Consider the following 56,380-nt stretch of genomic DNA (forward strand, 5'->3'; position numbering starts at 1 on the left):
GACAACGCGAAATCACCAACCCCCAGCCACGACCGGCCGGCAACACCCCAACTCCAGTCGCCACTCTCCGGATCACGGCCGATCAAGGACGCCGCGCCGGTCCAGGTCCCCTCCCAGAAGTTCCCGAGCCCGTGCCCGACAGACTCCGTGCAATTCCGGCTCTCCTCCACCGGCCGCCCCCACGACGACACATCCGGATTCGCATCCAACGCCGCAGCCGTGATCGCCTGCGCAGGGACAGCACACACCGTGGTCAACTCGGCCTGGATCGTGTTCGCACACGTCGCCGCCGCCGTCGACACCGACTCGATGATCCGGTTCAACTCGCCCAGCAACGACGCGTTCTTCTCCACCGCCGGTCCATGCTCGTTCCACGGGATCGTGGTGTACGCGTGCGGATCCATACTCGTCCCCGCCAACTGCTCCTGCCCATGGGCACCCGACTCCCAGTAGCTCGTGAACGTGAAGCTCCCGTACGCCTCAAGATTCGTCACCTGATACCCGGCGAGCGCCTCGGTCCGGAACGCGACCGCACGCTCCTCGAACTCGGCAAGAGTCGGCTTGATCCCATCCAACGCGGCCGCATACGTCTCAAGCGCAGCACCCACACGCGTCGTCACCCCGCTCATCACCGCCGCACCAGACACCGCCGGACCCATCAACCCATACACAGCCTCCCCATCCGGAGACTCGAACACCCCCGGAGCCTGCAAACCCCTCCACGCCGACTGCGCATCCCCCGCCGCACCAGCCACACCCTCACCGAGCCCCACCACATCGCCCGCACTACCCGTGATCAAAGACGTATCAAGATCAGCAGACCTGAAAGGAAACGCAGCCGGATTGATCAACCCACCATCCGCAACACACACACCCTCATCGACCGGACTCGACATACCCGCTACCCCGCCCGATACCCGTGCTCATCGAAATAGCTGAAGTCACCGCTCGTGGCGGCGGTGAACATCTCGGTCTGGAACGTCGTCGCCATCTCCTCGTTCCCGGCCTGGAGCTGCCGAGCGGAGTTCCCGACCCCGGCGATACCCGCCGCGATATGGTTCGCAATGTTTCGGAGGTTCACGTTCTGCTGCTCGGCGAGAACCTCGTTCACCGCGACGGACACGCACTGGGTGACGCCACCACCCCAGGTGAGCCCGTCGAAGATGTCCGTGACGGTCTGCTCGGTCACCACCCCCAGCAACGCCTCGTAGGCGGTTCCGGTCTTCGTCAGTGTGGCCGACACGGACGCCGCCTCCATCCGCCATTCAGACATCGCCGTCGTCCTTCCGTGTGACCGTCATCGTTTCTCCTTCACGACACCGCCCACCGCGTCGGCGAACGCCTCTGCGAGCTCTCGCCCCGTGACACCCGACCCGAACGGGAGGGTGATCTCCGTCCACAGGCCGAAGGATGCGGGCGGGTCCTGCAACAGGGCCGCCGCGTCGTCCGGGGCATGCACCGGGACCGGATCGAACACGGTCAGCACCGGCCTCCCGCCGGTGCCGACGAACTGAGTGATCTCCCCACCCCGATACGACACGCCCGTCCCGTCGGGGATGACCCTGCGGGCGACCTGCGCCATGAGGTCCAAGGTGAGCGGGATGTCACTGAGCAGTACAAGCTCCTGGGCCATGTCAGGACCACCCCTGAAGCTCGGTGGCCAGCAGCGCACCGAGGCGTTCCTGGTCGAGGTCGAACGCGAACGCCCGCAGTTGCGCCCACAAGGGGTCGCTCCCGCTCATGCGCACGAGGACGCTGGGCACCCGGCCGGGGCCCAGCACCGTCACGTCGTGTCGCTGGGACAGTCCGGCGGCGTCCAGGCGGAGGGTTCGCACCGCGCGCGGTCCGATCAGCACCGCGACCGGCGCGTCCACCGGCCACGCCCCTGCCCGGTACCCGTACCGGCCGTCGACCTGGTGCAGCATCCCGGTCGTGACCAGCGCGACCCGCGGCCGGAACCCGCTCACGAGACCGGCGAGCATGTGGGTCACCTGGGGCATCACACGCTCCCGCAACTGCGCGCGGGGCAGCCGCGCCAGGTGGGGCAGCGGGACACCGCCGTGGACGCGCTCGATCAGGCCGTCACGGGTGCGCGCCACCGTCAGCGACGCCCACGCGCCGGCATCTGTCGCAGCGAGAATCGGGTCGGCGGCCGGCATCTGCTGCTGCGCCAGCACGGTCAGGGCACGGTGACCCCACCCGGAAGTGAGAGGTTCGTCCCGTCCGAACCGCACCAGCCGGCTCCCGCCGAGCAACGAGACCGCATGGTCGGCGAGAGGCCCGACGACGGTGTCGTCGGTGGCGCGGTCACCGGCGTAGATGTCGAAGAACACCGCAGGCACCACAGGCGAGTCGGTGTTGACCGGCGCGTGGCCCGGCCCGCCGACCCTTCTGGCCCAAAGCTCCGGTATCGCACGGACAGCCTGACCGGACCGGGCGTCGAAGACGCCCTGTTCGTCGCGGAACGCCCACATCGCGCCGCTTTCGGCCATCGCCGCATACAGATGCGGGCTGATCGTCGCGCCCGGGCCGGTGAGCAGCACGGGACGTGTCCTGGAGGCTCGGCAGTCGCCCAGGAAATGCCACAACGGACGGGAGTACACCACCCGGTCGTGATCGACCACGCGGAGGGCGTACTCATCCGTCCACTCATCCGCGAGTGGATGGACGGCGGCGACCATCAGAGAGGAAGCGCCGCCCGCGCCTTCTGCAGGGCGCTGAGAGCGATGTCGTCGTTCTGTTCCAGCGCGCCGCGGATCGTGGTGATGACCTGCCGCACCTGGGTGCCGGCATCGGTCCACTGCTGCTCGAGGCCCGCATACTCCTCGGAAACCCCGTCGGCCTGGTAGTCCGCGAGGGCGGCCTTCACGTCCTGGTCTCGGCGCTGCAACGCCGCCTCCAGACGGGCGGCTGCCTGTTCGAAGTTGGCCTGCGCGGCCTGCGACGCGCCGACGCTGTAGTCGTTGCGATCCTGCTGGTTCGAGTACCCGCTCATCGTCAAGTCCTTCTGTGGTCGGTGTTCAGGCGGTGGCTTGGCCGGAGATGCGGGCCAGGACGGTCTCGCTGCTGAAATCGGACGAGCCCTGCGCGGTGTTGTGCGCGGCCGCGCCGTCCTCCGCCGCGGTGACGAACGCGAGGTTCTGCCCCTGGATCGACCCGACGATCCCGGAGAGCGCGTTGTTCAACTGGGTAGCGATCTGATCGGTCTTCGCCTTGAACTCGTTGAACTTCGCACGCGCGGGCCCGTTGAACACCCCTTCCAGAGGTTCGGCCGCCTCGACGAGCTGACGCACCAGGGTGCCCAGGTCCTCCGACTCCGTCTGCGTGCGCTGGCCCAGCCGAACCAGGGTCTGCTCCTCCATCGAGAACTTCATGATTCACGCGCCCCTTCCGAAACCGACCGACGTCATCCCGAATAGTACGGGCGGGCAGTGTCATCGGATCCGAGCGCCATCGACCACCGTGGCCATCTCGGGCACATCGGCCGGTGTTTTCCCCGCTGACCGGGTGGATAGCTACGCTGCACGGCATGGCAGAGGTGTCTTCCGCATCCGCCGCACCCCATCGCTGGACGAGGTTCGCCTCGCCCGCGGTCGACGTGCTCACAGCGACCCTGGCCGCGCTCACGACGCTGCTTCTCGCCCCGTCGCCGGCCTGGCCGTGGGCGGTGTCGGTGCTGCTCACAGCCGGAACGGCGCTTGCCGGATGGCGTGGAATCCACGGCGGCAGCCTCGGCCACACGATGCTGCGAGTACGGACGGTCGACGCGGTCACCGGGCTTCCCTCGTTCCGGTTCCATGCCCGCCGTGCCACCGTGGTCCGCGGCGGCACGATGGATCCGTTCGCGCTGCGCCCCCGCCCGGTCGCCACCGCCCAGGCCGCGCCCACGGCTTCGCGGGTGGCGATGGCGGGGTCTCACCTGCGGCTCGTCGTCGATGACGGCACCTCGCACATCATCACGTACGCGGCCGTGATCGGCCGAGACCCGACCGTGCCGCCGGACTCCCGGCACGTGCTGGTCGCGATCCCCGACCTGACCCGCACGATCTCCAAAGCCCACTTTCTCGCCCAGGTCACCGAGCAGGGAGTGGTGGTCACCGATCTGCGCTCCGCGAACGGCACGTGGGTGCTGGGCCACACCGCGCCGCTTCCGCCGCGGCAGCCGACGCTGGTGGCGTGGGAATCGACGCTGCTGCTCGGTGATCGCCAGGTGCTGCTGCAACGACGCGTGCGGGAGTCTTCGGAAGGGAAGGCGTCGTGATCGACTACGACCAGACCCTCATCGAGTCCACCCGCACACACCGGGACCGCCTCAACGCGGCCTTCGTCCACGGGGCCCAGACCGACCGCCGCCCGGTGAACACCAACCTCAAACGGCTCACAGGGTCGGTGATCCTGGGTGCGGTGGCCTGCGCGGTGTGCCTGGGGACCGGGTTCGTGCTGAACACCATCCAGACGCAGAAGGAGACCGCGGCGATCACCGCGTTCCGCCAGGTGATCGCGGCGAACCCCATCCGCCCGGGCGACGGCCTCGTCGAGGACGAGGCCACCGGCTACCTGCGGGAGACCCGCACCGGGCGGTTGATCGACCCCCGCACCGGGTTCGTCGTCGACCCCGCCACCGGACTGGCCACGGACCCGGAAGGACGCACCGTCGACCCGCGCACGAGTTGGTATGTCGATCCCGCGACGGGCTACTACACCGACCCCGCGACCGGCATCACGATCGACCCGGACACCCTGGACGTCGTCGATGCCGCCGAGAAGGAAGGGGGCCGTTGATGCCGTACCTGAGGGTCACCGTGATCGGCACCCGCCGCAAGGCCGACCTCGCCCTCCCCGCCGACCACCCGGTCGAGGAGTTGTTGCCCGAGATCGTGGCGCTCCTGGACGAACCGGCCGCGGCAGGCTCCGTGCTGGAGCTCACCAGCCTCCTCGGTGTCCCGGTGGACCCGCGTGCGAGCTTTGCCGACCAGGAACTCGACAGCGGCGTGGTCCTCCGGCTCGGGCGGGCGGACGAGATGCCGCAGCCCCCCGACGTGGCCGAGGTCACCGAAGCCGTCGCCTCCGCCGCTGTCACCCGCACCGATCGGTGGACGCCCCTCCTGACCACGATCGCGTTGGCGACCGCCATCGGGCTCACCGCCGCCACCGCGGGAACCTTGCTTCCGCTCACGCCCGCCTCGTCCATCACGCCGCTGGCCGTGGTGCTCGTCGCGGCCGCGGTCGGGGGCGCGGTGGAGGCGCGGCGCGGGAGCACCACCGCGGCCGCCGGTCTGTTCGCTCTCAGCGCCGGAGCCGCCCTGCCGCTCGCGCACCGTGCCGCCGAGACCTGGGAGCCGAGCTCCGCCCTGCCGGTGACTGTCGCGGCGGCGTGGGGCCTGGCATGGGCGTGCTGTGGGCTCGTCTTCGGCGTCGGCCGGCGGCGGCGCGGCATCCTCCCGGGCGCGGCCGTCGCGGTCGCCACCGGTGCGGTGGGGGCGCTCGCGGCCGCGTTCGACCTGCCGGTGCCCGTGGTCGCCGGCGGCGCCGGGATCATCGCCGCCGCGCTGCTGGGGCTTGCCCCGTCGTTCGCGCTCGCTGCGGCAGGTGTGGCGCGTCTGGACGACACCGTGACCGGCGGCGACGCCATCAACCGCCGTGACGTGACCGACGCGATCACGGAGGCGTTCACCGCTCAGACCGCCCTCGTGCTCGCCCTCACGGCTCCGCTGGCCGTCTCCACTGTGCTGCTCTCCTCCGGAGCCGGGGACGACACGCACGGGTGGGGCCCGGGCCTCGCCGCGGCGCTCGTCGTGTTCGTCCTCGCCCGCGCTCGCCTGTTCCCGCTCGCCCTCGCCCGCATCGCGCTCCTGTCGGCAGGGGCGCTTCCCGCACTGTGGTGGCTGTGGAGCACAGACACCGTCCCGGCCGGATGGCGTGCCGGCATCGCGGCCCTCCTCTGCGCGGTGCTCGTGGTGGCGGTGCTGCTGCGCTCCTCCGCCGCCGCGCAGGCCCGGATCCGCCGGGGGCTCGGGGTGGCGGAGGCGCTGTCGGTGATCGCCATGGTGCCGGCGCTGCTCGGGGTGCTCGGCATCTTCGGTGACCTGCTCGGGGCGTTCGCGTGATCCGGCCCGCGCACGCGCTGCGTCTGTTCGGACAGGGTTGCCAGGACGCCGCGATAGCCGCCGAGCGTGCCCTGCGGGCACCGCTGCCGGTGATCCGCCGCATCGCCTTCGTCTCCCTGGCCGGCGGCACCGGGTGCACGACCGCCTCCACCCGCACCGCCATGCTCCTGGCCGCGCGCCGCGCCGGCGGGGTGCTCCACGTCGACGCCACCGCGGCTGAGCGTCGGGGCGAACGAGCCCAGGACCCGCGCGTGGAGACCTGCGTGGTACCAGCGCCGGTGTGGCCCGCCGGGGTCGATGCGTGGCGTGGGCACTGCGACACCCTGCACCGTGCCCACGAGCTGACGATCACCGACTGGGGCGCGCTCCACCTGACACAGATGTCCCAGGTGGCGGCGTACGCACACGTGGTGTGCCTGGCCACGACGACCGAACGGGCCGCGGTACAGCGGACGCTCGACGCCGCAGCGGTCCTCCAGCACGCAGGAACCCCGACCCTCCTGGTCGCCTCCGCTGTGCGGGGCCGCCCCACCATCGCCACGCGCCGGATGCTCGCATCCATACCGATCCCGGCGCTTCTGCTGCCCTTCGACCTCACCGCGAGGCGGATCGACCAGGCGATCGTCGGCGATGCGTCGGCGCTCGCGCTCGCGCAGCTCGGCGCCGCGGTCGTTCGCGCCGCCACCCAGGCCCGAGCGGCTGCGGGTGCGGCATGAGCCGAGTCCTGTTTCGCAGGCCCACCCGCGTCACCGCGCCGCCGGTCCGCCCCGAGCCGGAGCTGATCCCGGCACCGCCCGCGCTGGAGCCCCAGGCCGGGGGCATGCCGTTGCAGTCCCTGCTGCCGCTGATCGGGGCGCTCTCCTCGGTGGTGATGATGGTCGTGCTCCGCAACGGGCAGCCGCTGTTCCTCGTGCTCGCCGCCGTTGTGTTCGTCGTGGCGGTGGTCGGCGGGATCGGTTTCGCGCTCTCCTCCCGTGGACGCGCCGTACGGCAGGCCCGCGACCGACGTGAGGCCTACCTGGACTACCTCGAACGGTTCCGGGGAGAACTGCGCGAACGCGGCGAACAGGATCGGGTGCAGGCCGTGACCGTCCACCCCGCCCCCCAGGGTCTGCTCGGGGTGCTGCGGGATCCCGCGCGGCGCTGGGAGCGCCGCCGTACCGACGACGACTACCTCACCGCTCGCATCGGACTGACCGCCCTGCCCTGGTTCCCGCTCACGGTCGCGGCCGGCGAGTCGCCGCTGGATCCGGCGGACCCCTTCCTCCAGCGCGAGGCCGAACTCGTCGCCCGCACCTTCAGCACCGTGCCGCAGATGCCGGTCGCCGCAGGTGTGCGGGACGCTGCGGTCGTCTCGGTCATCGGCGACCGAGACCGGGGCATGGAGGTGGCCCGCTCACTGATCGCGCAACTCGCCTGTGCGCACACTCCGGACGACCTCACCCTCGCCGCCGCCTACGACAGGGACCTGGCCGATGAGTGGGCCGGGTTCGACCTGCTCCCACACGTGCAGGATCCGGGTCTGTTCGACGGCCCCGTCCCGGCCCGCCGCGTCGCCGGCTCCCTCGCCGAGCTCGCGGACGTCCTCGCGCTCGACCTGGCCGCGCGTGCCGCGACGGCCACGAGCATGCTGCGGCACAGCCGGGCCCTGAACCCGCACGGCCGGCTGGTGGTGTTCGCCGACGATCACGGGCGCGCTGCGAGCGTGTTGCGGAGCCCCGATCCGCACCTGCCTGTGCGAGATCTCGGCGTCACGGTCGTGCACCTCCTCGCCGACCGGCTCCACGAACCGGACGACGTCGACCTCCGGATCACCCTCGGCGAGGGCACCGCGACGCTGACCTCGCACGCGTCCGGCCCGGCCCCGGAGCACATCGAGTTCGCACCGGACGCGATGTCGGCGGGTGCGCTCGAGGCGCTCGCGCGGACGATGGCCGCCTACCGCACGGTCGAGGCGGTGCGTCCGGAGGACGGGGTGACCGAGACCTTCGATGTCACGAGCCTGCTCGGCATCGAGGACGTCACCGGGATAGACCCGGACCGGTTGTGGGTGCCGCGACCGGCGAGCGCGTTCCTGCGGGTCCCGTTCGCGGTCGACGACCACGGCCGGCCCGTGTTCCTCGACCTGAAGGAGGCGGCGCAGGAGGGCATGGGACCGCACGGGATCTGCATCGGGGCGACCGGATCGGGAAAGTCCGAGATGCTGCGCACCCTGCTGCTCGCCCTCGCCCTCTCCCACCCGCCCGAGGACCTCAGCCTCATCCTGGTGGACTACAAGGGCGGGGCCGCGTTCGCCCCGTTCCAGGGGCTGCCGCATGTGGCGGGACTGATCGACAACCTGGCCGATGACCCGCAGCTCACCGTCCGCGCCCGCGCGTCCCTGCAGGGTGAGGTCGTGCGCCGCCAGCAGATGCTCAAGGATGCGGACTCGTCGCCGTCGATCACGCACTACCGGGAACTGCGCACGACACGGCCGGAGCTGCCGCCGCTGCCGCACCTGTTCCTGGTGATCGACGAGTTCGGAGAACTGCTGACGGCGGAGCCGGAGTTCATCGACCTGTTCCTGCAGATCGGCCGTATCGGACGGTCCATCGGCATTCACCTGTTGCTGTCCAGCCAGCGCATCGAGGCCGGGAAGCTCCGCGGACTGGACACCTACCTCTCTTACCGCCTGGGGCTACGGACGTTCAGCGAGAGCGAGTCGCACGTCGTGCTCGGCACGACCGACGCGTACCACCTGCCGGCGCAGCCCGGGTACGGATACCTGAAGGTCGACACCTCCGTCTACCAGCGGTTCCGCGCCGGCTACGTCTCCGGTCCCATCCCTGTCCGCGGCGAGATCATCGCCGAGGAGCAGCCACGACGGGTGTTCCGCATCCCTGTACACAACGGCATCGCCACCGGCGACGACACCGGAACCCCCCGCGCGATGACTCCACTGCTGACCGCGCCACAGGCCGACGGCGTGCTCGTCGACGAAGCCGTCACCCGGCTGCGTGCCGACGACCGCACCGTCTCCTCGGTGTGGCTGCCGCCGCTGCCGGAGAGGCTCTCCCTCGGACAGGTGCTCAGCGACCATCCGGCCGGCGACGAGAACACCGCGGCGCTGACGGTGCCGGTCGGGCTGATCGACGACCCCGCCCACCAGACGCAGTCGCCCTGGCTGTTGGACCTCACGCGCGGAGGCGGGCACCTCGCGATCATCGGCAGCCCGCAGTCCGGGCGCACCACCTTGCTGCGCACCATCGCCGTCTCCGTCGCCCTCACCAAGACGCCCGCCCAGATCGCCCTGTACGGGATGGACCTCGCCGGCGGGGGGTTGCGGCGACTGGAGCCGTTCCCGCATGTCGGCGGGGTCGCCGCCCGCTCCGACCCGGCGCGGGTACGGCGCCTCGTCGAAGAGCTCACCGCCATGGTCGCGACCCGCGAGCGCGTCATCAAGGACGCCGGCATCGACTCCATGACCCACTTGCGTGCCCGTCATGCGAACGGTGAGCTCCCGGGGCTGGACGCGGCAGATGTCATCGTGCTCGTCAACGGGTACGGCACTCTGAGGCAGGAGTTCGACGACCTCGATGCCGCGTTCACCCAGATCATGATGCGCGCCGCGAACGTCGGCGTGCACGTGGTGCTCGCCCTGTCGCGGTTCAGCGACCTGCGCATCGCCCACCAATCCCTGTTCGGAACCAGGATCGAACTCCGCCTCAACGACCCCACCGAATCCCAGATCGACCGTGGCCTGGCGCGAACCATCAGGCCCGGGACCCCCGGACGGGCACTCGCCGACAACGGGCTCCTCGGTCAGGTCGCGCTTCCCGTGCTGGAGACGGTCGACGATGACATGCTCGGCGAGGAGATCGAGCAGCTCGGCCGCCGGGTCGCGTCCTCCTGGTCCGGGCCCGCGGCCGCCCCCATCCGACTGCTCCCGCTGGACCTGGCCCCGGAGTCGCTGCCCGACGCGGCGGACGAGCCGGACGCGGTCCCGTTCGGGCTCCGGCAGGACACCATGGGCCCGGCGTTCTGGGAGTTCCAGCACTCCGACCAGCACCTGATCGTGCTCGGCGACGCCCGGGCGGGGAAGACGACCGCGCTGCGGATGATCGCCGCCGGGCTGATGCAACGCTTCACCCCGAAAGAGCTCGCGATCGCGGTCGTCGACTCCCGCGGGCACCTCGCCGGAATCGTCCCCGACGAGTACCTCGCCGCGCACGCCCGGACCGCAGCCCAGGCAGCCGGGCTCGCGTCCTCCATCGCGACCGAACTCGCCAGGCGCCCGGAGCTGGACGCGACGGGGCTTGCCGACGTGCCGCGAGTGGTGCTGCTCGTCGACGACCACGACATCATCAGCGCCGGCGGGACCGAACACCTCGCCCCGCTCGCTCCCCATCTGCCCACAGCGAGGGACAGCCGCTTCCACATGGTCGTGACCCGTCCGGTCGCGGGGTCCGTACGCGCCATGTACTCCCCGTTCCTGCAGGGCATCCGCGACACCGGCGGCGCGCTCCTCGTGCTTTCCGGCGACCGCGCCGAGGGGCAGATCCTGCCTCGCCTCTACCCCGAACGCTTCCCACCCGGCCGTGGTCGCTACGCGCGACGCGGCGATGCCCCGTTCGTCGTCCAGGTCGCGAACCTGCCCGGCAGGACGGAGAAGACGCGGTGACCACACTGACGTTTCTCGGCACGTGCGGCGGAGCGGGGGCGACCACGCTCGCCGCCCTGAGCGTGCATCTCCTGGCCGAACACGGCATCCGGATACCTGTCCTGATCGCCCACGACCCGGCCGCGTTCAACGAGCGCCTCGGCGAGCCGCCGCAGACGACGCAGGCATCCGCAGATGAGCTCGTCGACGGCGGGCGGTACACGGCAGCGAAAGCCACGGCGGCGCTCGGCCAGGGCACACTCGCCCTCGTCGGCGCGCACACCCCGCACGGAACAGCGACTCTGGACGACGCCCTCGCCGACATCACGGCACGGTTCGGGCAGACCGGCTTCGGCCGCACCATCCCCGTGCTCTGTGCAACCTACGGACGCCCGTCGCCGCTCGCGGCTCCGGAAGCGGTCCGGATCCCGTTCGATCCCAGCCTCGGCCCGGGTGGCCCGGCCGCCGACGTCACACCGGTCCTCCGGGCGCGCACCCGGACCGTGCTGCACCAGCGCTGGGTTCCGATCCTGCGCGCCGTCTACGCCAACCGGTGAGCGGCCCGCGGGTCGTGTGCGCGGCATGCGCCGCGATGATCAGGTCGTGAACGCCGCGGGGCCCGCCTGATCGTCGGGGGATGGGCGGTCAGATCAAGACGTTCGTGTCGAGGATCACGCTGAGCGACGAAAACAGCAACAGTGTCGAGGCGACGCTCAGCAGACGATGGGGTGGCACTGCCCGCCTCCAAGGCGTAGAAGTCATTTTCACTTGGTGGGGATATTGGATTTCCTGGGTGACGCTTACCTGGGCATCCCTTGCGCCAGAGAGAGTGACAAGAATCTGGAACCAAAACGGCGCTCCCTACTGACGGAAGGCAAATCTATTGGTCGGCGACCGTAGCTGGCCAGTCGTGCTCTTGCAGTACTTTTTCGTAGTGATCGAGCACTGGTGTAATGAGCTGGTGGCTGCGGGCGCTGGCAAGGATTTCACGGAAGCCCGCGATCCATTCGCCTAGTCCATGCTTCATGTGCTCGGTTACCATCATCTTCGTGTTATCGTCGAGAAACATCGACTGCATAACACGAGTAAGGATAGAGGTCGGGAGCGCGAACAGCGGCGCAGGCCACAACCCTGCCGTGCTTGTCCCTGTGGCGCGGCAAACAGCAAGCCCCTCCCGAAACCCACACACAAGTCGCTCGACGGCATGCCGGTCTCCTGTGAAGGCTTCGTAGCTTCCTGCCTCGATCACTGGTGCCGCAGTTAGCGACTGCTGCAAGTTGTGGACCTTGAGCCAGTCAAGCATCCGTCGTTGTCGCTTCACAGTGAGTCCGGCCTCTTCGAATGCGCGACATATGCGAGTGGCCTGGAGTTCCTGTCCGCGAGAACCGGCTTCTAGGATCGTTCCGGTTCCAAATACGATGACGTTAAGTTCGTGGCCGCTACGGCCACCGCCAACCTGGGACGGGAAACCGACCAAATACGTCCCCCGCGACAGGTATTGTTCAACTTGGCGCCGAAGATCCCAATCGTTCAACATGAACACGATCTGACATTTACCTTCTGCCGGTTTAAGCACTGGCAGCACCTCGCGCAAATGAAGTTGGTCAATCATCACGAGAATCACGTCGTAGTGTTCAGGCTCCACTGAAGTGACGGTAACCGGGGTGTGGCTGTAGTGACCACTGCCATGCCCTTTGCGAAGGTCTCGTACCTGCAAGTCAAATGCCTGGGAGTAGAAGCTCTCACGGCCGCTGCGAACAAGGTACTGTACTTCGTGACAAGCTGAGAGCATCCACCCGTAAGCCAGTCCGATTGTCCCGGCTCCCACGATCAACACTCGCATGATCCCATTCTTCCATGCGGCCGTTGAGGGCACCCACAGATCGGGACGGCTCACCGCCCTATGCTCGGCCCGCTCTGGCCGGGAGTGCCGTCGAGCGATCGGGAGACGCGGAGTTGGCGTTCGCGCTCGGCGAGCATACGGGCGGCCTCGCGGCGGGCTTCCCCGGCCGCACGGGTCTGCGCGATCCGTTCGACCGCCTCGACCGGGGTGAGCGCCCGCAGCGTCTCGGGTGCACCTCGCTCATATCGACGGTACGGCCCCGCAAGGTTGCAGCCATGTCGAGCACTCCATCTCTGCCCACTGCGGGCAGTTGCGCACGGTCGCCGATCAAGGCGAGGGTTGCGCCGTTCTCGGCGGCGACGGTGAACAGAGCGAGGGCGCTGTCTTGGTCGAGCATCCCGGCCTCGTCCGCCACGACTCGCTCACCCGCCGCAGCCGCGCGGCGTCGGGTGGGCCGGTGTAGACGCGGCCCGTCTCCGGGTCGACGTCGCCGGGTGTGAGGCGTGTCCATACGCCGTCACGGTTCCACTGGTACCCGTGAGCGTGCACGAGCGCGGCAACCGAATCAGCGGGAACGTCGAGAGCCTGGTGTGCGACGTCGGCGGCTTTCTTCGTCGGTGCAACCACCCGCACCGCCCCGCTCATTCACTGAGGCGATGGCGGTGGCAAGCATGGTCGGCTTCCCGCTGCCCGCAGCACCTTCCACGATGACCAACGGATCGGTCGATGCGACCGCTGCGGCAGCCTCCGCCTGACCCGCGTCGAGACCAGCGGCCTGCGCTCGGCGTTGCGCGTTGGGGTGCGCCGGTTCCACAAGCCACGCCATTTCCCCGCCGCGAAGACGGCATCAAGACCGCATCCGTGCGGGCCTGGCCGACGTGAACCGCCGCCTTGCCGAACACAGTGAGCACCACACGGGCGGGCGCGCGTTCCTGCACGACTCGCTGCGGCTGCTCGCCGACGCGCACCGCGCCTACCAGCACTCAGGCGACGCCGACAGGCGGATCGCGAACCAAGCCTTCCACACGCGCTTGGACATCACCGACGACGAACAACTCCGCCCGCACCTGGTCGAACCCTTCGCCACGATCTTCCGTCAAGCACACGACAGCGGCGACGAGGCAAGGAAGCGAAACGGGACGCTTCGACAGGCTCAGCGACCGGGAACAGCGATGTCGCGTGTTCCCGTAAGGCACTTTGGGTGGGCCTTCCCGGACGATTCTCAAACTCGCGCCCGGCGCTGAGAACCCTGATTTCCCGTGTTCTCAAGGGCTCCGAGGGCCGCGGCTCGCGGTCGAGGACGCCCGATAGGCACGATACACGCGGTCCTGTCGCAAGAAATCCTGCGAAGTCTCAAACTCGACTCAGCCCCAAGAAGCGCGCCGAGCTGGTCGCCGCCTACCAGGCAGGTGAGCCCGTGCGAACCATCGCCGCGAGGTTCGGAGTGCATCGCGGCACGGTGTCGGAGTTCGTCAGGCAGGCGGGCGTTCCCGCTCGGGAGCCTGGCCTGGATGCTGGCGGTCGTACGCGGGCTGCGGCACTGTACGAGTCCGGTATGACGCTCACGCAGGTCGCCGATCAGGTGGCGGTGGGCGTGGAGACCGTGCGCGCCGCGGTACTCGCGGAGGGCGGCACGATTCGTCCGAGGGTCGGGTGCCGCGTGCGGCGCGCTGAGGTCACTCGGCCGCGGTAGCGTCCGTGGGGGTCACGATGAGGGCGGGCACGGGGCAGGCCCCGAGGACGGCATCGAGGTCGGAGTCCGCGACGATGAACGGAGCCGCCTCGGGCACGATGAGGCGCAGCAGGTCGCGCACGTCGCCGATGCGGTCGGTCAGGCCGGTGCGGGTGGAGAACACCGGTTCGTTGTGAGCCAGCCTGTTGCGGAACTTCACGACCCGCGCCACGAGGTCATGAACTCCGGCGCGGCGGGTGCCACGCGGGAATGCGCGATGCAGGAGCGGGTTCCAGATCAGCGGCGCTCGCTCCGGCAGAGTCAGGTTCGCCCAGAACCCGAAGGCGAGGGCTGCGACGACCTCACCGTGGGTGGGGTTCGCGCCGAGGCCGCGGCGGGCGTCGGCGATGCGGTCCAAGCTGGTGCGGTTGCGGGCACGCTGTCGGGCGCGGGCCTTCGCGATGCCCTGCTCCTGTCGGAACAGCGGCGAGGTCGGGTCGATCGTCCAGTCCGGGAACGTGACGGTGAGTTCGCGGTCGTAGGCGTTGCGGAGGGCGACTTCGAGGTGTCCGACGCATACCAGGCCGGCGGCGGCAACGCGCGAGTTCCAGCGGTATAGGTTCAGCGCGAGGTCGTGGTCGCCGCCGGCGGTCGTGAGGTAGCGTTCGTAGCGGGGATCGCTGAGCCAGCGGCGCGCGGCGGCTTCATCGAGTCGCTGTTGTCCGGCGCTGGTCATGTGGCGTATCCTAGTTTCATCGCCCCGCGGACTAACCGTCCTCTGTCGGCTCTTTGGAGCTGGTCAGGCACCGCGGGGCTTAGTCTTGCCCGCACCTGGATCGCGGTGCCTCTGGTGTTCAGAAGCCCCGGTGGACCTCTGACCTTGGTCACGTCGCCGGGCCCAGTCTTTCCCTCGGACGAGGCCCGCGTCGCTGCGGTACGTCTCGGGTGGCTCGTCCCGGCGTCGCTCCATGCGGCTGCCGCCTGTCTCTTGGAGGGTCAGGCAGATCAGAACTTCGCAGAGCTCGTGCAGGTCGGACGGGACACGATGCACCGCTCCACCGCTCGTCGGTGCGCGCGCCTCTCAGCCTGGCCCACCCAGATGAACTCGATTGTCGCTGCACCCCCGCTCACGCGGGGTTCGGCGCGCGTGCGGGAAGGGCCTGCCCGCTGGTGTCGTTGACGACGCGGTCTGCGCGCTGACGACCGCGTCGGCGGGGTTTTCGCACGACAAGTGCGACGGCGGCATGGATCGAAACCTGGGGAATGCGCCGGGCGCGAACGGTCTAGGAGATCCCGTGACCCGTCTGAGCCGGTCCGCCCTGGCGCCTCTGGCTCTCTACGGGATAGCGAGCCTCGGAGTGGGACCGCTGAGAGGCATGGGCGTGGTGAGCACGGACGAGGTCGTGCTGCCTCTACCGACGGCCGGGCAAACGTTCACCCAGCTTCGAGCGCTGACCTATCTGGGTCATGGTCGTTCCCGATGGGATTGGATGTCCGCGGGCACTGACCACCCCGAGCCGCCACGAGAGGCCCACCTACCTCCTACGTCGAGGGTTTGAACCACGACTTTGGGTGGGGCGTGCGGGGCTCGAACCCGCGACCCAAGGATTATGAGTCCTCTGCTCTGACCTGCTGAGCTAACGCCCCCGGTGCGTCACAGGGTACCGGGGGTGGCACGGTCGCCGCAGGCCCGAGCGGCGTGGGGTCGCCCGGTCGGTCTCTCCCAGCGACCCGGCGAACCGGCATGCTTGGGCGCATGGATGCACAGACTCAGTCCTTCCTCACACAGGCGGCCACGTTCACGGCCCTGCTGACCGACCCGGGCGACTGGGAGGCGGCCAGTCCGTGCGAGCAGTGGACGGCCGCCGACGTCGTCGCCCACCTCGTCGAGACCGAGCGCGGGACCCTGGAGTCCCGCGGGGTGCTGTTGCCGGAGCCGGAGCTGACCTCCGATCCGGGCCAAGCGTGGAGCGCGCACCTGGACGTGCTCCGCGACGTCCTCGCCGACGAGACACTCACGACGGCGTCCTACGAGGGCATGTTCGGTGCGACGACGCTCGCTGACACGCTCGCCGAGTTCTATCGGTTCGATCTCATCGTCCACGGCTGGGATATCGGTCGTGCGTGGGGACGCCCGCCCCGGCTGACCGATGCCGAGCTCGACACGGTGGAGGCGCTCATCGACAAGACCGGGCCGATGCTCTACTCGGAGGGTGTCTGTGCGTCACCGATCCTCACCCCCGACGGAGCGGACCGGCAGACCCGCGTCCTGGGACGGCTCGGCCGGGAATCCTGACGAATATCCGCCGATCGCTCCTGTGGACGCGCGCCGCCGGGCATGATGAACGGCATGGCCACCTTCGCAGTGATCTACACGTACTCCGACGACACCGAGTTGCGCGCCGCCGTGCGGCCGCGGCACCGGGCGTACCTCGGTGGGCTGGGCGAGCAGAGCATCTGCCTCGTGGCGGGTGCATGGACGCCCACGGAGCCGCCGGGCGCGTTGCTCGTCTTCCGCGCCGACTCCAAGGAGGAGGTCGAGGATCTGCTCGCGAACGACCCGTTCGTCACCGAGGGGTACGTCGTCGACAAGCAGATCTTCGAATGGGGAGCCGGGATCGGTCCGCTCGCCAAGCAGTTCCAGTGAGCTGAGTCGCCCGGAACGGTACCGCGGGGGCAACGACGCGCCGCGGACCGCACCTGGCACGCGTCGGGGTCTCATTCTCCGGCTGTGACGAGGACCTTCCCGACGACGCCACCGGCATCCAGGTAGGCGAACGCCTCTGACGCCCGGTCGAACGGGAAGACCCGGTCAACGACACCGGCAAGGTCGCCGGCGTCCGCGAGCGCGAGCAGCCGTGTCGTGATGGATGGCGTCGCGACGGCAGCGAGCGAGCGCAACTGGCGCGACGACCCGAGGGGCAGGATCGAGGCGCGGGCCATCCGCCCGAGCGGGCCCAGGACGCGGTTCGTCCCGCCCGACACCCCGACGACCACGCCGTCGTCGCGCACCAGGCGCTGCAGAGCCCTCAGCGATGCCCTGCCTCCCAGATCGATGGCGGCGTCGTAAACGCCGGCCGGGAGTGTGCCGAGATCCGGGTCACGATCGCCGACCCGCGCCGCGCCCTGCCACGGCCGTCCTCGCGCGAGCGCTGCACAGGGCGTGGACGTAGGTATCGCGACGCGAAGCCGATGTAACGAACTACTCGCATGGCCGATGTTGTGGCTCAGACAAGCTCGATGAACGCGAGCGGCATGAGTTCAACACCATCCGGCCCGGTCTCGGATTCCACCAGCACCGACCTGACCTTCACATCGCGCGTCGCAACCCCGTCTGCGCCGTGCAGGCCCGGGATGTTCCCGACGCTGACCCGGCCGTCAGCACAATTCCATGCAGGGTGGATGCTCACCGTGATCTCGAGGTCTTCGCCGGGCATCATCATCGCCCCGATAACGCCTGCCCCGCCATCGCCAAGGGACGGATCCACTCTTGCGCGCACCCATCGGTCAGGCCCCCAGCCCCAGACGTGCGTCGCCTGTGTCGGCTCCGCAGGCAGCATCCGGGCGACATGGATGCCAGGTTCGACGGTATCGATCCAAAGCCACTCGTCTATGTCAAGCCGGGCCAGGTCGGCCCACGCACCATGCACGGGCGACAACGTGCCCGATTCCCGGGTCCCGGTGCCGCTCATGAGTCCTCCTCCTCGTGCGCGTCCGCAAGCGCTCTGAGCCCCTCCACGTCCACAGCGGCTCGGGCCAGTTCGTCAGCAGCCACCTCCAGCGACCCGTATCCTCTGCCAGCATGGCCACCGACGCCGATGAGACCGTCGTTCATGTCTTTCAGTACCACCCGCAACAGTCCTTGCACAGACGCAGGCATCTGGCCACCCGCATATCCGATGGCAAGCGTCAACGTCGCGCCTTCCGGAATCGCCTCGACTGTGTACAGTGCAGAATCCCGAGCCCCGCCGGTGAATCGGTCAATAGCCACGTGGGTTCGTGTCAGCATCTGCGACACCTCCAGGAGCGAATCCTCGAACCAAAGCAGGCCGCGCCCGCGATCGGGGGCGCCGTAGAGAAGGTCGACCACTCGGAGGCCAAGCGCCTCGTCCATGCAGACCGACAGGATCAACGCGGTTCGATGCCGGAAGACCCCCTTCCACGAAGACCCCGGGATGAGCGGCTTCCCATCGGAGCGCAACTGAGCCAACATGCGTCCACGTGGGCTGTCACTTCCCACTGTGTCGCCGCCGCCGACGTGAATCGGATCCCGTGCTGTGAGGACCGTTCGCCACGCAGGGGGCGCGGTGCCGACGCCCTCCTCGTCGTAGGTCTCCACGCTCTCCGGCGGGGCACCGTCCGCCAGCGTCCACTCGTCCCGCATTGTCAGCCACCACGTGAGCTGAGCGGCGTGGTCGAGTCGAACGGCAAGCGCTCGTACTCGTGTCACGCGTGACCGCCCAAGCCCCTGCCCTCGTCCTCTGCCCAAGGACGGCGCCCATGTCCGCAGCGACTCGAGAAGACCGCGATCGAAGGAGCCGTCGTGAAACAGAACAAGCCTCCCACGGCAGGGCTCGGCCCATTGCTCGCGCCGTAGGGACGTCCCGAGAGCAGCAGACCGTCCCGCATCGACGGATGTCGCTCCACGGCCAGCCACACGAGCGTCGTCGAGGCGCGTTCCCAGGAGCCACAACCGACCAGGCCTGTGAGTGGTCTCACGGTCGTGAGCGCCCGTCGTGTGTTCCCACTCGCCCGGCCCCTTTCCGAGCCACGACTCCGCGCGTTCCGGGCCAAGATGACGGCGCAGAGCCCCAGCAAGACCAGTGGCAGGCAGATACGGACGGCACTCGACGCCCGGCCAGTGAGCGACGAGGACGGGCAGATCGCTCCCGGTCGATGCGTCGTCGACACCCCCCACGGCCCACCGCCCCGGGAGATCGAGATCGACGGTGATGAGCGTCACGACGTTCATCCGGGTTCTCCGATCAAAGTGTCCAATCGGGCGACGTGATCGCCGATATCGGGGTCCTTCAGAGTCCTCGCCACAAGATTGCGACTGTCGGGGCCAAGGTCTCTCGCCCAGGGCTGATTCAGAGCGTCGGCGATGCAGGTGGCCGCTGGGAGCCCGTTGTCGACCGTCAGCATCAACTGTCTACACGCGCCGCGGAGAGCCTTCAGCGTCTTGACCCGAAGCTCAGCCGGAAGCAGACCGGACAGCTCCTCGACAGGGTCCGCGTGCGCCTCGGAACTGACCCGCGCGGGTGCGACGCTCGCGATGGATCGATCTTGCGACCGATGCTTCTGCCCGCCTGGCTTCTCTCCCGACTCGCTGGCGAGATCCCACGTGCGCAGATCACCCACTGCGAACAGTTCGACCTCTCCGAATCCTTCACGCTGCCGCAAGCCGACCCCCTGGCGAACCTCTTGGAGCGACGACCGCGCCCATCCCGACAGCAGAGCTGTCGATCCCGTGGCCAGTGCCCATTCGAGGGGTTTCGGCACCCCTGCTACGCCGTGCCATCCCGAGACCTGCTCAGGGCGCGTCCAGGTGGCTCCCACATCGCCCGCGCCCGCGCGGGCACCGAGGTATCCCTTCAGATCGAAGGTCGGCTGTCCGAAGGCGCCGATGAGAATAGCAGGCGAGCGCAGCCGGAAAACAATCGTGTTCCCCTCGGGCAGTGGCGGGGCAACGGCGGGTTCCAGTGACCAGCCGCAACGACCGAGTGTGGACCGCTGCCCACCGATCGATATGTCGAACCTCTGCTGCAACCATGCCAGCTCCGCCGCCAGTTCGTCCTCGTCGGCACCGCGCACGGTCAGCCGCCCCCGGTAGCAGACCTGTCTTCCCATCGCCTTGCGGGTGAACAACTGCTCGTCCACCGCAGCGCCGTTCTTCAGTGCAGTCCGCGTCGTGTCGACCAGCCACGACCCGTCCACATCCCAGCCGCCGCGGCTCCGTTCGATCGCGCCTCCGCACATCGGGCAGACATCGAGACGCCGGGCAACGAGGTCATGGCGTCCGGGCGGGCACTCTGACCCGGGGTATTTGCAGCTCACCTCGGAGAGACCGCACAACTCCGCGTGTCGATCGCCGACGAACGGCACGGCGGGACCGACCACAAGCTGGCGCCCGAACAGACGATCGAATATTCGTTCCGCATCATGCCCGTCGAACGCTGCGGTCGGGTGTGACCACCACGCCGTTCCCAGTGCACCTCTCACAGCCGTTCCGGGGATCACGGTGTGGATCTCGCGCGTGTTCAGTACCGATCCGGCCCGGCCAGCCGAGACCCGGGTACGAGGCGTCAGCGTGTAAGTGAAGCGGAGACTCATGGAACCCTCACCCTCGCCGCAATCAGTCGCTCCGAATCGGCGTCTGTCCATGGTTCGCCATCGTCCTCGATGGAGACCCATCCTTCCCCGCGTCGCCGTCCGCCACCGAGCCCGAGGACGGCGAGCGCGGCGGCACGCAGGACAAGGCTGTGGACGCTGTACTGCTCGTCGGACAGCCTGACACGGGGTTCCACGCAGAAAGTGGCGGGCTCTGCCCATGCGTGCTCGCCGAACATGAGGAACCCTCTCTTCGCAAGACCCGTCGCGTCGTCCACCGAGATCCGGGTCGTGCTCGTTACGGCGATCGGCACGGCGAACTGCGCGTCCGACCACCACCAGGGTGCCGGCTGACGCGGCTTGCCGAAGACGTCGTCGACAAGGGTCTCGCGCACGCCCAAGGACTCCCGCGCGGCAGCCCGCATGAGACCTTTCAGGCTGCTGGCCGGAAGAGGGGTGTCCCGGTCGACCGCGTTGTCGAGCCCCGGTTCGGGTCGCCCTGTGCCGACGTGGAATGGGCCGTGAAACCGGATGGTGAAGGCCAACGAGACCTGATCGAGCCTGGCTGTCATGGCTGATCCTCCCGGTTCGCACGTGGCCACCATCGGGCACGTGACAACAGCGCCCGAAGCCGGTCCGTGTCGTCCTGTGCCAGTTGACTGATCGCCTTGGGCACTGCAGCCCCGTCGTGAGCCCGCCTTCCCGCCCAAGTCGACACTCTGCCGGCCGCCGCGCCCAGGGACGAGTCGCGAAGTATCTGTCCAAGTCTGTGCCGCGCGGCCGGTGGAAGCGCAAAGACCTCCAGCGCGGCTTGCTCCGCGATCGACGCGCCGACCGGCGTCGGGAGAAGCTGCCGAAATGCCTCATCCGCAGACACGACCTGGATCCACCGCCGACCGGCTCTGGCTCCCGTCAACCCGTCGGCGGTGAGATCGACCCACGCGATCCCGGCGGCCTGCCCGCGGAACTCTCGCTTGGCCGCCTTGAGCGCGAGTTCCGCGTGCACGGTTGCGTCCGACACTGGATGCGTGGCGTGCGTGAACGCGACGCCTACTCCGAGCGACAGCTCCGCGATCCGGTCGAGCAGTTCTCTGGCGGCGCCCTCTTCGGGGATGTCGCAGGCCAGGCACGCGCGCAGAGTGTCCTGGAGCGTGCTGAATCCGCGGATCAGTTCGGTGACGAACGTCCAGGCGCGCGCCGCCGGGACGCTCACCAGAACGTCGTCTCCACCGACGTAGTGAGGGATTGCGCTCTTGTGCCGGTCTGTCGGTTCATGGATCGACGACGCGGCGATCTCGACGGCCGTGCGGGTCGCGAAGTCCACATCTCCGGGAGCCCGGTTGCGCAGGTTCGGCACATCCAGGTCGAATGTGTTCAGCGCCTCGAAAAACGAGCCGAGCTTGTTGCCGTCGGCGTTCACAAGAGCGAGCTGGCTGGAGGATTCCTTGCGGCCGACCGCGCGGACGCGTCGCTGTTGCGGGTCGCCTCCACGCCCGGCCAGATCGTCGAAGGTGTCCGGCCAGTCGCCCTTCAGATCATCCAGCAGCGCGCGGGGGGCGCGGGTCGCGCCCTGCCGTGCGGCACAGTCGGGGCCAAGGTCGTTCGACAGCCCTCGCATCTCGGCTCCACAACCGCGGCAGGCGTCCGCGACGGGCTGGTCGTAGCGGTGCGGTGCAGCAACCAGGCGGGCGACAGAACCTTGAAGAGCCGCCGCGACTGCAGATGCGTACGTGGATGCGCTCACCCGCCACGCGCTCCACTCGACGCCCGGAAGAGCGCCCGCTAGGTGCCGCACGAGTCGCGGAGCCGCACTCCGCGCAGTGTCCAGCGAATCGGCTTCGGCGACGACGACGCCGTCGACGTTCCCGGCCTCGGAACACGCCCGAAGTCGGAGGTCCGCCAGGACCTTCTTCATCGCAGGGGCGTTGATGTCTGTCTGCGCACTAAGCGCAGCGGATGCCCCGCGCAGGAGGCGCAGTTCTGGGGTCCGCACGAGCCAGGTATGTACACGCTGCGCCCCAACGGCGAGGTACACGGTCATGGTTTGTCCTTGGTCGTGATCGGCAGCGAACGGTCGCCGTCGGTCGGCCCGGGGAGACGATGCCACGGTTTGGTCGAGCGCGTCTCGCGAGCGCCGTTGCATTCCTGGAAGAACTCGAAACTGCGCCGGAATCGGTCCTGGTCCTTCGGATCATCGCTGACAGCGAACGCCCACGGCGCCCCGGGCGGGTAGGTCACCAGATGCACCTGGTCGCCAAGACCGTCGAGGTCGAGAATCGGCAACAGTTGTTCAAGGTTCGGACCGAACCGTCCGACACGCTCGTTCACGTCGGCCCCCGGGAACCTCGCATTCGTCCAGTCGATGCGCTCTCCGCTCCCGCCGAGATACCGCTCGTGGAGCGTCCCGACGTCCACACGGGTCACCCGCGGGGTCGCGCTCCCGAGGCCCAGGGGCTTCGCCCCTCCGAGCCGGACGGCAACTCTTCTGCCCTCACCGCCAGGGATCAGCCTCATCACCCGCGTGGGGTCGAGCGCGGCAAGAAGCGTGTGCAACGACATCGGGTCCAGTTGGTCAACGGACACACGTGCGGTCAACACCGTGCCCTTCGGGACGAGAATGGCAGGCCTGACCATGCCACCCTTGTCGTCGCTCAGTGACCCTGTCGCCGTATATCTCGGTGTCATGGACCCGCCGAGTTGGGCGCTCTGCCAATCGGCCTGTGCGTCGGGATCGGAATGCCAGTAGTACTTGCGGCCGGCCAATCGCTTGTAGATGGGTCCGACGTGATCCGCCTTGCTGCCCCAGTGACTCGCGACGTCACCCACGGGGCGGCCCTCCTGGGGGGAATCCTTGCGCCACTGCAGATAGAACATGCCCATGCCCGGACGGGGTTGTCCCAACGGCGCAAGCCTCACCGACGTTGTGGTCACGGGCCCGCTGCGTGCCGCCCCAAACCGCACGTGCCCCGCGTAGGAGTCTTGTCGGCCCTTCCCTGCGTCGCCAGCGGATGTGTCGGCGGCACCGAAGACGGCGCAGGAGTGGCACAGCGTCAGGTCCTCTCCCGGAATGCACGGAAGCGGGGAGGTCGGCCCTGATCCGAGCCTCTCGCGGACACTCCCGTCCCCGGCACGCCGCCAGATTCGTGCGAGCTTCAACTCGCGGACGCGGTCGCGCTCCATTCGCACCCACACGACATCGCCAGGAAACAACAGGCCGCTCGCTCGCGCGCGTTGCGCGATTACTCCGAAGCCGCCACCAGGGGTCCACCACTCGACATCGGCGTAGTCCCGTTCCCTTTCCCACGCTCGCGCGTCGCTCTTTCCCGAGCGTTTCCCCTGCTGCTCGAGCCGCCGCCTGTCGTCGGTGCCACGGCACGCCGCGCGATACGCCTGGATCGCATCCTGATCCGCTACGGGGTCGAGATCGACGACGCGCTCGGTCGCGGTGGCCGTCGCCCAGAAGCAGCGTCCTTTGGCCCCGTTCTTGCGCTTCCTCCGTCGTGCTGTCGTGTCGGTCACGAGCACGACTCGGGCACCTTCCGAAACAGCCGCCGAGCCCGGCGTTGCGACTCTTCGCGCCGCCGACACGGTGCACATCTCACGCCGGTCGAGTGTCGATGTTGTGATCGCGCCTTCGAGTTCCAGCCAATCTCCGGATCTCACGGCCCTGTCCCTGCGAAGCGCTCTTGCCAGCGATGTAGCTTCCACCCAGACGATGTCCTCGCACAATCGCAGTCGCTGCGGCTGCCCATCTCTGCTCTCAGTCACGACCGCCAGGGTCCAGTTCGCGGCCCCATCGACTCCAGCATGCGTTGGTTCCCGGTAGCTCGGCACAAAATCCTCGTCCAACACTCGAAGACAGCCGTTGAACATTGTCTCGTGCAACGACCGGGCCATTCCCTTGAGCGCCGATCCTGGAATCCGAACCCCCTCGTCGGTCAGCCACCCTTCGGCCTCGGCTTCTCGTGGAAGCACCATCGGGGTCTCCAACGTCCACTCCATATCGATAACACCGCTGTACAAGCGTCCTCGATGGGCACCCGCGTGCATTAGAGGCTGCCGACGAATGACCTCGATCGGTAGCGGCACGAAGGTGTACGGGTTGACGAAAGCAGCGCTGGTGTCCACGCTATGCCTCTCCCTCGAAACGGGCTCGACTGTGATGCTCTTGGCCGGCGCCGTGTGCCTCGTGGACGAAACGGGCAAGCGCGCGACCTCCGATGATGAGACCGGACTCGCCTCGACAGCCGCTTCGTTCCCGCCGAGCCGAAGTCGACACCTCACCCCACGGGAAGAGGGGATCCTGCCGACGGACCGCGGTGGCAAGGGCACGGGACACCACCAGACCGACGCCGGGCTCGGCGTCGGGTGGCCCTGAGACAGCTCCGGTGTGCCGTGCCGCGGTCAGAGGAACACCGACCCCGTCGACGGTGAGGGGCTGCTCCCGGGTCTCCGACTCCGTCAAACGCGCGGTACGCCCGGATCGGGGCAGTCGCAGGATGGGCTGTTCCTCGCGCCACACAGTGATGTCGTGTGCGGTCAGGTTCACCAGCTTCATGGGATCAGCCTCGATGCACGGGCCATTTCGAGCAGTGACGGTTGGCGCGGGTGCACGCGCGTGACGCCCGGCGGGCCGTCGCCGTGAAGCTGGACGGTGACGAGCCTCGACCAGGGCACTCGGCACGCCTCCTGGGTGCATTTGTCGTTTCCGCAGGCGGAGCCTCCGCCGGACGGCCGCCCCAGCAGCCACCCGAACGACAGGCTCATGGTCTTCGGCACGGCGCAGACGAGGATGACGTAGTCGCTCGCGTGTTCGTGGATGATCTTCCGGAGGTGCGCCACGATGGCTGCGGCGGCCTGTCCGGGCGAGATGTACTGCGCGCGAACCCGATACTCGCGATCCGCCGGCATGCTCAGCCCCGGGGACGTCCAGGCGTGTGCAGGGATCTTTCCCGTCCCCAGCTCCGTTCCGTCCTTACCCGCGGCCAGGACGACCGTCTCGACGCGCGGGTCGGCGACGCGTCCCTTCGGGACAATGCGGAACTGTGGAATGCCCTTCCACTCGTTCGGAAGGGTGTACAAGGCCCGTGTCAACTCAATTGCCGCCACAACGGCGCCCGGCCCATCGGCTCGACCGGATCCGATTGAGCCGCCCGCCTGGTGCGGCTGCACCTGCGCGTCCGCTTCGGGCGGGATCAACTCGACGCCATTGGCTGGCCTCCGCTCGACCTTCGACCAGAGATCCCATCGAACCTCGGGGCGACCGCCCTGAGCCGGTTCGAGCAGGTGCGTACCCGGGAACGGATACAGGTGCGCGCCGAGTGCCATGCCCATCGGCCACAGCAGGTTCGGCGCGATGTTGAACCCGGTGGACACGTCGTCATCGTTCATGGTCTGCTGCAGATCGCGGGCCAACTGGCGGACCTCGGCTGCGACGTCGATCGCCCGGACCCCGGAGATCGTCTGCCATTCGGCATCCACCCAGGCAGTCGAGGCACGAATATCCAAGTGCTGGCGCTGGATCACCTGCATATCCTCAAGGCGCTCGTCCCGCATGCCTGACTCCAGCAGACGCACATAGTAGAGAGTCCCGTGTTCACGCCTGATCCGCGCCCGCAGTGCCGCGAGCTTCCAGGTTCCCACGGCAGCGACGACCGCCACGGCCAGGTAGATACACGACGCCCATGATGCCGAGAGAGGGACGACGGCCTCGACCAGGAGCGTAAGCGAGGCCGTGAGCACCGCGACCCCCACCGCCAATCCCAGGTCCAACAGAGACCCGGGAACGCGCGAGCCTCCGCGCGCGAGTTCTCCAGTGCGCGACGCACGCCGAGCGGGCCAGTTCACGCGGCGCTCCTCCCGATCTCGAGGTGACGACTCCAACGGTATGGGCCCGGATGGGTCACGCGACGAGGAACGGGCATCTTGCCGAACACGCGCCTCCCGCGCCGCGTCACAGCACCGCCCAGTACAGCACCCTCGACGGCGCTTGAGCCTGGCCGAGGCAGACTGCCTGTTCCCAGCAATGCGCACATTGCCGGAGGAACCACAGGGAATCGTCCTCGGCGTCAATGATCTTCGTCGCGCTTGCCTGCAGCTCCGAGAAGGAGTCGGAGTCGGCCTCCAGGATGAACACGGATTGCTGCACCCGATCGCCGTAGGTCTGGAGCAGCGCTGCGAGGCGCGCCCGGCGCATGTCGTCCGCGACGTCGTACGCCGCTATCAGTGTCAACGCCATGACAGACCAGTCCATGCCTGTCCGCGGTCCATGATCGCGGCCCGCAGACGCTGAGCCTGGCGTAGCACATGGCGACGTAGTGATCCGGCGAAGCCCGGCAGCGCGCCTCGCGTCGCGGTGAGCATTCGCGTCTCATAGGCGTCGAGCACCGCCTCGCGCCCCGCCTTGGTGAGCAGCACGCCGCGCCCCGGCTCGCTGCGACCGCTCGCGACCGTCAGACCACCTCGCCTCGCCACACGGAGCACGACGGAGTCGACGATGTGAGGCCGGAACTCCTCCATGAGGTCCAGGGCGAGGCTAGGCCGGTTGCCCTGGTCGGCATGCAGCACACCGATGCTCGGGTCCAGGCCGGCAGCATGCAGAGCAGTGACGCATTCGCCCAGAAGAACGGTGTAGAGGAAGGAGAGCGCCGCGTTCGGGACGTCTTCCGGCGGCCGACGGCTGCGTAACGCGAACCGCAACTCCTCGGGCATGAGACGTCCCAGCATCGGAAAATACGCCTGCGCGGCCGCGCCCTCCAAGCCCATGAGCTCGGCGGCCGATCCGGCGTCCGGCAACATGCGCCTCAGTCCCGCAAGGTGTCTCACGACATCCCGGACATCGTCGACGAGGTCGGGATGATTGGCTCGTTGCAGCACTACCTCCTGCTTGCGGACCTTGGCCGCGATGATCGCCCGGCCGATGGCCAGAGCCTGTGCAGATCCCACTGCGTCGAGTTGTGCTCGTAACCGTGCGGGTCGGTACCGTTGCTCGTGACTCACCATGGTTCCCAGGTACGCGCCCGATCGGGATGCGAACACGACGTCTACGTCATGGGAAAGCGCCCAACTGCGTGCGCCGGCGCTGAGCCCTACGGACCCGAAACACACGATTCGCCCGACATGGCGCTTCGGCACATCGAGGACCGTCTCGTCGTCCTTCGTCTGCGCCAGCAATCGTCCTTGCGAAATGCGGATGCGACCGCCCTGCAGGCCGGCATAGAGCACCTTCTCGTCGGGCTCGACGGCCCTGTAATCGTCCAACGCAGGTGGGTAGCGAGGGCCGAACTCCTCACCGAGGAAGACAAATCCCTCCGTGAAGCTCATCGCGTGCGTCTTGTCCGAACCCAGCGACATGTCGAGCCTTTCCGCAGCCTCACTCGTGACGCGCGCGGCCTCCCACGCGTCATCTTCGTTCGCGCAGGGGATCGCGATGTCGTCGCCATACCGCACAGGCGCATAGCCTCGATCGAGCAGGGCCCGATCGACATCCACGAGGACGAGGTTCGCCAGCACGGGTGACAAAGGGCATCCTTGCGGCAGTCCCGTCACCGCACGGAGCGCTCGGGTCGCCGTTCGGTACGGCCTGGCACTAAGAGCGGTGAGCACGCTCGCCAGGTCATCGTCATCGACCAACGCGGCGAGTCGGCGGTGGGCGAGATCGACCGGCAACGTGGGAAAGCACTCATCGATGTCGGTGCGGAGCACCCAACCGAGGCCTTCTTCCCGTTGTCGCGCGATGGCTTGGACGGCGTCGGCGACGCCCAGTCCCGGTCGGTATGCGAACGCGCAGTGGCCGAGTTCGGGGTCCACGAAGGGTGTTGCCGTGTCCAGGATCGCCCGAGCGACGATCCGATCCGGCACGGAGGGAATATGGAGTGTTCTCGGTTCGTCACCCTTCCGAGGAATCTGCACCTCGACGAGGGGACGCGGCTCGTACGACCCGCCGGTCAGCGCATCGGCGAGAGCTTCGATGCCTCCGGGGGCGTCCTCGGAGAAGCGCGCGACACTTCTGGACAGCTCCCCATCCGCTCGATCGTTGGCCCATACGGCCTGCCAAGCATTGTTCAAGGAGCGAACACTGAATGCTCTGGCCGCCAATGCACCCATCTCACGTCGCGCTTCGAACGCGTACGATGCCGAAGCCCTTCGTCCGGTAGGAGCCGACCCCGCAGTACTCCGCCAAGCGAAGGAGCGAACCCACCTTCGCGGCAGTGGACGCATCGTCGCACCGCAGCCGCAGCCGCCCCATCACACCCCCGACGCGCAACCCCTTGACCGCAAGGGGAACGCTTTCGATGTCGAAATCGGAAACCCACACCGATCCGGACTCCTCGTGCGACAGCTCAACCTTCGTTGCCGAGCTGAAGCGATTCCAGCACTGAGCCGGGCTGCGCAGCAGCGAGGACGGCACCGGGAAGCCGCATGAGCGGTTCCCTGTGCGGAACGTCCCCGGTGTGACGAACTCCAGATCCCAGCGACATCCCGGCAGGCCCTCGGCGAGTTCTCCCCAGGACACCGACGACTGCAGCAGCGCCCTGCCGGGAATCGTCCACCTCTCCCCCAAGCGCACCCGTTCGCCCGAGCCCGCGCAAAGGGTCAGTCGATCCCGCGCCTCCGCCGTCAGCACGGAAACCTCGACACCGAACCGGTCGACTTCTCCCGAAAGCGGCGAGATCGTGTACGGCTTCGTCTGCGCACGGTGGTCCACACCGCCCGCATCGGAGGTGCCGCGGTCGAACCACCGCGACAACGCCGCGTGCAGATGCTCGACCTTCACCGGCGGCGCCACCCTCGGGAGAGGAACCCAGTAGATCGCCGGCATACCCACCTCCACAATCGCTTGCACACAAGGTATCCGGCGAACCTCCGCGAGGAGGCGGAACACGCAGGTTTGTGGGCTCTTCGGATCTGAGCGTGGGTGAGGGCGGTGTCGAGGTGCGGCGCGGCGGTGCGTCGGGCAGGAGGTCGGGGCCTCCAGGATCGATAGCGACCAAGCCGATCGTTCCGATGGAGACCCGACGTGTCTGACTGTAGATGCGGTCAGGGCGCGCGCTGGTGCGCCCGTGCCGACGCGATGTTCGATGTTCCTGGCATGCACGTGCTCAAGGCGGCCCACGAGCCCGGCCGGGTGGTCGTGACGGTCGAGACCGATCAGGTGTTGACCGGCTGCCCGGCGTGCGGGGTCGTCGCGGTCGGGCACGGCCGCCGCGAGCACCGCCGCGCAGACGCGCCGTTGTTCGGGACCCCGGTGCTGGTGGTCTGGCGCAAGCGGACGTGGTGCTGCCCGGACCCGGGCTGTCCGGTCGTGACGTTCTCCGAGGTCCACGACCTGGCCGCGGCCCGGGCAAAGCTCACCGGACGGGCGATCTGCTGGGCGACGGATGCGCTGGTCATGGACGACACCACCGTCGCCGCCCTGGCGCGCCACCTCGGGGTGGACTGGCACACCTGCTGGGATGCGATCGAGACCGAGGCCACGATACGGCTGGCTGACTCCGACCGGCCTGCTGGCGTCGCGACGCTCGGGGTCGATGAGCACATCTGAAAGCCGTCGCGGCACGGCTTCGACAGGGCGGCGACGTCGATGGTCGATCTGACCCGTGACCAGGACGGACGCACCCGGGCACGACTGCTGGACGTCGTGCCCGGCCGGTCCGGGACCGCCTACGCTCGCTGGCTCAAGCTGCAAGGCGACGGCTTCACCGCCACGGTCGAGCACGCCGCGCTGGACCCGTTCCGCGGGTATGCGAACGCGATCCGCGACGAGCTGCCCGAGGCGATCGCGGTTCTGGACGCGTTCCACGTCAAGCTCCGGCACCCAGGTCGTCGACGAGGTCCGCCGCCGCGTCCAGCAGGACCCTCGGACACCGCGGGTATCGCGATGACCCGCTCTACAAGATCCGGGGGCTGCTGCGCCACGGCACCGAACACCTCACACCACAACAGACCGCCCGGCTCGAGGACGGGCTACAGGCCGGCGATCCCGACTTCGAAGTCACCGTCGCCTGGCACTGCTACCAGCAACTGCGCGCGATCTACCACGCACCCCCACCCACCGAAGGACACCGCCGGGCGACCGCGGTGGTCGACGCGTTCGCGACCTGCCCGATCGGTGAGGTCGCCCGCCTCGGACGGACCCTACGAGTCTGGCGCGCGCAGATCCTGGCCTACTTCGACACCGGGGGCGTCTCCAACGGCGGCACCGAGGCCATCAACCTACTTATCGAGAAGACCCGCCGCCTGGCCCACGGGCTCCGCACCTTCGCCCACTACCGGATCCGCATCCTGCTGGCCGCCTCCGGCGCCCGATCAACCAGACCAAACCACGCTTGATTCCGAAGAGCCGGTTTGTGCCGTGCGGCGTTCGACGCCCGGCCGGCCGCAGCAGCAGACACACGTCAGACGTCTCGACCCACGCCCACCGACTGCCCATATCAGGCCCTCGGCGAAAACAGGGGAACCGGGCCCTCCCGTCCTCCCGAGCGCCGTTCGACCGTCTGAATCGCGACGAGAAGGACCAAGACACGAACTCGAGACCGACCAACCAGTTCACCAACGATGTCTCGACCCCCTATTCAATTCGCTGTTTCGCGAGATGTCCCTATGGACCTGTCCAGCGATGAGGTGCTTGCGCTGGTCGACGTCTCAATTCGCTGTTTCGCGAGATGTCCCTATGGACGCGACGCGCGACGAGGCCATCGCCTCGGTGCGGTTTCAATTCGCTGTTTCGCGAGATGTCCCTATGGACTACCAGCTGCAGAACTACACCCCCCATATCACGCGTTTCAATTCGCTGTTTCGCGAGATGTCCCTATGGACCCGGAGCCACGGATTGTCACAACTCCCCGTGACGATCCCCGAGTTTCAATTCGCTGTTTCGCGAGATGTCCCTATGGACCGCCGCGGAGCTCGCGAGGGGCGAGCGGATCGAGGTTTCAATTCGCTGTTTCGCGAGATGTCCCTATGGACCGGCACCACAGTCGAAGAGGTGATCGCACAGACCATGGTTTCAATTCGCTGTTTCGCGAGATGTCCCTATGGACCGACGCCATCAGCTATGCCGAACGCCACGGTGAGAGTCTGTTTCAATTCGCTGTTTCGCGAGATGTCCCTATGGACCATCGGTGCGATCGGCGGGTGGACGATCGCGCACCTGTGTTTCAATTCGCTGTTTCGCGAGATGTCCCTATGGACGACCCGGCTGGAGGTCTGGTTCACTGGTCGGGTTTCAATTCGCTGTTTCGCGAGATGTCCCTATGGACCCTACCCTCGGGACACGCCCTCTGACAAGGAGGAACACCGAACGCCCGCACGGCATCGCCCCGAGAAGCCGCCCGGTGCGCCTCTGTGGGGCGTCCGAAGCCGTGTTTCCCCTTGTCGCAGTGGATACACGGAAGTCGGGCCACTGCGCGACGCGCGAACACATCACTGAGCGCCCGGCCGATGACCGCCTCACCCCGGTCGGGTGTCGTCGAGATGACACGCGTCACAACGTGCGCTGCACCGCCCCGAACCGCTCCGCCGCCGTGGCGACGGCCGCGTCCCGCGCGGCGGCGGTCTCGGCGTCCTTGAGCGTCCGGTCCGGCGCCCGGAAGCGCAGCGCGTACGCGAGCGACTTCTTGCCCTCGCCCACCTGCGGCCCCTCGTACACGTCGAACAGCGCCAGCGACTCGAGCAGTTCCCCGGCGCCCGCGCGCAGCGCGGTGGCCACATCGGCCGCGGGGACGTCGGCGGACACGATCAGCGCCACGTCCTCCTTGGCGATCGGGTGCGTCGAAAGGACGTCCAGCGAGCCCGCGCCGGGAGCGACCGTCAGCAGCGTGTCGAGCACGATCTCGAAGGCGGCGGTCCGCGCCGGAACGCCCATCGCCTCGCACACGGTGGGATGCAGCTCACCCGCGTACCCGAGGACGCGCCCGTCCGCCTCGAACCGCGCGCACCGGCCCGGATGCCACGGTGCCAGCTCGGCATGCACGGGCGTCAACTCCAGCCCAACCGCCCGGCCGGCGACCTGGACCGCGTCCACCACCTGCTGCCAGCCCGCAGCGACGGCCGGACCCTGCCACCCCGCCCCGACCCACTCGCCGGTCACCACGCCCCCGAGCATCGTCGGCTGCACCGGCAGCGCGGCCTGGATGGCGGCGAGCTCCTCGTCACTCGGCCGTCCGTCGACCGACGGGAGCGGCGCGAACGCCTCCTGCCCGCCCAGGAACACCGAACCGGTCTCGAAGAGCGCCAGGTCGGTGTTACCGCGACTCGTGTTCCGCGCGACCGCGGCCAGCAGCCCCGGCAGCAGCGTCGTCCGCAGGTACGGCTCGGTGTCGGCCAACGGGTTCTCCAGCCGCGCCAGCCGCCGACGCTGGTCGTCGGCCGGCACCTGGAGCCTGTCGAGCGCCTCGGTCCCGAGGAACGGGAAGCACAGCACCTCCACGAACCCGGCGCCGACGAGCGCGGCGTCCACCTGTCGCCGCAGGCGCTGGGCGCGGGTCAGCCCGCGCCCCACCGGGGCGGCCGGGACGACCGACGGCAGCAGGTCGAGCCCCGTCTTGCGGCCGACCTCCTCCACATAGTCGTACGGATCGCGCAGGTCGGGACGCCACGTCGGGGGCGTCAGCGTGAGCGTGTCGCCGAGCGCGACGACGTCCACCCCGCTCGCCTCGAGGATCTCGATGACCCGCTCGCGGGACACCGGCATCCCCAGGACGCGTGTCGGCAGATCGGCCTGGATGCTCGTGCGCGGCGGCGTCGAGACGGCTCCGACGACGGTCTCGGCCTCCGAAACCGTGCCGCCCGCCAGCGACGCGAGCAGTTCGGCCACCCGGTGCGCCGCCGCATAGGCCGCAGCCGGATCGACACCGCGCTCGAAGCGCTTCGCGGCCTCCGAGCCGAGCTTGTGCCGCCGGGACGTCCGCGCGATCGACCCCGACGCGAACTGCGCGGCCTCGACGACGATCCGCGTCGTGGACTCCCGGAGTTCCGTCGACTCGCCGCCCATCACACCGGCCAGGCCGATCGGCCCCGAGTCGTCGACGATGAGCAGGTCGTCGGGGTCCAACTGGCGGGTGACGTCGTCCAGCGTGACGAGAGTCTCCCCCGTGCCGGCCTGGCGCACGACGATCGGCCCGGCGAGCCGCTCCGCGTCGTACGCGTGGAGCGGCTGCCCGGTCTCGAGCATGACGTAGTTCGTGATGTCCACGGCCAGCGAGATCGAGCGCATGCCCGCCTGCCGCAACCGCAGCTTCATCCAGATCGGGGACGGACGGCCCGGATCGACACCGTCGACACCGAGGGCCACGAACAGCGGGCAGTTCTCCGACCGCAGGTCGATCGGGTAGCCGTCCGCGACGGCCGTCGGCACAGGCTTCGCGACGGGATCCCGGAACCGCACCTCCAGCGCCTGCGCGGCCTCGCGCGCCAGCCCGCGGATCGAGAAGCAATACCCCAGATCGGGCGTCACCGCGATGTCGAGGACGTCGTCGCGCAGCCCCAGCGCGGGCACGGCCAGGACGCCCGGCGTCCACGGGACACCGGCGTCATTCGCCTCGCCCAGCACCCAGATGCCGGTGTGGTCGTCGCCGATGCCCAGCTCGTCCTCGGCGCAGATCATGCCGTCGGAGATGTGCCCGTATGTCTTGCGCGCCGAGATCTGGAACCCTCCCGGCAGCGTCGTTCCGGGCAGCGCGACGACCACATGGTCGCCGACGTCGAAGTTCAGCGCTCCGCAGACGATCCCCCGGTTGCCCTCGGGTCCGTTGTGCTCGCCGACGTCCACGTGGCACCAACGGATCGTCTTGCCGTTCTTCTGCGGCTCCTCGACGAAGTCCAGCACCCGGCCGATCACCAGCGGACCGTCCAGGTCGGCGCCGAACTCGTCGACGGTCTCGACCTCGAGCCCGGCCCGGATCAGCACCTCGGCCAGCTCACGCCCCGTGATGTCCTCCGGCAGGTCGGCGTACTCGCGCAGCCATGACAGGGGTGCCCTCATCGCGTCGTCACTTCCCTCTCGGCGGCCGTCACCGGGCCGCACCCTTGAGTTGCCTGCTGAACCGGATGTCGCCTTCGACCATGTCGCGCATGTCGGTGGCGTTGTTGCGGAACATGAGCGTCCGCTCGATGCCCATGCCGAACGCGAAACCGGAGTACACGGCGGTGTCGACGCCGCACGCCGCGAGGACACGCGGGTTCACGACCCCGCAGCCGCCCCACTCGATCCAGCCCTCCGACCGGCAGGTCCGGCACGGGGCGTCGGGATTGCCGACGGAGGCGCCGTGGCACACGAAGCACTCCAGGTCGACCTCCGCCGACGGCTCGGTGAAGGGGAAGTAGCTGGGACGCATCCGCGTGCGGACATCCCCGAACATCTGCCGCGCGAGATGGTCGAGAGTGCCCTTCAGATGCGCCATCGAGATGCCCTTGTCGACGCACAGGCCCTCGATCTGATGGAACACGGGGACATGGGTCGAGTCGAACTCGTCGGCCCGGAACACCTTTCCCGGACACACCACGTACACCGGCAGCTCACGATCCAGCAACGAGCGGATCTGCACGGGGGACGTGTGCGTGCGCAGCACGACATGCCGCTCCAGCGGCGAGAGGAACAGCGTGTCGGTCGTCCCGCGGGCCGGATGGTCCGAGTCGAGGTTGAGCGCGTCGAAGTTCAGCCACTCCCCCTCCGCCTCGGGGCCTTCGGCGACCTCCCAGCCCATCGCGACGAACACATCGGCCATCAGGTCCATGAGCGCCGTGATCGGGTGCGGAGCACCAACGGGCCGGCGCGAGACCGGCAGCGTGACGTCCACCTGCTCGGCGGCGAGGGTCAGCGCCAGCTCCGCGGCGGCCACCTCCTCCTGCCGGGCCGCGAACGCCGCCTGGATCTCGCCGCGCGCCGCGCCGATCCGCTGCCCGGCGTCCTTGCGGGCCTGCGGCGGGAGGGCACCGATCTCGCGGTTGGCGAGCGCGATCGGCGACCGCTCGGCCAGATGCTCGCTGCGCGCCTGCTTCAAGGCGGCGACCGTGTCGGCCGCGGCGAACGCCGACCGAGCCTCGGCGACCATCTCGGCCAGCGACTCGGCCGAAAGCGGTGCGACCTCCACAGGGTCGTAGTTGGTGTTCGGCCCGCTCATGGGCCCCCTCCCTTTGACTTCCTCAGGCGCGGTGACGCCGGCAGGGCGCCCACAGACACGACGCCCGCCATCCCATCGAGACAGCGGGGGCCGTGTGCACGTTTCTTCCTTCGTTCAGGCGCGTTGGGCCGTGGCACTCACGTACAGGCAGACAGCCGCGGCGGTGGCGAGGTTCAGGCTCTCGGCCTCGCCGAAGATCGGGACGGCGACGCTGCGGTCGGCCATCTCGAGATGATTCGCCGGCAGACCCCACGCCTCGTTGCCGAACAGCCAGGCCGTCGGCACCGCGGCGTCCATGTCGGGCAGCAGCATGTCGCCGTCGCCGTCCGCGGCCAGCACCTGCATCCCCGCCGCACGGCAGTCCGTGACGACGTCGGACAGCGACATCCCGACGACGATCGGCACATGGAACAGGCTGCCCGCCGTGGCGCGCACCGTCTTCGGGTTGTACGCCTCGACAGAGTCCTCGGTCAGGACGACCGCGTCGGCCCCGAACGCGTCGGCGCACCGGATCACGGTGCCGGCGTTGCCGGGATCGCGCACCTGGTCGCAGATCACGAGCAGCCGCGGCCTCGCCGCGATCACCTCGCTCCACGGGACGTCCAGGAAGGACGCCACAGCGACGATGCCCGGCGGGGTCACCGTCGACGAGATCGACGCCAGATCCTGCTCGGTGCCGCCGAACGCGGCCACGCCCTGCTCATGGGCGATCTCGATCAGCCCGCGATGGTGATGGGCCGTCTCCGTGACGATGTACAGCTCATCGACCCCGCCACGCAGCAACGCCTCCCGTACCGCCTGAGGGCCCTCGGCGAGGAACTTGCCCTCGTTACGGCGTCCCTTCCGCTGCAGCAGCTTGCGGATCGCCTGCATCCGACCCTTCGAGACCGGCGCGAGGCCGACCGGGTCCTGCGTGTTCATGGTCAGGCCGCGTCGGCGGCTGCGCCGCGGGCAACCTCCACCAGGGCGGTGAAGGCAGCCGGATCGGAGACGGCGAGCTCGGCCAGCATCTTGCGGTCGACCTCGACACCGGCCATCCGCAGCCCGGCGATGAACCGGTTGTAGGTCATGCCCTCGGCCCGGGCAGCGGCGTTGATCCGCTGGATCCACAGGCTGCGGAAGTCGCCCTTGCGCGCGCGACGATCCCGGTAGGCATAGGTGTAGGAATGGAGCAGTTGCTCCTTGGCCTTGCGGTACAGCCGCGAACGCTGCCCCCGGTACCCCGACGCCTCGTCGAGAACCTCACGGCGCTTCTTGTGGGCATTGACCGAACGCTTCACGCGTGCCATCGGTTGACTCCTTGCTCTGACGGCCCTCCCGGGCCGGTTGCACCTCTCGGCGCGATTCGGATGCGGCGCACGCCGCAGGGATCATGAGGCCGGGACTTACTTGCCCAGCAGCTTCTTCGCCTTGCGCACGTCGCCGCTCCCGCCGAGCAGGACGTCGCCGGTGAGGCGCCGCGTCCGCCGAGAGGACTTGTGCTCGTTCAGGTGCATCTTGCCGGCCTGGCGACGCATGATCTTCCCGCTTCCGGTGACCCTGAACCGCTTCTTGGCGCCAGAGTGCGTCTTCATCTTCGGCATGTGCCGCTCCGTTTCCTCGTCTTCTTACAGGTCGATGTCGGGGTCCAGATTGTCGGCCGGCCCGCGCCGCTTCTTCGTCGGAGCAGCCGACTTCGCCGCCTCGCGGCTGGTGGCCTGCTCCTGCTTCTCGGCCTCGGCGTCGGCGGCCCGCGCGGCCGCCCGGCGATCGCGCTCGGCGGCCTGCTCGGCCCGCGCCTCGGTCTTCTTCCGTGTCGGCGCCAGCACCATCAGCATGTTCCGGCCGTCCTGCTTCGGGCTGGACTCGACGAACCCGTCCTCGGAGACATCGTCGGCCAGCTTCTTCAACAGGTTGAACCCGAGTTCGGGACGGCTCTGCTCGCGGCCACGGAACATGATGGTGATCTTCACCTTGTCGCCGCCGCGCAGGAACCGGACGACGTGACCCTTCTTGGTCTCGTAGTCGTGTTCGTCGATCTTCGGGCGGAGCTTCATCTCCTTGATGACCGTGTTGGTCTGGTTGCGCCTGCTGTCGCGAGCCTTCTGGGCGGTCTCGTACTTGTACTTGCCGTAGTCCATGAGCTTGCAGACCGGCGGACGTGCCTGCGGCGCCACTTCCACGAGGTCGAGATCCGCCTCGCGGGCAAGACGCAGAGCGTCCTCGATGCGCACGATGCCGACCTGCTCACCGTTCGGCCCTACCAACCGGACCTCGTTGACGTGGATCCGGTCGTTGATGCGCGGTTCTGTGCTGATGCTTCCTCCTGTATGAATGCGTTGTTTCCGGGACGTACGAATGGGCTCCTGCGCGCATGCAGAAGCCCTGTTCCAAGGGGCCGGCGACCACCGGCCCGCATGACCCGCCGGACGACGTGCGGTCCGGCCAGGTGGGAGAACAGGTCTCCGCTTCGCGAGAAGGCCCGGCGTGCATGCCGAACCGTCGACCAAGCTTAGCCGACGGCCTCGCCGATGGGTAATCGAGGAGCCGGTCCGGGAGCCGACGTGCGAGCGGGCTGCACCCCGACCGCTCACGGGTCGCCCGGCGCGAGACGCGCCCAGCCGAACCCGTCGGCCAGCGCGACGAGGCGGCGTCCCTGGGCGAGTTCGGAGAGGATCTCCTCTCCGACGACGAAGGGCACCGGTCCGGAGACGTCCACGAGCAGTTCGGCCGCCCCCGCCTCGACCGCGGTCGCCGCCAGCTCGTCCAGCGTGGCCGGGTGCGGCCACGCGTGCGAGCGCCACGCCTGCACGGCGTCGCGACCGGTGAACGCCAGCAGCCGGCGCACGCCCCCGGTCTCCAGCGACACAGTCCCCAGGTCGGGGCGCCGGGCGCCGGGCTCGCGCGAATCGATGAAAGGCAGATACAGCCGTGCGAGGCACAGGTGGGCGACAGCGCGCAGGTACGCGTCGACACCGCCGTCGGCCACCGCGTCCGCGATCGCCCGGCGGACCTCCGGGTCGGCCTCTCCCGAGTCCTTCAGCAGCACGCCCCGACCCCACCACGAACAGGCGCCGGGTGTCCAACCGGGCTCGCCGCTGCGCTGACCGCCACCTTGTGCGGCATACCCCGGGGGTCGTCCCCGACCACTGCGGATGACCGCCAGGTTGCGCGTGTTACCAGACCCGCGGGAGGCGCCGTATGCCGCGCAACCTGGCGGTCACCGTTCAAGGCTCGCACCCACCGGGGCGGTATGCCTCGCAACCTGGCGGTCAACCCGCCAGCACTCAGACCGGCGAGGAGCGAACGGGGGTCGCTATGGTGGGCGCCATGCCCGCCGAGCGCGTCCTTCGCCCGGTGCGTACGCGCGCCTTCGCGATCGCGCTGTCCGCGGCCATCACGGGGGCCGCGTTGCTCGGGTGGTTCCTGCTGCCCGCCCACATCCGAGCACAGTTCACCGCGTTCCAACTCGTGACGCTGCTGATCATCCTGGGGTTCATGGTGGCCGCGATGCTGCTGCTCGGGTTCAGCGCGGTGCGTGTCGACGACCGTGGTCTCGCGATCCGCAACGGCCCGTTCACGCGCCGGGTGAGCTGGGGCGAGATCGGCTCCATCCGCTTCCGCCACGGCGATCCCTGGGCGTATGTGATCCTCACCGGCGACACCGACGACCCCAAGCGGATCGCGATGCTCGGCATCCAGGCCACGGACCGGCAGCGCGCCATCGACGCCGTCGCCTGGCTGCGGGAGCGCGCGACTCAGGCCTGACCAGGCCATCGCAGGCTCGCGCTCCCCGAGTGGCGTTCCTTGTCAGACAGCCGCCTGTTCACCATGCTGAGTTCCATGATCGATGATTCTGTGCGCGCAGGCGGACGCGCCGCGGCGCTCCTGCGCCGCTCGCCCGCATGGCTTCGTGTCGTGATCGGAATCCTCCTCGTTCTCCTCGGAGCCGTGCTTCTGACGCGCCCGACGACCTCCCTGGGCATCCTCGCGCTGCTCATCGGGGCCGGTTTCGTCGTCGCCGGGATCGCGGAGGCGGTCGATCACGACGACGGCTCCCGGCCGCCGTTGCTGCGAATCGTCGTCGCGTGCGCCTGGGTGGCGGCCGGGGTGTTCGTCCTCGTCCTCCCCGGGCTCACGATCCGCATCATCGCGGTCGTCGTGGGTGCCGGCCTGATCCTGAAGGGCGGGGCCACGCTCGTCGCCGGTTTCGCCCGCAGTTCCACCGCCGACATCCGGGTCTCGCGCTGGGCGCTCGGTGCGGCGGGGATCCTGTTCGGCGTCGTCGCACTGGCATGGCCCGACATCACCCTGCTCGTGGTGTCGGTCGCCTTCGGCGGATACCTCGTCGTGATGGGTGCCACCACGGCGTGGGGCGCCCTCGCACGTCCGCGGACGACGGTCCCCCGCGCACCTGGCCGGCTGCGCCGGTGGTCGACGACGATCGCCGCCTGCCTCGCTCTGGTCGTCGCCATCGCCGCCGCCTCGGTCAGCGTGATCCTGCGGCAGGGCTCCCCGGTGGTCGACGACTTCTACGCCGCTCCGCGGGACGTCCCGGACGAGCCCGGACAGCTCATCCGCGCGGAGGCCTTCAGCCGCGAGGTTCCGGCGGACGCTCAGGCCTGGCGCATCCTGTACACCACCACGCGCGGCGACGGGTCGGCGGCTGTCGCCAGCGCGCTCGTCGTGGTCCCGCGCGTCGGCGCCGGAGACTGGCCCGTCATCGCCTGGGCGCACGGCACGACCGGCTATGCCGAGAACTGCGCACCGTCGCTGCTCACCCAGCCGTTCGAGTCGGGGGCGCTGTTCCTGCTTCCCGAGATCATCGCCCAGGGCTGGGCGCTCGTCGCGACGGACTACATCGGCCTCGGCACGCAAGGACCGCACCCGTACCTGATCGGCGCCGACAGTGCTCACGCCACCCTCGATGCCGTCCGCGCCGCCCGCGGGCTCGCCGACGCCCGGATCGGCACGGAGACCGTCGCGTGGGGCCATTCCCAGGGCGGCGGGGCGGCGCTGTGGACCGGCGCGCTGGCGTCGTCCTACGCGCCGGACGTCGAACTCGCCGGCGTCGCAGCCCTCGCCCCCGCCAGCGACCTGGCCGGACTCGTGTCGCGGCTCGCCACCGCGACGGGCGGAAGCGTGCTGGCCTCCTTCGTCCTCGCGGCGTACACGTCGATCTATCCCGACGTCACCTACCGCGACTATGTCCGGCCCGGCGCCGAGGCGACTCTGCGCGCGATGGCCACCCGCTGCCTCTCCGAGCCGGGTTCCCTCGCGTCGGTGCTGTCCGCGCTGGGCATGGCCGACGATCCCGAGTTCTCCACCGACGACCCCGCATCGGGGGCGCTCGGACGGCGCTTCGCCGAAAACACCCCGCCCGCGACGATCAGTGCCCCGCTCCTTGTCGGGCAGGGTGGCGCCGACGCCGTCGTCGCCAGGTCCATCCAGGACGCCTACGTGGCGGGGCTCTGCAGCCAGGGGCAGCAGGTCGACTACCGGGTGTACGCGGGCCGTGACCACGTCCCCCTCGTCCAGCCCGACTCGCCCCTCGTCCCCGATCTCGTCGCATGGACGCAGGAGCGCTTCGCCGGCGCCGCCGCGCCGACCGGCTGCCGCACGACCGAACGCTGAGAGGCCGTGAGCAATGGAGCGACACTCGGCCGGGCCGCCCGAACAGGACGGCCTCGCCCATGCCGGCAAGTTGTTACGGGCCGCCCTGGGCTCGATGGAGCAGGCCGCCGAGACCGGCCGCCACGCGCTCCGGGCCGTCTCGCGTGAGTGTCGGAGGGCAACCGCCCGAGGCGCCGACGTCGCCCAGATCGCCGTCGCCCTGGGCATCTCGCGAGCGTTCGCAGCCTCGTTGTGCTCAGCCGACTCGACCCAGACGGTGGAGCTTCTCGGGCTCCAGGCGGACGCCAGACTCCGCTTCCTCGTGGATCTTCAACAGGACCGCTCGCTGGAGGCGGCCGGATACGTGGGCTGCACGTCCGCACCAGGGGCGGATCTCACTCTGCTGTGGCATCGGCCCGACCGGTCCGCAGTCGCCCGGGTCACGGCGCAGGCCGCCGCCGCGGGAGTGGCCATCGCACACGAGGACTTCCCCGCCGCTCCGGAGCAACTTGCCGCGACGATCCGTGTCGTCACCACCGAACTCGGCGCCGAGGCGATCCACGGATCCCGCCTGACACCGCGCGGGATCACCATCCGCACCAGCCCGGACACGGACGCTCGGACGCTGACCGACCTCGACGCGAGGCTCCCCGCGTGGATGGAGCTGGCGCCGGACCGGGAGTCGTGATCCCGCAGGATCCTCGGACACGCGACGCGGCCGGATCCCCAGGGGACCCGGCCGCGCGAACTGTGGTCGTCAGGCCAGCTTCGGCGGCATCACGGCTGCGGAGATGATGTCGAGCGGCGGCTGCTCGCCCGAGATCACGCGCAGCACCGCCTGCAACAACGGCAGCTTTGCGGGCAGTCCGTCACCGAGCTGTTCGACGAGCGTCTTCGCCAGACCGGCCGCGGGCACGCCCTCGACCGTCTGCTCCGCCGCGACCATCGCGTCCAGCGCGTCGACCGCGGGCTCGCCCCGGCCGATCCGCAACCCGTAGACCTTGTTGCGGCCGGAGAGCCCGGTCACCTCCAGGTCGCCGACGCCGGCCAGGCCGAACGCCGTCACCGGGTCGGCACCCAGCACCGTGGACAGCAGGGACATCTCCCGCACGGCCTGGGCGAACGTCGCCGCCTTCAGGTTGTGATGCGGGAAGCCCGTCGCCTCCTCCAGCCCATCGGCAACGCCCAGCGAGATCGCGTACACGTTCTTCATCGGGGCGCAGACCTCGACGCCGACCTCGTCGCCCGTCGGCTCGATGCAGTACACATCGGTCGAGATGCGGCGAGCCATGTCCTCGGCGACGGACCTGTCGAGGGAGCCGTAGATCGTGGCGGTCGGCTTGCCCTCGGCCACCTCGTTGGCCTTGCACGGTCCGGCGACGCCCACGATGGGGGGCAGAGTCGCGTTGTGCTCGGCGGCGATCCGCCGGATGGCCTGCGGCAGGAGTTCGATCCTTCCCTGGTCGTCGGGGCAGAACCCCTTCGACGTGACGAGCAGGACCTTCGCCTGCGAGATCCCCTGCAGGGCCAGCTCGGTGACCTTCGGCACGCCTTGGGACGCGACCGACAAGAACACCGCGTCGACCCCGTCGAGGGCCTCCTCCAACTGCCCGGAACGGTAGAGCAGGGTGCCCTTCGCCAGCGGAACGTTGGTCCGCGGATGAGGCAGGCCCTGCTCGCATGCGTCGAGGAGGTGGTCATCGAGCCACGTGCCCCACAGCCGGGTCTCCCACCCGGCCGCGACAAGCGGCGTGCACAGGGCCGAGCCCATGGCGCCCGCACCGAGTACGACGATCTTCGGCATATCTTCCCTTCCCGTTGGCTGGTTGGACGTGCGCTACTTGGTGGGCTGCTGGCCGTAGCCCTTGATGAGCGAGCCTGCCTCGGCCATGAGCTCGTCGGACAGGATCTTCACCGGCAGCCCGGTCGCCATGACGCGCAACTGGATCTCGCAGATGTATTCCAGGTACGGCAGCAGGCTCAGTGCCTTGGGCAGGTTCGGGCCGATGGTGATGGCGCCGTGGTTGCTCATCAGCGCACCCTGGCGGTCCTTGAGAGCCTCGGACACGTTGATCGCCAACTGGTCGGTGCCGAACGTCGCGTACGGAGCGACCCGGATCGCGCCGCCGAACATCGACGAGTAGTAGTGGGACGTCGGGATCTCGTCCACGATCAGACCGAGCGCGGTCGACGCCGGAGCGTGGTTGTGCGTGATCGCTCCGGCATCCGTCGCGGCGTACACCGACAGGTGCAGGGGCAACTCGCTGGACGGCTTCAGCGCGCCCTCGACGAGGTTGCCCGACAGGTCGGTCACGACGACGTCCTCGGCCCGCATGACGTCGTACTCGACGCCGCTGGGCGAGATCGCGACATGGTCGCCCACCCGGACCGAGACGTTGCCCGCGGTGCCGACGACGAGGTTCAGCCGCTGCATCGTCAGGCAGGTCTCGACGATCTGCTGACGCTCCTTCTCCAACAACATTGGCGCTTCTTCTCCTAGGTTCTCTTCGTTGTCCTGCTGATCGTCCGGGCGCGGTGCGCCCGTCACGGCTTCAGGATGTACTTGCTGCCGATGCCCTTGGACATGTCCTCCAGGCTCTCCACCAGGGCCTCCAGCGGGCGCACCTCCGTGCACAGCGTCATGCCGTCGAACTGCCCGCTCGACAGGAGCTTGACGGCGATCTGCACGTAGCGCGGGGCGTGGTGGTACACCCCGACCATCTTGTACTCCTTGTAATGCATCGCGACGGCGTCGACGCTGAAGGTCGAGCCCGCCTTCGGGCCGCCGAACATGACGGCCGTGCCGCCGGGACGCAGGCACTGCCAGGTCTGCTCCCACACCTCCGGCAGGCCGACGGCCTCGATCGCGACGTCGGCGCCCCGCCCGAACGGGGTCACCTCCCGGATCGCCGCGGCGCACTCGGCCGGGGTCTCCAACCCGGTCAGGTTCACAGTCGCGATGGCACCTGCCTGCTCGGCCTGCGCAAGACGTCCCGCGGACCGATCCGCCGAGATCACCGTCGCACCGCGCAACTGTGCGAGCCGGACATACATCTGGCCGATGGGACCGGCGCCGTTGACGACGACGGTGTCCCCGAGCTTGATCCCGCTCATGGCCATGCCGTGGACGACGGTCGACAGCGGCTCCAGCGGGGCGGCCGCCTCGAACGGCAGCGTGTCGGGGATCTGGTAGGTGTTCCGCGCGACGATGTTGGCCGGGATGACGATCTGCTCGGCGAAACCCCCGTTGAGGTACGAGAGGTTCTCGCAGAGCGACTCCTCGCCGATCGTGCACGCCCAGCAACTGCCGCACGGACAGGTGTTGGCGGCGACCACGCGGTCGCCGACCTTGAACTTCGTCACGCCCTCCCCGACCTCGGACACGTAGCCGGAGAACTCGTGACCGAAGCGTGCCGGCAGCGTCGGGAAGAGCGTCGGGTGACCACGCCGGTAGCTCTTCAGGTCGGTGCCGCACGTTGCGGCGGCATGGATCTCGACGGCGACCTCTCCGGGACCCGCCTTCTCGGGCTCGATGTCCTCGAGACGGAGGTCCCCAGGACCGTAGAACATGTACGCACGCATCGTGCGGCACCTTCCCTTTCAGCTAGTCGGTTTCGTGGAACTCGGTCGGATCGGCTCTCCGGCGCCCGCCCGCACCTCAGTCGGGGTGACGCTGCATGAACTCGTGGATCTCCGAGGTGACACCCTGCAGGGCGGGGTAGATCTTCCCCTGGATGTCGGCGATCTCGCCGTAGAGCTCGTACTTCTCCTCGTCGGGCTCGGTCGTGTCGCCGAACTTCGCCATCGCCTTGGCGTACGTCGCGATGTCAGGGGCGCCGTGGACGCCCGTGATCGACATCGCCGCGACCGCCGCGCCGAGCGCCGAGATCTCGTCCTCGGTGCACGCGGTGATCGGCACACCCATGGCGTCGGTCATGATCTGACGCCACAGCGGGCTGCGGGTGCCGCCGCCCATGGCGCGGATCTGGGTGATCTTGTTGCCCGTGTCCCCTTCGAGCCCCTCCAGACCGCGACGCATCTCGATGCCGATGGCCTCGAGGATGGAGCGGTACATGTGGGCCCGGCCGTGGATCCCGCGCCAGCCGACGACGGCGCCGCGGGCGATCGGATCCCAGTGCGGCGTCTGGACGGCGTTCCAGTACGGCATCGTGATCAGGCCGAGGCACCCCGCCGGAACGGCGCTCGCGTCCGCCTCCAGCTTCGGATCCGGCCGCGCGCCGAGCCGCGGATCGCCCAGCTCCTCGCGGAACCAGGTGGCCAGGTAGGCCCCCGAGCTGAGCAGCAGTTCGAAGTCGTACCAGTCCGGAATGCCCGCGGCCAGCGTCCGGTACGCCTTGCCGTAGGCGTAGTTCGGACCGTGCACGCCCGCGACCACAGCGGTGCCCAGGTTCAGGTACATCGTGTCGGCGTCGACGGCGGCGGCACCCACGCCGGCGGCCTGCCCGTCACCCATCCCGGCGACGAGGACGATCTCCTGCGACAGGCCCCAGGCCCGCGTGATCTCGCGGGAGATCGGGCCGATGATCTCGCCGGGCTTCTTCAGGTCGCTCATCTGCTCGCGGGTCACGCCCGCGATGTCGAGGAGCTTGGGATCGTAGTCCTGCTTCGCGATGTCGAACAGGCCCAGCGAGTCGGCACACGCGACGGACGAGACCCACTGCCCGGTCAGCTTGTAGACGACGTAGCCGTGGACGTCCACGACCTTGTACGCCTTCTCCAACGTGCCCGGCTGGTTCTCCTTGACCCACGCCATCTTGTACAGCGCGGGCGTGATGTCGGCGGGCTTGCCGGACAGCGCGTGGATCTCGGGCGACCCGTAGCGCAGGATCTGGTCGGCGGCGCGCCCATCCATCCAGAGGATGCCGTCGCGCAGAGGGTTGCCGTCACGGTCGAAGGGGGCGAACGTCTCGCGCTGATGCGTGACGCCCATGGCGACGATGCGGTCCCGCTGCGCCGGGCTGAGCACCGACAGCGCTTGGCTGATGGCGTTGTTCGTGGTCGACCACCACTGCAGCGGATCGTGCTCGTAGAAGCTTGTCTGCGGGTTCTTGAGGGTGATTTCTTCCTTGCCCTGCGCCAGCACCGTGCCTGATGCGTCAACGATGATCGCTTTGGTGGAGGTGGTGGACGTGTCGATGGCAATGACCAGCGGATCGTTCATGAATCCTCACAGTCTCGGCTCGACAACGAGCCGTTCACGGGCGTCGCTCGGCCTTCTGCCGAGCCGTCGGATCATCGGCGACCCGACTGAACCACAGTAGCCGCTCCCCTCGTCCGCACACCTGCGGAGCCGGAGAACGCTCAGACGCTGCTTTGCCTGCGTCTCCTCCGTTGGCGGGGACGCCTCCGGCGACCTACGAACCGGGCCCGAGGATCACAGCCGGCACGAGGCCAGCCGGGTGACGACGATCGCCTCGGCGTCCACGGTGAGGAGCTCGTCCATGACGGCGTGGATCTTCTTCGCCGGCACCATCGCCCGGACGGCGACCTCGGTCTCGTTCTCGACCGGCGACACGGTGGGCGAGGCCAGCCCGGGGGTGATCCGGGACGCCTCGGCCAGCCGCACCTTCGGCACGACGTAGTCGATCATGAGGTAGTCCCGGGCGACGAGCACCCCCGACAGGCGACGCGAGAGCTGCCCCAGAGCGGGCGTCTCCGGCGTCCCGGCGCGACGGATGAGGATCGCCTCGGACTGCAGCAGCGGCTCGCCGAACACCGTCAGCCCCGCGGCACGCAGCGTCGTGCCGGTCTCCACGACGTCTGCGATGAAATCCGCGACGCCGAGCCTGATCGAGCTCTCCACCGCGCCGTCGAGGCGGATCAGCCGGGCGGAGATGCCGCGCGTCGCCAGGTACTGCTCCACCAGGCCCGGGTAGGAGGTCGCGATCCGGTGACCCTCCAGGTCGGCCGTCTCGTACTCGCGGCCGGACGGGCCGGCGAAGCGGAACCGGGTGCCGCCGAATCCGAGCGCCATGATCTCCTCGGCGTTGGCTCCCGAGTCGAGCAGCATGTCCCGGCCCGTGATGCCGAGATCGAGCGTCCCCTCGCCCACGTAGAGGGCGATGTCGCGCGGGCGCAGATAGTAGAACTCGACCGAGTGCTCCTCGTCGACCAGCACGAGTTCCTTGTTGTCGTGCCGCTGCCGGTAGCCGGCATCGCGGAGCATCTGGGTCGCCGCCTCGGAGAGCGATCCCTTGTTGGGCACGGCGATCTTCAACGGTTCGAGCTGGTTCGTCACGCCGGTCAATGTAGCCGAGGTCTACAGATACTCGTACACGTCGGACAGATCCATGCCCAGCGCGACCATCATGACCTGTGCGTGGTACAGAAGCTGGCTGATCTCCTCGGCCGCCTCGGCGCGCGACTGGTACTCGGCCGCCATCCACGCCTCGGCGGCCTCCTCGACGAGCTTCTTGCCGATGAAGTGGACGCCTTCGTCGAGTTCGGCGACCGTGCCGGATCCGTCCGGGCGGGTCGCCGCCTTCTCCTGCAGTTCGGCGAAAAGCTCCTCAAACGTCTTGCTCACGTCGTCCTCTCCTCAAGCGGGGCGCGGTCTCACACCGCGGGGTTCAGGTCCACGCCGAGCAGCGCGTCCACGGCGCGCGCGACGTCGGCGGGAGCGCCGGGAACACTGCCGACGCCGTTCAGGGTGCGCTCTGCCCAGGCGTCCACGGCGGCCAGTGCCGCCGGGGCGTCGAGGTCGGCGCACAGCGCCGCGCCGATCTCGGAGACCGTCGCGTCGGCGGCCTCCCCTGCCGGGCGGGCGGCGGCGCGACGCCACCTGTCGAGGCGCACCTCCGCGGCGGCGAGGTCCGCGGATGTCCAGAACCAGTCCGCGCGGTAGTGGTGTGCCAGCAGCGCGAGCCGGAGCGCCATGGGGTCGGATCCCTCGGCGCGCAGTGTGGACACGAGGACGAGGTTGCCCAGCGACTTGGACATCTTCTCGCCGTCGAGCCCGACCATGCCGGAGTGCACGAACGCCTCGGCGAGGGGCTCTCCCGTGGCGGCGACGGCCTGCGCGGCGCACATCTCGTGGTGCGGGAAGGCCAGGTCGCTGCCGCCGCCCTGGACGTCGAATCGCGGCCCCAGATGCTGCAGCGAGATCGCGGTGCACTCGACATGCCACCCGGGGCGGCCCCGTCCCAGGGTCGAGTCCCAGCTCGGCTCACCCGGTCGCTCCAGCCGCCACACGAGACAGTCCAGCGGATCGGCCTTGCCCGGGCGCTCGGGATCGCCGCCGCGCTCGGCGAAGACGGCCAGCGCCTCGTCCTCGGACAGGTGGCTGATCGTTCCGATGCCGCCGCCATGGCGACAGCGGAAGTACCAGTCGGGATACTCGGGGTCGTCGAGCTGGTAGACGCTGCCCTCGGCGGCGAGACGTTCGATGAGTTCCACGACCGGGTCGATGAACTCCGTGACGGCGATGTACTCATCGGGAGGCAGGACGCGGAGCGCCTCCATGTCGGCGCGGAACAGGTCGATCTGCCCGGTGGCCAGTTCGGTCCAGTCGACGCCGGTCGCGGTCGCCCGCTCCAGCAGCGGATCGTCCACGTCGGTGATGTTCTGGACGTAGCGGACGTCCAGTCCCGCCGCGCGCCAGATGCGGTTGAGCAGGTCGAAGGTGACGTAGGTGAACGCGTGCCCCATGTGGGTAGCGTCGTACGGCGTGATGCCGCACACGTACATGCGCGCGGCACCCGTCTGCGCGTCGCCCACCGGCCGAAGGGTCCGCGAGGCCGTGTCGAAGACGCGCGGACGCTCCCCCGACGCCGCAAGCCGGGGGACGACGGGGCTCTGCCACGATCTCATGCGCCGAAACCTACCAACCGGATCCGCGCCTCACCGGCCGGGTCCACGCCGTCCCGGGCGGAGGGGACGGGTACCCGCCTCGACGCGTCCCGGGTGATGTCGCCATGACGAGGTACGGATCCCGATACCCGCTCGGGCCGGGTCGGCGGACGTGGATGCCGAATGCGGCGTTCGGCACCGAATGGACGGCGTGTCGGCGGCCCATCCCGTTGGAAAAGCCGTAGCGACGCTGCAATACGCAGCACGTGCCCGATTTTGGGCAGATTCTTGGCATTCGCCCCAGGGGCGGGCCATGATCGAGGACGTGAATCACCCGGAGCTCGTCTCGCGCGTCGCTGCAACGACGGGCCTGACACCCCGCGAGGCGGCTCGAGTCGTCGACGACGTGCTCGCCTACCTCGGGGAGACCGTCGAGGAGTACGTCCGGCGCCGCCACAGCGCCCTGCAGAACCGGGGGATGCACAACACCGAGATCTTCCCCGCGCTCCAACGCGAGATCCGCGCGGGACGGTTCCGGGCACCCGAGCTCAGCGAGCGGCAGTTGCGCCGCCTCGTCTACGGCTGACCGGCGGGCCCCTGAAGGACACCGGCCACACGACCAGACAGGAGTCACCAGATGTGCGGAATCGTCGCCTACGTCGGAGGACAGCAGGCCGCGCCGCTTCTCGTCGAGGGCCTCGGCAGGCTCGAATACCGCGGCTACGACTCGACCGGGCTGGCCGTCCTCACGCCCAGCGCCGCGCCGAAGGTCGTCCGCACGGTCGGCAGGGTCCGCGACCTGAAGGAGGCCCTCCCGAAGCGGTTCGCGGGGACGATCGGCATCGGGCACACCCGCTGGGCCACCCACGGCCCCGCCACCTACGCCAACACCCATCCCCACGCCAGCGCGTCCGGCCGCATCCTCGTCGTCCACAACGGGATCCTCGACAACGCCGCAGCACTGCGGCAGCGACTCGCCGACGACGGCGTGTCGCTCGCCTCCGACACCGACACCGAGGCTCTCGCCCACCTCATCGAGCGGGCCGACGGCGACACCCTGGAGAAGAAGGTGCTCGCCGCGCTCCACCAGGTCACCGGCACCTACGCGATCGCCGTGCTCAGCGCCGACCATCCCGACCGGGTCATCGTCGCCCGCAACGGCTCGCCGCTCGTCCTCGGCGTCGGCCAGCGGGAGATGTTCGCCGCCAGCGACGTGGGTGCGCTGGTCCGGCACACCAGCCAGATCGTCCACCTCGAGGACGGCGAGGTCGCCACCGTCACCGCCGACGGGTTCCTGACCTTCACCCTGGACGCCGCGACCGTGTCCAAGTCACCCGAGACCATCGATCTGAGCCCCGACGAGCTCGAGATCGGCGGCCACAGCCACTTCATGCACAAGGAGATCTGGGAGCAGCCCGAGACCCTCGAACGGATGCTCATCGGCCGTCTCGACGAGCGGTTCGCCACGGCCCGCCTCGACGGACTGCGGCTGGAGCCGCGCGAGCTGCGTGCATTCACCAGGGTGAAGATCCTCGGCTGCGGGTCGGCGTACTACGTCGGCCAGGTCGGCGCGTCCATGATCGAGGACCTCGCCCGCATCCCCGCCGACGCCGAGGCCGCATCCGAGTTCCGCTACCGCAACCCGATCGTCGAACCGGACACGCTCTACGTCGCCGTCAGCCAATCCGGCGAGACCGCCGACACGCTCTTCGCCGTCCGCGAGATCCAGCGCAAAGGCGGCCGGGTCATCGGGCTGATCAACGTCGTGGGATCGTCCATCGCCCGCGCCTGCGACGGTGGCGTGTATCTGCACGCCGGGCCCGAGATCGCCGTCGCCTCCACGAAGGCGCTCACCCACATGGGCGTCGGGTTCGCGCTGCTGGCGCTCATGCTGGGACGGGTCCACGACCTTTCGTACGCCGACGGCGCGCGGATCCTGGCCGGTCTGAGGCGGCTGCCCGGCCAGATCTCCGAGATCCTCGCCGAGGAGCAGGCCTACGCGCTGGCCGCCCGGCGGCTGGCACGGGCGTCCAGCATGTTCTTCCTCGGCCGGGTGCGTGGCTACCCCGTCGCCCGCGAAGGCGCCCAGAAGCTGAAGGAGGTGTCGTACCTGCACGCCGAGGCGTACCAGTCGAGCGAACTCAAGCACGGCCCCCTCGCCCTCATCAGCGAAGACCTTCCGAGTGTCGCGGTCATCCCCGACGACGACCTGCTCGACCGAAACCTCGGCACCGTCCACGAGATCCAGGCCCGCCGCGGGCCGATCCTCGCCGTGACGCACCCGGGCGTCGAACTGCCCGGGTCCGTGGAAGCCCTGGTCGTGCCGAAGAACGAGCCGGAACTGGATCCGATCCTGCTGACCATTCCGCTGCAACTGCTCGCCTATCACGCAGCGCTGGCGCTGGGGCACGACATCGACCGTCCCCGCAACCTCGCCAAGTCCGTCACCGTCGAGTGACGTCGCCGTCGAGCGCGCCCGCATCGCCGAGACCGCAACGCCGCCACTGACCGGGGAGCCGCCGCCGAGGCCGCCTACACCGGCGGCCAGGGGATGACCGGCCACAGGTCGGACGGATGCGGAAAGCTGCCCGCGGTCAGCAGCGCCTCGGCCCGCGACACGGTCGCCGCGACCTCGACCTCCGATCCCAGGACGCCCAGCGCGTCGGGCGCGGCCTGCCGCGCAGCCTCCACGAGGGCCGCCTCCTCGTCGGTCAGCGGTTCGCCCGCCCACCCCCAGAGGACGGTGCGGAGCTTGTGCTCGTGGTGGAAGCACACACCGTGGTCCACGCCGTAGGCCACCTCGCCCGCCGGGATCACGTGCCCGCCCTTGCGATCGGCGTTGTTGGCGAGGACGTCGAACAGGGCCAGCCGCCGCAGCCGGCCGTCGTCGGCGTGGACGACGAGCACCGGCTCCTCCTCGTCATCGACTCCCGACACGATGGGGAACTGGCCGGGACGCAGCTCATCGGTCCGGATCACGTCCACCAGCGGATCCTCGGTGGCGTCGACCCAGCACTGCACCGACCCGGGCCCGAGCGGTCCGGTCACCAGATCGGTGAACGGCACGACACCGAAACCCGCGGCGGCGGACAACCGGTACGCGGCGACCTCCCGCCTGCCCAGCGTGCCGGTGGGGAAATCCCACAACGGAGCCTCGCCCGCGACCGGCTTGTACACGGCGGCCAGCCCGTCGGCACCCGTCTCGACGAGGAACGTCGCGTTCGTGGCCGTGACGAGTCGCCCGACGACGGTCAGCTCACCGAACTCGACCGGCTCGCGCGGATCGGCGGCGGCGACCAGGTCGAGATCAGAGGGCACGGTAGCCGTTCAGACGGGGGCAGACGTGACCCTCCGCGTCCAACGGCTGGCCGCAGAGCGGGCACGGCGGGCGGCCCGCCCTCACCAGCGCGAGAGCACGGGCGACGAACTCCCGACCCATCTCCATCGGCAACTGCACGACCAGGGACTCGCCGTCGGCCTCCTCCTCGGCGACGTCCTCGTCGGTCGCGTCGGTCGCGAACAGCTCGACCTGGATCCGGCGAGCGGCGATGTCCCACGCGATCGACATCGTGCCGACACGGAAGTCCGCCATGAGCGGCAGGTCGAGCGGCTCGGCGTCGACGGCCTCGGGGAGCGTGCCCGGATCGCCGACGTCCTCCACGACCAGGGAGATCTGATCCATCAGCCGGTTGAGGTGCTCGGCGAGGATCTGCACCTGTTCCTTCTCGCACACCACGCTGACGAGACGGTTTCCCTGCCGCGCCTGCATGTAGAACGTGCGCTCCCCGGGCCGTCCGATGGTTCCCGCCACGAAACGGTCCGGCTGTTCGAGCCGGTGCGTGATCCTGGCCATGGGTCCACCTTAGGTCGTCGCCGCCGCGCCCACACCGGCGCCCCCGCCGGGCTCGGCCGGCGGGGCCTGCGGGACGAGGGGTGCGACCGGACCGGCGAGACCGTTGAGCGACACGAGCGCCCAGCGATCCGCGCCGCGGTGGAGGACGCTGACGGAAGCCGGGTTGACGATCAGCGCCTGGAACCGATCCAGCGGCAGCCCGATCGCGCCGGCGACCGCCGCCTTGATCGGATCGGCATGCGACACCGCGGCCCACGCCGCCCACGGGCCGAACTCGGCGGCGACCCGTGCCGACCAGTCCTCGACGACGGCCGTGACACGGGCGAACAGCGCCGACATCGCCTCACCGCCGGGAAACGCGACCGTCGTCGGGCGCGACTGGATCTCGGCCCACAGCGCCTCGTCCTTCAACTCGGCGAGCCGTCGTCCCGTCCAGTCTCCGTAGTCGCACTCCCCCAGCCTGTCGTCCACGACGGCCCGGACTCCCGGGAACGCGAGATCGGCGGTCTCGCGGCATCGTTCCAGCGGCGAGACGACGACCACGGACGGCCGCACTCCATCGAGGCGCCCGGCCAGGTCGGTCGCCTGCGCGCGTCCGGTGTCGTCCAGGTGGACGCCGGGGGCGCGGCCGGCGAGGATGCCGGCGGTGTTCGCGTCCGACCGTCCGTGCCGGACGAGGAGCAGTGTGGGCATTGCCGCAGTGTACGGCGGCTGCGGGCACGGGGCCGTGTCCTGCGTTCTCCCGCCGGGGACGGGCCGTCGCCGTGTCCCGGGTGCGTCACGCGGGGAGCTGCATCGGCGCCGGTCTATCGTGGGTCCGGACCGAAGGAAGGAGCCCCCGTGGGTTGGTGGGAGGCCATCGTGCTCGGGATCGTGCAGGGCTTGACCGAATTCCTGCCGATCTCGTCCAGCGCACACCAGTCGATCGTCGGGCAGCTCTTCTTCGGCGGCCACGACCCGGGGGCGGCGTTCACCGCGGTGTCGCAGCTCGGCACCGAGACGGCCGTCATCGTGTACTTCGCCAAGGACATAGGCCACATCATCAAGAGCTGGTTCCTGTCCCTGACGGGCAGGATCCCACGCAGCGACCCCGACGCGCGGATGGGCTGGCTGGTGATCGTCGGCTCGATCCCGATCGTCCTTCTCGGCCTGCTGTTCCAGGACTGGATCGACTCGACGCTGCGGAACCTGTGGATCACCGTCACGATGCTCGCCGTCTTCGCCGTCATCCTGGCCGTGGCGGACTGGCATGCCCGCAACGAGCGGACGCTGGATCATCTCACCTGGCCCCACGGCATCCTGTTCGGCCTGTTCCAGGCGCTGGCGCTGATCCCCGGCGTCTCCCGTTCCGGTGCCACCATCGCCGGTGGGCTGCTGCTCGGATACCGGCGCGAGGCGGCGACCCGGTACGCCTTCCTGCTCGCGATCCCGGCTGTGTTCGGATCGGGCCTGTACAAGCTCAAGGACATCGGCGGCGAGAACGCGGTGAGCTGGGGGCCGATCGTCCTCGCCACCGTCATCGCGTTCGGCATCGGCATCGTGGTGATCCACTGGCTGCTGCAGTACGTCAGCAAGCACAGCTTCCTGCCCTTCGTCGTGTACCGGCTGGCGCTGGCGGCGTTCGTCGCCGTGCTGCTGCTGACCGGCGTCCTGCAGCCGATGGGGACACAGGGGTAGCCGTGCGCACCCGGACGGTCGGCACGTCGGGCCTGCAGGTGTCGCGGCTCGGCCTGGGCACCATGGCCTGGGCGCACGACACCGCCTGGCCGGAGGCGCGCACTCTCGTCCGCCGGTTCGTCGACGCGGGAGGCACCCTCATCGACACCGCCGCGTCCGATGCGCACGGCGAGGCCGAGCGGTGGCTGGGGCGCATGGTCGCCGGCGACGTGTCCCGCGACGACCTCGTGATCGCCACGAAGGCGGGCTTCTCGGTGCGCGACGGGGCCGGGGTCGTCGACACGTCACGCGCCGCCCTGCTGGCGGACCTGGGCGAGTCCCTCAAGCGGCTGCGCACCGACCACGTCGACCTGTGGCAACTCCACGCATGGGGCGACAGCCCGCTCGAGGAGTCGCTGGCGGCGATGGACCACGCCGTCAGTTCCGGCATGGCACGCTATGTCGGCATCTCGAACTTCGTGGGCTGGCAGACCGCGCAGGCCGCCACGTGGCAGCGGGCGTTCCCCGGTCGAGCGCCGATCGTGTCGACACAGGTGGAGTACTCGCTGCTGGCCCGGCGCGCGGAGATCGAGGTGCTGCCGGCCGCACGAGCATTCGGGACCGGCCTGTTCGCCTGGTCGCCGCTCGGGCGCGGTGTTCTCAGCGCCAAGTACCGCACCGGCATCCCGCGCGACTCCCGGGGCGCGTCGCCGCATTTCCGGTCCTTCGTGGAGACCTACTGGGATGATCGGTCCCGTAGCGTCGTCGAGGCGGTGCGCACGGCGGCCGACGGTCTCGGACTGTCCCCGGTGCAGGTGGCCCTGCTGTGGGTACGGGACGCGCCCGGCGTCACCGCGCCCCTCCTCGGGCCGCGCACCGCCGAACAACTGGAACACCTGTTGGAGACCGAGGAGGACGTCCTGCCGGCCGCGATCGTGGCAGCGCTGGACGACGTCTCGGGCGGCCCCAACGTCGGACGTGGAGAGGAAGAGACACAATGATCCCGGTCATCGACGGCCACAACGATCTCGCGTGGCACCGCCGGAACACGGCCGACTACTCGGTCGAGAGGCTCGACGCCGAGTCGGCGGCCACGCTGCACACCGACATCCCGAAGATGCGCCGCGGCGGGCTGCAGGGCCAGTTCTGGTCGGTCTACGTGCACACCGACCTCTCCGAGGCCGATCGCATCCGCGGGACGCTGGAGCAGATCGACTTCGTGCGACGGCTCGCCGCCCGCTACCCGGACGTGTTCGCCCGCACCGTCACCGCCGACGACGTCGAGCGCGCCATGGCCGCCGGCAGGATCGCGTCCCTCATGGGTGTCGAGGGCAGCCACCAGATCGGGGGCTCCTTCGCGGTGCTGCGCTCGTACGCGCGGCTCGGCGTGCGGTACATGACCCTGACCTGGAACCTGACCACCGAGTTCGCCGACGCCAACGTAGGCGAACCCGTCCACGGCGGGCTCAGCGACCGCGGGCGGGAACTCGTCGCCGAGATGAACCGCCTCGGGATGCTGGTGGATCTGTCGCACGTGTCGGCGGCGACGATGCGCGACGCCCTGCGGGCGAGCCGGCTGCCGGTCATCTTCAGCCACTCGTCCTGCTTCGCCCTCAACCCCCATCCGCGCAACGTCCCCGACGACGTCCTGACCGGGTTGGCGACGAACGGCGGCGTGCAGATGATCACGTTCGTCCCGCACTTCGTGTCGACCGACTACTGGGAATGGGAGAAGGCCGGCAGCGACGGACCCGCCC

Annotated in this window: 57 protein-coding genes, 1 tRNA gene, 2 pseudogenes and 1 CRISPR repeat array (1 of these 61 cut by a window edge); of the genes and pseudogenes, 21 read left to right on the top strand and 39 right to left on the bottom strand. The window is 69.3% G+C overall.

The window, feature by feature from the left end; genetic code table 11:
* From G555_RS20105 to G555_RS0113575, 6 genes are all read right to left on the bottom strand, one after another.
* Positions 1 to 620, bottom strand: a 620-nt coding sequence (locus G555_RS20105; RefSeq protein ID WP_156887433.1) for a hypothetical protein, incomplete at its 3' end; no start/stop codon positions are given.
* Positions 621 to 901: 281 nt separating this feature from the next.
* Positions 902 to 1,273 (bottom strand): DUF6507 family protein, encoded by a 372-nt coding sequence (locus G555_RS0113555; RefSeq protein ID WP_156887570.1) that lies wholly within the window; start codon positions 1,271 to 1,273, stop codon positions 902 to 904.
* A 24-nt stretch (positions 1,274 to 1,297) separates the two neighbouring features.
* On the bottom strand, positions 1,298 to 1,633 hold the full coding sequence (locus G555_RS0113560) for a hypothetical protein (protein ID WP_028709273.1): 336 nt from the start codon (positions 1,631 to 1,633) through the stop codon (positions 1,298 to 1,300).
* A gap of 1 nt (position 1,634) precedes the next feature.
* Positions 1,635 to 2,681, bottom strand: a complete 1,047-nt coding sequence (locus G555_RS0113565; protein WP_028709274.1) for a DUF6177 family protein — start codon at positions 2,679 to 2,681, stop codon at positions 1,635 to 1,637.
* Positions 2,681 to 2,995 carry a hypothetical protein gene (locus G555_RS0113570; protein WP_028709275.1) on the bottom strand — a complete coding sequence of 105 codons (315 nt, stop codon included), beginning with the start codon at positions 2,993 to 2,995 and terminating at the stop codon, positions 2,681 to 2,683. Before G555_RS0113570 ends, G555_RS0113565 begins: the two co-directional genes overlap by 1 nt.
* Before the next feature lie 25 nt (positions 2,996 to 3,020).
* Positions 3,021 to 3,374: a hypothetical protein gene (locus G555_RS0113575; RefSeq protein WP_028709276.1), complete on the bottom strand. Its 354-nt coding sequence runs from the start codon at positions 3,372 to 3,374 to the stop codon at positions 3,021 to 3,023.
* A 155-nt stretch (positions 3,375 to 3,529) separates the two neighbouring features.
* Here G555_RS0113575 and G555_RS0113580 point away from each other — a divergent pair, with 155 nt between their 5' ends.
* Genes G555_RS0113580 through G555_RS0113605 form a run of 6 tightly spaced genes read left to right on the top strand, consistent with a single transcriptional unit; the run spans position 3,530 to position 11,303 of the window.
* Positions 3,530 to 4,261, top strand: coding sequence for an FHA domain-containing protein (locus G555_RS0113580; RefSeq protein ID WP_028709277.1), 732 nt, complete (start codon positions 3,530 to 3,532; stop codon positions 4,259 to 4,261).
* Complete coding sequence (locus tag G555_RS20110) at positions 4,258 to 4,782, top strand: hypothetical protein (RefSeq protein ID WP_036923126.1); 525 nt, start codon at positions 4,258 to 4,260, stop codon at positions 4,780 to 4,782. Before G555_RS0113580 ends, G555_RS20110 begins: the two co-directional genes overlap by 4 nt.
* Positions 4,782 to 6,107 (top strand): type VII secretion integral membrane protein EccD, encoded by a 1,326-nt coding sequence (gene eccD / locus G555_RS0113590; protein WP_028709278.1) that lies wholly within the window; start codon positions 4,782 to 4,784, stop codon positions 6,105 to 6,107. Before G555_RS20110 ends, eccD begins: the two co-directional genes overlap by 1 nt.
* Positions 6,104 to 6,823, top strand: a complete 720-nt coding sequence (locus tag G555_RS0113595; protein WP_028709279.1) for a hypothetical protein — start codon at positions 6,104 to 6,106, stop codon at positions 6,821 to 6,823. The genes eccD and G555_RS0113595 overlap by 4 nt, the downstream gene beginning before the upstream one ends.
* A complete protein-coding gene (locus G555_RS0113600) occupies positions 6,820 to 10,767 on the top strand; it encodes a type VII secretion protein EccC (RefSeq protein ID WP_028709280.1) in 3,948 nt (1,315 codons plus the stop codon). The genes G555_RS0113595 and G555_RS0113600 overlap by 4 nt, the downstream gene beginning before the upstream one ends.
* Positions 10,764 to 11,303, top strand: a complete 540-nt coding sequence (locus tag G555_RS0113605) for a hypothetical protein (RefSeq protein WP_028709281.1) — start codon at positions 10,764 to 10,766, stop codon at positions 11,301 to 11,303. Before G555_RS0113600 ends, G555_RS0113605 begins: the two co-directional genes overlap by 4 nt.
* Before the next feature lie 323 nt (positions 11,304 to 11,626).
* On the opposite strand, the gene G555_RS21985 is transcribed toward G555_RS0113605, so the two are convergent.
* From G555_RS21985 to G555_RS23420, 3 genes are read right to left on the bottom strand one after another with little or no spacing between them, the layout of a single operon-like run.
* Positions 11,627 to 12,589 carry a ketopantoate reductase family protein gene (locus tag G555_RS21985; protein ID WP_036923129.1) on the bottom strand — a complete coding sequence of 321 codons (963 nt, stop codon included), beginning with the start codon at positions 12,587 to 12,589 and terminating at the stop codon, positions 11,627 to 11,629.
* 58 nt (positions 12,590 to 12,647) lie between these two features.
* On the bottom strand, positions 12,648 to 13,100 hold the full coding sequence (locus G555_RS23415; protein ID WP_425413849.1) for an AAA family ATPase: 453 nt from the start codon (positions 13,098 to 13,100) through the stop codon (positions 12,648 to 12,650).
* Between the two features lie 54 nt (positions 13,101 to 13,154).
* A complete protein-coding gene (locus tag G555_RS23420; RefSeq protein WP_425413852.1) occupies positions 13,155 to 13,295 on the bottom strand; it encodes a hypothetical protein in 141 nt (46 codons plus the stop codon).
* Between the two features lie 172 nt (positions 13,296 to 13,467).
* On the opposite strand from G555_RS23420, the gene G555_RS21420 reads away from it, so the two are divergent.
* On the top strand, positions 13,468 to 13,833 hold the full coding sequence (locus tag G555_RS21420) for a hypothetical protein (RefSeq protein ID WP_051209220.1): 366 nt from the start codon (positions 13,468 to 13,470) through the stop codon (positions 13,831 to 13,833).
* A complete protein-coding gene (locus G555_RS23425) occupies positions 13,791 to 14,282 on the top strand; it encodes a helix-turn-helix domain-containing protein (protein WP_211223264.1) in 492 nt (163 codons plus the stop codon). Before G555_RS21420 ends, G555_RS23425 begins: the two co-directional genes overlap by 43 nt.
* Here the strand turns inward: G555_RS23425 and G555_RS0113630 are convergent.
* Together G555_RS0113630 and G555_RS0113635 are read right to left on the bottom strand one after the other, a co-directional pair.
* Entirely contained in the window at positions 14,266 to 14,997 is a 732-nt protein-coding gene (locus G555_RS0113630) for a hypothetical protein (RefSeq protein ID WP_036923132.1), read from the bottom strand. The two genes, G555_RS23425 and G555_RS0113630, sit on opposite strands and share 17 nt — an antisense overlap.
* Before the next feature lie 837 nt (positions 14,998 to 15,834).
* A tRNA-Ile gene (locus G555_RS0113635) sits at positions 15,835 to 15,908 on the bottom strand.
* Positions 15,909 to 16,017: 109 nt separating this feature from the next.
* On the opposite strand from G555_RS0113635, the gene G555_RS0113640 reads away from it, so the two are divergent.
* Positions 16,018 to 16,557 carry a maleylpyruvate isomerase family mycothiol-dependent enzyme gene (locus G555_RS0113640; protein ID WP_028709286.1) on the top strand — a complete coding sequence of 180 codons (540 nt, stop codon included), beginning with the start codon at positions 16,018 to 16,020 and terminating at the stop codon, positions 16,555 to 16,557.
* A gap of 54 nt (positions 16,558 to 16,611) precedes the next feature.
* A complete protein-coding gene (locus G555_RS0113645; RefSeq protein ID WP_028709287.1) occupies positions 16,612 to 16,908 on the top strand; it encodes a YciI family protein in 297 nt (98 codons plus the stop codon).
* A gap of 71 nt (positions 16,909 to 16,979) precedes the next feature.
* Here G555_RS0113645 and G555_RS23115 read toward each other — a convergent pair whose 3' ends face one another.
* The 11 genes from G555_RS23115 to cas6 form a co-directional block, all read right to left on the bottom strand.
* The gene (locus tag G555_RS23115) at positions 16,980 to 17,492 is read right to left on the bottom strand and encodes a zinc-binding dehydrogenase (RefSeq protein WP_084635280.1); all 513 of its coding nucleotides are present in this window, start codon (positions 17,490 to 17,492) and stop codon (positions 16,980 to 16,982) included.
* A complete protein-coding gene (locus tag G555_RS0113655; RefSeq protein ID WP_028709289.1) occupies positions 17,489 to 17,953 on the bottom strand; it encodes a hypothetical protein in 465 nt (154 codons plus the stop codon). The genes G555_RS23115 and G555_RS0113655 overlap by 4 nt, the downstream gene beginning before the upstream one ends.
* Positions 17,950 to 19,233: an RAMP superfamily CRISPR-associated protein gene (locus G555_RS22005; protein ID WP_084635281.1), complete on the bottom strand. Its 1,284-nt coding sequence runs from the start codon at positions 19,231 to 19,233 to the stop codon at positions 17,950 to 17,952. The genes G555_RS0113655 and G555_RS22005 overlap by 4 nt, the downstream gene beginning before the upstream one ends.
* Positions 19,230 to 20,240, bottom strand: a complete 1,011-nt coding sequence (locus tag G555_RS0113665; protein WP_028709291.1) for a hypothetical protein — start codon at positions 20,238 to 20,240, stop codon at positions 19,230 to 19,232. The genes G555_RS22005 and G555_RS0113665 overlap by 4 nt, the downstream gene beginning before the upstream one ends.
* A 350-nt stretch (positions 20,241 to 20,590) precedes the next feature.
* On the bottom strand, positions 20,591 to 21,163 hold the full coding sequence (locus G555_RS21425) for an RAMP superfamily CRISPR-associated protein (RefSeq protein WP_051209227.1): 573 nt from the start codon (positions 21,161 to 21,163) through the stop codon (positions 20,591 to 20,593).
* On the bottom strand, positions 21,160 to 22,209 hold the full coding sequence (locus tag G555_RS0113680; protein ID WP_028709292.1) for a Cas10/Cmr2 second palm domain-containing protein: 1,050 nt from the start codon (positions 22,207 to 22,209) through the stop codon (positions 21,160 to 21,162). The genes G555_RS21425 and G555_RS0113680 overlap by 4 nt, the downstream gene beginning before the upstream one ends.
* A gap of 419 nt (positions 22,210 to 22,628) precedes the next feature.
* The gene (locus tag G555_RS22395; RefSeq protein ID WP_156887572.1) at positions 22,629 to 24,719 is read right to left on the bottom strand and encodes a TIGR03986 family type III CRISPR-associated RAMP protein; all 2,091 of its coding nucleotides are present in this window, start codon (positions 24,717 to 24,719) and stop codon (positions 22,629 to 22,631) included.
* Positions 24,720 to 25,145: 426 nt separating this feature from the next.
* Entirely contained in the window at positions 25,146 to 26,252 is a 1,107-nt protein-coding gene (locus G555_RS0113695) for a hypothetical protein (protein WP_211223265.1), read from the bottom strand.
* Between the two features lie 292 nt (positions 26,253 to 26,544).
* Positions 26,545 to 26,829, bottom strand: a complete 285-nt coding sequence (cas2, locus tag G555_RS0113700; protein WP_028709296.1) for a CRISPR-associated endonuclease Cas2 — start codon at positions 26,827 to 26,829, stop codon at positions 26,545 to 26,547.
* Positions 26,820 to 28,688, bottom strand: coding sequence for a CRISPR-associated endonuclease Cas1 (cas1, locus tag G555_RS21430; RefSeq protein WP_211223266.1), 1,869 nt, complete (start codon positions 28,686 to 28,688; stop codon positions 26,820 to 26,822). The genes cas2 and cas1 overlap by 10 nt, the downstream gene beginning before the upstream one ends.
* Positions 28,689 to 28,698: 10 nt before the next feature.
* Entirely contained in the window at positions 28,699 to 29,412 is a 714-nt protein-coding gene (gene cas6 / locus G555_RS0113710; RefSeq protein ID WP_028709297.1) for a CRISPR system precrRNA processing endoribonuclease RAMP protein Cas6, read from the bottom strand.
* Positions 29,413 to 29,682: 270 nt separating this feature from the next.
* On the opposite strand from cas6, the gene G555_RS22880 reads away from it, so the two are divergent.
* From G555_RS22880 to G555_RS23120, 3 genes and pseudogenes are all read left to right on the top strand, one after another.
* Positions 29,683 to 30,135, top strand: coding sequence for a transposase family protein (locus G555_RS22880; RefSeq protein ID WP_211223267.1), 453 nt, complete (start codon positions 29,683 to 29,685; stop codon positions 30,133 to 30,135).
* Positions 30,136 to 30,174: 39 nt separating this feature from the next.
* Positions 30,175 to 30,384 (top strand): annotated as a pseudogene (locus G555_RS23430) (transposase); the annotation flags it as partial.
* Positions 30,385 to 30,470: 86 nt separating this feature from the next.
* Positions 30,471 to 30,923 (top strand): annotated as a pseudogene (locus G555_RS23120) (ISL3 family transposase); the annotation flags it as partial.
* Positions 30,924 to 31,165: 242 nt separating this feature from the next.
* A CRISPR array of direct repeats spans positions 31,166 to 31,852; the repeat unit is 34 nt; unit sequence TCAATTCGCTGTTTCGCGAGATGTCCCTATGGAC.
* A gap of 224 nt (positions 31,853 to 32,076) precedes the next feature.
* Here the strand turns inward: G555_RS23120 and pheT are convergent.
* From pheT to G555_RS0113750, 7 genes are all read right to left on the bottom strand, one after another.
* The gene (gene pheT, locus G555_RS0113720) at positions 32,077 to 34,575 is read right to left on the bottom strand and encodes a phenylalanine--tRNA ligase subunit beta (RefSeq protein ID WP_028709298.1); all 2,499 of its coding nucleotides are present in this window, start codon (positions 34,573 to 34,575) and stop codon (positions 32,077 to 32,079) included.
* Positions 34,576 to 34,603: 28 nt separating this feature from the next.
* On the bottom strand, positions 34,604 to 35,713 hold the full coding sequence (gene pheS, locus G555_RS0113725; protein ID WP_028709299.1) for a phenylalanine--tRNA ligase subunit alpha: 1,110 nt from the start codon (positions 35,711 to 35,713) through the stop codon (positions 34,604 to 34,606).
* A gap of 114 nt (positions 35,714 to 35,827) precedes the next feature.
* Positions 35,828 to 36,634, bottom strand: a complete 807-nt coding sequence (locus G555_RS0113730; RefSeq protein ID WP_028709300.1) for a TrmH family RNA methyltransferase — start codon at positions 36,632 to 36,634, stop codon at positions 35,828 to 35,830.
* 2 nt (positions 36,635 to 36,636) lie between these two features.
* Positions 36,637 to 37,002 carry a 50S ribosomal protein L20 gene (gene rplT / locus G555_RS0113735; protein ID WP_028709301.1) on the bottom strand — a complete coding sequence of 122 codons (366 nt, stop codon included), beginning with the start codon at positions 37,000 to 37,002 and terminating at the stop codon, positions 36,637 to 36,639.
* Positions 37,003 to 37,098: 96 nt separating this feature from the next.
* Entirely contained in the window at positions 37,099 to 37,296 is a 198-nt protein-coding gene (rpmI, locus tag G555_RS0113740) for a 50S ribosomal protein L35 (protein ID WP_028709302.1), read from the bottom strand.
* Positions 37,297 to 37,320: 24 nt separating this feature from the next.
* Positions 37,321 to 38,028, bottom strand: coding sequence for a translation initiation factor IF-3 (infC, locus tag G555_RS0113745; RefSeq protein WP_425413853.1), 708 nt, complete (start codon positions 38,026 to 38,028; stop codon positions 37,321 to 37,323).
* A gap of 254 nt (positions 38,029 to 38,282) precedes the next feature.
* A complete protein-coding gene (locus G555_RS0113750; protein ID WP_051209232.1) occupies positions 38,283 to 38,741 on the bottom strand; it encodes an SseB family protein in 459 nt (152 codons plus the stop codon).
* 281 nt (positions 38,742 to 39,022) lie between these two features.
* Between G555_RS0113750 and G555_RS21435 the strand changes: the two genes are divergently transcribed.
* The 3 genes from G555_RS21435 to G555_RS0113765 all read left to right on the top strand — a co-directional run bounded on the left by G555_RS21435 (position 39,023) and on the right by G555_RS0113765 (position 41,993).
* The gene (locus tag G555_RS21435; RefSeq protein WP_169337929.1) at positions 39,023 to 39,460 is read left to right on the top strand and encodes a PH domain-containing protein; all 438 of its coding nucleotides are present in this window, start codon (positions 39,023 to 39,025) and stop codon (positions 39,458 to 39,460) included.
* A 75-nt stretch (positions 39,461 to 39,535) separates the two neighbouring features.
* On the top strand, positions 39,536 to 41,326 hold the full coding sequence (locus G555_RS0113760) for a lipase family protein (RefSeq protein ID WP_036923134.1): 1,791 nt from the start codon (positions 39,536 to 39,538) through the stop codon (positions 41,324 to 41,326).
* 13 nt (positions 41,327 to 41,339) lie between these two features.
* A complete protein-coding gene (locus G555_RS0113765; RefSeq protein ID WP_028709306.1) occupies positions 41,340 to 41,993 on the top strand; it encodes a hypothetical protein in 654 nt (217 codons plus the stop codon).
* Between the two features lie 69 nt (positions 41,994 to 42,062).
* Here the strand turns inward: G555_RS0113765 and G555_RS0113770 are convergent, their stop codons facing one another.
* The 7 genes from G555_RS0113770 to mshC form a co-directional block, all read right to left on the bottom strand.
* A complete protein-coding gene (locus G555_RS0113770; RefSeq protein ID WP_028709307.1) occupies positions 42,063 to 43,109 on the bottom strand; it encodes an NAD(P)H-dependent glycerol-3-phosphate dehydrogenase in 1,047 nt (348 codons plus the stop codon).
* Positions 43,110 to 43,142: 33 nt separating this feature from the next.
* Positions 43,143 to 43,787: a class II aldolase/adducin family protein gene (locus G555_RS0113775; protein ID WP_028709308.1), complete on the bottom strand. Its 645-nt coding sequence runs from the start codon at positions 43,785 to 43,787 to the stop codon at positions 43,143 to 43,145.
* A 62-nt stretch (positions 43,788 to 43,849) separates the two neighbouring features.
* The gene (locus G555_RS0113780) at positions 43,850 to 44,887 is read right to left on the bottom strand and encodes a zinc-dependent alcohol dehydrogenase (RefSeq protein WP_028709309.1); all 1,038 of its coding nucleotides are present in this window, start codon (positions 44,885 to 44,887) and stop codon (positions 43,850 to 43,852) included.
* Between the two features lie 76 nt (positions 44,888 to 44,963).
* Positions 44,964 to 46,487, bottom strand: coding sequence for a xylulokinase (locus G555_RS0113785; protein ID WP_028709310.1), 1,524 nt, complete (start codon positions 46,485 to 46,487; stop codon positions 44,964 to 44,966).
* A gap of 213 nt (positions 46,488 to 46,700) precedes the next feature.
* The gene (gene hisG / locus G555_RS0113790; RefSeq protein ID WP_028709311.1) at positions 46,701 to 47,564 is read right to left on the bottom strand and encodes an ATP phosphoribosyltransferase; all 864 of its coding nucleotides are present in this window, start codon (positions 47,562 to 47,564) and stop codon (positions 46,701 to 46,703) included.
* 21 nt (positions 47,565 to 47,585) lie between these two features.
* Entirely contained in the window at positions 47,586 to 47,852 is a 267-nt protein-coding gene (locus G555_RS0113795) for a phosphoribosyl-ATP diphosphatase (protein WP_028709312.1), read from the bottom strand.
* A gap of 29 nt (positions 47,853 to 47,881) precedes the next feature.
* Entirely contained in the window at positions 47,882 to 49,135 is a 1,254-nt protein-coding gene (mshC, locus tag G555_RS0113800; protein WP_028709313.1) for a cysteine--1-D-myo-inosityl 2-amino-2-deoxy-alpha-D-glucopyranoside ligase, read from the bottom strand.
* 292 nt (positions 49,136 to 49,427) lie between these two features.
* On the opposite strand from mshC, the gene G555_RS0113805 reads away from it, so the two are divergent.
* Positions 49,428 to 49,700 (top strand): HU family DNA-binding protein, encoded by a 273-nt coding sequence (locus tag G555_RS0113805; RefSeq protein WP_028709314.1) that lies wholly within the window; start codon positions 49,428 to 49,430, stop codon positions 49,698 to 49,700.
* Between the two features lie 51 nt (positions 49,701 to 49,751).
* Positions 49,752 to 51,572: a glutamine--fructose-6-phosphate transaminase (isomerizing) gene (gene glmS / locus G555_RS0113810; protein WP_028709315.1), complete on the top strand. Its 1,821-nt coding sequence runs from the start codon at positions 49,752 to 49,754 to the stop codon at positions 51,570 to 51,572.
* 74 nt (positions 51,573 to 51,646) lie between these two features.
* Here the strand turns inward: glmS and G555_RS0113815 are convergent, their stop codons facing one another.
* From G555_RS0113815 to G555_RS0113825, 3 genes are read right to left on the bottom strand one after another with little or no spacing between them, the layout of a single operon-like run.
* Entirely contained in the window at positions 51,647 to 52,432 is a 786-nt protein-coding gene (locus G555_RS0113815) for an SCO1664 family protein (RefSeq protein WP_245581282.1), read from the bottom strand.
* Positions 52,422 to 52,967: a DUF3090 family protein gene (locus G555_RS0113820; RefSeq protein WP_028709317.1), complete on the bottom strand. Its 546-nt coding sequence runs from the start codon at positions 52,965 to 52,967 to the stop codon at positions 52,422 to 52,424. The genes G555_RS0113815 and G555_RS0113820 overlap by 11 nt, the downstream gene beginning before the upstream one ends.
* A 9-nt stretch (positions 52,968 to 52,976) precedes the next feature.
* Positions 52,977 to 53,660, bottom strand: a complete 684-nt coding sequence (locus tag G555_RS0113825) for an MSMEG_4193 family putative phosphomutase (RefSeq protein WP_028709318.1) — start codon at positions 53,658 to 53,660, stop codon at positions 52,977 to 52,979.
* A 147-nt stretch (positions 53,661 to 53,807) separates the two neighbouring features.
* On the opposite strand from G555_RS0113825, the gene G555_RS0113830 reads away from it, so the two are divergent.
* The 3 genes in view from G555_RS0113830 to G555_RS0113840 are tightly spaced (at most 2 nt apart) and all read left to right on the top strand, a layout consistent with a single transcriptional unit that may run on beyond the window.
* A complete protein-coding gene (locus G555_RS0113830; RefSeq protein ID WP_028709319.1) occupies positions 53,808 to 54,644 on the top strand; it encodes an undecaprenyl-diphosphate phosphatase in 837 nt (278 codons plus the stop codon).
* 2 nt (positions 54,645 to 54,646) lie between these two features.
* Complete coding sequence (locus G555_RS0113835; RefSeq protein ID WP_028709320.1) at positions 54,647 to 55,624, top strand: aldo/keto reductase; 978 nt, start codon at positions 54,647 to 54,649, stop codon at positions 55,622 to 55,624.
* Positions 55,621 to 56,380 carry the 5' portion of a dipeptidase gene (locus G555_RS0113840; protein WP_028709321.1) on the top strand. It continues 272 nt past the right edge of the window, so the window shows 760 of its 1,032 coding nt (coding positions 1–760); the start codon lies at positions 55,621 to 55,623; its stop codon lies off the right edge, out of view. The genes G555_RS0113835 and G555_RS0113840 overlap by 4 nt, the downstream gene beginning before the upstream one ends.

Origin of the sequence: Propionicicella superfundia DSM 22317, from assembly GCF_000423465.1 — a bacterium.
Classification (GTDB): domain Bacteria; phylum Actinomycetota; class Actinomycetes; order Propionibacteriales; family Propionibacteriaceae; genus Propionicicella; species Propionicicella superfundia.

Coding starts and splice junctions, on each gene's coding strand:
- G555_RS0113555 (WP_156887570.1), bottom strand. CDS start 1,273: ATGTCTGAATGGCGGATGGAGGCGGCGTCCGTGTCGGCCACACTGACG.
- G555_RS0113560 (WP_028709273.1), bottom strand. CDS start 1,633: ATGGCCCAGGAGCTTGTACTGCTCAGTGACATCCCGCTCACCTTGGAC.
- G555_RS0113565 (WP_028709274.1), bottom strand. CDS start 2,681: ATGGTCGCCGCCGTCCATCCACTCGCGGATGAGTGGACGGATGAGTAC.
- G555_RS0113570 (WP_028709275.1), bottom strand. CDS start 2,995: ATGAGCGGGTACTCGAACCAGCAGGATCGCAACGACTACAGCGTCGGC.
- G555_RS0113575 (WP_028709276.1), bottom strand. CDS start 3,374: ATGAAGTTCTCGATGGAGGAGCAGACCCTGGTTCGGCTGGGCCAGCGC.
- G555_RS0113580 (WP_028709277.1), top strand. CDS start 3,530: ATGGCAGAGGTGTCTTCCGCATCCGCCGCACCCCATCGCTGGACGAGG.
- eccD (WP_028709278.1), top strand. CDS start 4,782: ATGCCGTACCTGAGGGTCACCGTGATCGGCACCCGCCGCAAGGCCGAC.
- G555_RS0113600 (WP_028709280.1), top strand. CDS start 6,820: ATGAGCCGAGTCCTGTTTCGCAGGCCCACCCGCGTCACCGCGCCGCCG.
- G555_RS21985 (WP_036923129.1), bottom strand. CDS start 12,589: ATGCGAGTGTTGATCGTGGGAGCCGGGACAATCGGACTGGCTTACGGG.
- G555_RS23415 (WP_425413849.1), bottom strand. CDS start 13,100: ATGGACACGCCTCACACCCGGCGACGTCGACCCGGAGACGGGCCGCGT.
- G555_RS0113630 (WP_036923132.1), bottom strand. CDS start 14,997: ATGACCAGCGCCGGACAACAGCGACTCGATGAAGCCGCCGCGCGCCGC.
- G555_RS0113640 (WP_028709286.1), top strand. CDS start 16,018: ATGGATGCACAGACTCAGTCCTTCCTCACACAGGCGGCCACGTTCACG.
- G555_RS0113645 (WP_028709287.1), top strand. CDS start 16,612: ATGGCCACCTTCGCAGTGATCTACACGTACTCCGACGACACCGAGTTG.
- G555_RS0113655 (WP_028709289.1), bottom strand. CDS start 17,953: ATGAGCGGCACCGGGACCCGGGAATCGGGCACGTTGTCGCCCGTGCAT.
- G555_RS22005 (WP_084635281.1), bottom strand. CDS start 19,233: ATGAACGTCGTGACGCTCATCACCGTCGATCTCGATCTCCCGGGGCGG.
- G555_RS0113665 (WP_028709291.1), bottom strand. CDS start 20,240: ATGTGCGGAGGCGCGATCGAACGGAGCCGCGGCGGCTGGGATGTGGAC.
- G555_RS21425 (WP_051209227.1), bottom strand. CDS start 21,163: ATGACAGCCAGGCTCGATCAGGTCTCGTTGGCCTTCACCATCCGGTTT.
- G555_RS0113680 (WP_028709292.1), bottom strand. CDS start 22,209: ATGCGAGGGCTGTCGAACGACCTTGGCCCCGACTGTGCCGCACGGCAG.
- cas2 (WP_028709296.1), bottom strand. CDS start 26,829: ATGGCGTTGACACTGATAGCGGCGTACGACGTCGCGGACGACATGCGC.
- cas6 (WP_028709297.1), bottom strand. CDS start 29,412: ATGCCGGCGATCTACTGGGTTCCTCTCCCGAGGGTGGCGCCGCCGGTG.
- G555_RS22880 (WP_211223267.1), top strand. CDS start 29,683: ATGCACGTGCTCAAGGCGGCCCACGAGCCCGGCCGGGTGGTCGTGACG.
- pheT (WP_028709298.1), bottom strand. CDS start 34,575: ATGAGGGCACCCCTGTCATGGCTGCGCGAGTACGCCGACCTGCCGGAG.
- pheS (WP_028709299.1), bottom strand. CDS start 35,713: ATGAGCGGGCCGAACACCAACTACGACCCTGTGGAGGTCGCACCGCTT.
- G555_RS0113730 (WP_028709300.1), bottom strand. CDS start 36,634: ATGAACACGCAGGACCCGGTCGGCCTCGCGCCGGTCTCGAAGGGTCGG.
- rplT (WP_028709301.1), bottom strand. CDS start 37,002: ATGGCACGCGTGAAGCGTTCGGTCAATGCCCACAAGAAGCGCCGTGAG.
- rpmI (WP_028709302.1), bottom strand. CDS start 37,296: ATGCCGAAGATGAAGACGCACTCTGGCGCCAAGAAGCGGTTCAGGGTC.
- G555_RS21435 (WP_169337929.1), top strand. CDS start 39,023: ATGCCCGCCGAGCGCGTCCTTCGCCCGGTGCGTACGCGCGCCTTCGCG.
- G555_RS0113760 (WP_036923134.1), top strand. CDS start 39,536: ATGATCGATGATTCTGTGCGCGCAGGCGGACGCGCCGCGGCGCTCCTG.
- G555_RS0113765 (WP_028709306.1), top strand. CDS start 41,340: ATGGAGCGACACTCGGCCGGGCCGCCCGAACAGGACGGCCTCGCCCAT.
- G555_RS0113770 (WP_028709307.1), bottom strand. CDS start 43,109: ATGCCGAAGATCGTCGTACTCGGTGCGGGCGCCATGGGCTCGGCCCTG.
- G555_RS0113775 (WP_028709308.1), bottom strand. CDS start 43,787: ATGTTGTTGGAGAAGGAGCGTCAGCAGATCGTCGAGACCTGCCTGACG.
- G555_RS0113780 (WP_028709309.1), bottom strand. CDS start 44,887: ATGCGTGCGTACATGTTCTACGGTCCTGGGGACCTCCGTCTCGAGGAC.
- G555_RS0113785 (WP_028709310.1), bottom strand. CDS start 46,487: ATGAACGATCCGCTGGTCATTGCCATCGACACGTCCACCACCTCCACC.
- mshC (WP_028709313.1), bottom strand. CDS start 49,135: ATGAGATCGTGGCAGAGCCCCGTCGTCCCCCGGCTTGCGGCGTCGGGG.
- G555_RS0113805 (WP_028709314.1), top strand. CDS start 49,428: ATGATCGAGGACGTGAATCACCCGGAGCTCGTCTCGCGCGTCGCTGCA.
- glmS (WP_028709315.1), top strand. CDS start 49,752: ATGTGCGGAATCGTCGCCTACGTCGGAGGACAGCAGGCCGCGCCGCTT.
- G555_RS0113820 (WP_028709317.1), bottom strand. CDS start 52,967: ATGGCCAGGATCACGCACCGGCTCGAACAGCCGGACCGTTTCGTGGCG.
- G555_RS0113825 (WP_028709318.1), bottom strand. CDS start 53,660: ATGCCCACACTGCTCCTCGTCCGGCACGGACGGTCGGACGCGAACACC.